The organism is Streptomyces sp. NPDC021096 (genome assembly GCF_040641275.1).
Taxonomy (GTDB): Bacteria; Actinomycetota; Actinomycetes; order Streptomycetales; family Streptomycetaceae; genus Streptomyces.
On the sequence record NZ_JBFADG010000006.1, the window covers coordinates 228,788 to 271,240 of the forward strand.

A 42,453-nucleotide genomic window follows, 5' to 3' on the forward strand; every position below is an offset into this window, starting at 1 on the left:
CGAGATCGGACTTGCCGGCTGCGGTGGGGCCGACGACGGCGATGACCCGAGGTGCGGGAGCTGCGTTTCTCACCTGATCAGTGTCCCAAACCTCGGGCGTGCCCCACGAACGAGCGACGTGACGCGACGCCGACGGGTTCGTTGCCTGTTGCGAGGTTCCGAGAGCCGGTTCGCGGACCGGTGTCCGCAAGCGGCGCCATGGGACGCCCCGGACGACGCGGGATTTCGCTCACACCAGTAAGGTAATGGAGTAGATATGGGCGTGTTTTCAAGGATTCTCCGTAGGTCGTCCTCGACGTCAACGGAAGAGGCCGCGACTGCCACTCAGACGGCGGAATCCACCGACGCTGCCGAGACGGCCGAGGTGAAGCCGGAGGAGGAGGCGGCCGAGGCCAAGGCCGAGGACACCGCGGACGAGGCGGCTGAGGGAGTCGACATCCCCAAGCAGCAGTCCGCGGAGAAGGCGGCCGACAGCGAGGCCGGTGAGGGCGCCCGCAAGTAAGTTTTGGCAAGGTAGGACGAGGGGCGGTCACCATGGGCCTGTTGGACAATCTCAAGGCCAAGCTCGGCCCGCTGAAGGGCAAGGTCGGCGACCTCGCGCAGCAGCACGAGGGCAAGATCGAACACGGGCTGGAGAAGGCCGCGCAGGTGGTCGATTCAAAGACCAAGGGCAAGTACAGCAGCCAGATCCGGACCGGCACGGGCAAGGCCAAGGACGCGCTCGGCCGGCTCGCCGAGAAGGACGGCAAGGGCGGCGGTACGAGCTCCGGGACTCCGTGACGCCTCGTCCTGACCCCTCGCCGGCGACCGGCCGTGGAGCCCGCTCCACGGCCGTCGCCGTGCCGGGTCGGCGGAGCCCGTAGGCCGGCCTTCGGGCCGGCCCCGCGTCTCCGGACGGCTCATGCGGCCGGCCCGCGCTCCGTTCGGCGGCTGCCGTTCCCGTCGCGGCCGACTGTGATGCGTTGCGTCTACGACCAGCCGGCGACGAAGTACCCGACCCCGTAGGGCGCGTCCTCGTACAGCAGCTGCCCGCGCAGCCCGGCGCCCTCGCCCGCGCCCGCCAGCACCTGCCAGGGAGCCCGTCCGGCGACCTTCAGTCCGTGGGCCAGCTCCACGTCCAGCGCGGCCAGCGCGGCGGTGTCGGCGGCGCCCAGCGCCCGCGCCGCCCCGGCGTCGAAGGGCTCGGCCCGCTCGTCGAGGTAGCCCGGAGCCTTCACCGTGCGGCAGGCACTGCCGTCGCCCATCACCAGGAACGCGACCCGCCCGGCCGCGCCGGCCAGCTCCCGCCCGGAGGCCAGGCAGCGCTCGGCCTCCAGTTCCTCCCCGACGCCCAGGCCCTCGACGGGCGCCGCCGCCCAGCCCGTGCGCTGCAGCAGCCAGGCCGCGACGGCCAGGGACTGCGGCAGTTCGCGTTCGCCTGCGGGATCGCCCTGCCCGAGCCGTACGTCGACGTCCACGCCGAGGCCGCGGAAGGATCCGGGGGCGCCCTGCGGATAGGTGCCGCGGGCCGTCGGCCCGGCGGGGCCCAGGACGACCAGCCGGTCGGGGCGGGCGGCCGCCAGTACGGCCACGGCGTCGAGACAGGCGGCCCGCAGGGCGTCCAGTTCGGGTGCGGCCCCGGCGGCCACCTCGGGCACGAGCAGGGGCGGGCAGGGGCATACGGCAGCGGCGACGAGCATGGCGCGAACGATACGCCCCGCCGTGCGCCCGCTGCTTGAGCGGGCCCGCGGCGGGGCGGAGGTTCGGCCGGCTCGCGCCGGCCGGAGCGACGTCAGTCGCCGCAGCAGCCCTGGGCGGCCGGGGCGGGAGTCGGCGCGGGCGCGCCGATCGTCGGGATGCCGAGCATGACGCCGGCGGGCTTGGCGGCCGCCGCGGCGGTGCGCTTCTCCCACGCGTCGCCCGCGCGCGTGCGGCGCACGGCCTTGGCCTGGCCCTCGGCGAGCAGGTGGTGCGGGGCGGCGTAGGTGATCTCGACGGTCACCACGTCACCCGGGCGGACCGGCTCGTCGGGCTGGGTGAAGTGCACGAGGCGGTTGTCGGGGGCGCGGCCCGACAGACGCCGCGTGGCGCCGTCCTTGCGGCCCTCGCCCTCGGCGACCATGACGTCCAGGGTGCGGCCGACCTGCTTCTTGTTCTCGTCCCAGGAGATCTCCTCCTGGAGGGCCACCAGACGCTCGTAGCGCGCCTGCACGACCTCCTTGGGGATCTGGCCCTCCATGGTCGCGGCCGGGGTGCCGGGGCGCTTGGAGTACTGGAACGTGAAGGCGTTCGCGAAGCGTGCTTCGCGGACCACATGCATGGTCTGCTCGAAGTCCTCCTCGGTCTCGCCGGGGAAGCCCACGATGATGTCGGTGGAGATGGCGGCGTCCGGCATGGCGGCGCGCACCTTCTCGATGATGCCCAGGAAGCGCTCCTGGCGATACGAGCGGCGCATCGCCTTGAGGACCGTGTCCGAGCCGGACTGCAGCGGCATGTGCAGCTGGTGCATCACGTTCGGCGTCTCGGCCATCGCGGCGATCACGTCGTCGGTGAAGTCGCGCGGGTGGGGCGAGGTGAAGCGGACGCGCTCCAGGCCCTCGACCTGGCCGCAGGCGCGCAGCAGCTTGGAGAACGCCTCGCGGTCGCCCATGTCGGAGCCGTAGGCGTTGACGTTCTGGCCGAGCAGGGTGATCTCGCTGACGCCCTCGGCGACGAGCGCCTCGACCTCGGCGAGGATGTCGCCCGGGCGGCGGTCCTTCTCCTTGCCGCGCAGCGCGGGGACGATGCAGAAGGTACAGGTGTTGTTGCAGCCGACGGAGATGGAGACCCAGGCCGCGTACGCGCTCTCGCGCCGCGTCGGCAGCGTCGAGGGGAACGCCTCGAGCGACTCGGCGATCTCGACCTGCGCCTCTTCCTGGATGCGGGCGCGCTCCAGCAGGACCGGCAGCTTGCCGATGTTGTGCGTGCCGAAGACGACGTCGACCCAGGGGGCCCGCTTGACGATCGTGTCGCGGTCCTTCTGGGCGAGGCAGCCGCCGACGGCGATCTGCATACCGGGCCGCTTCGTCTTCATCGGGGCCAGCCGGCCGAGGTTGCCGTACAGCTTGTTGTCGGCGTTCTCCCGCACCGCGCAGGTGTTGAAGACGACGACGTCGGCGTCACCCTCGGCGTGGCCTTCGGGGGCGCGGACATAGCCCGCGTCCTCCAGGAGGCCGGACAGCCGCTCGGAGTCATGGACGTTCATCTGGCACCCGTAGGTGCGCACCTCGTAGGTCTTCGCACTCATCTCAATCGACCAGGGTACGTGGTCGTCCGGACACCCCGCCTCCTCCTTCTTCCCGCCCTCCCCCGCACCCCTCCTCATGGCCTCCCACCCGCGCTGCCCGCGTGCTCACCGTCACGCTCGCGCGGGAAGCCTGGTCCGCGGCGGAGCGGGCTGGCAGGATCCCGCCCATGGCCCCCCGACTCCCGAGCCCCGGAAGGCGCCGCACCGCACGGGCGGGCGCGGCGGCCGCCGCCGTGCTCGCGCTGCTCATGTGGTGGCTGCTGCCGATGGACGGGGGCCCCTCGCCCAGTGGCCGGATATCGGTGGCCACGGGGGTGCCGAGCGGGGTGTACGCGAAGTACGGAGACCTCCTCAAGGAGGACCTGGCGCAGGACCTGCCGGCCCTGGACGTACGGCTGCGGCGCAGCCAGGGGTCGCTGGACAATCTGCGGCAGCTCACGGGCGGCAGGGCCGACTTCACCCTGGCCACCGCGGACGCGGTGGCCACCTATCGCGAGAGCCGGGAACCGGGCGCGGAGCGGCTGCGCGCGTGTGCGCGGCTGTACGACGACTACATGCAGCTGGTGGTGCGCAAGGACTCGCCCGTCCGGTCGGCGCGGGACCTCAAGGGGCTGCGGGTCGGGGTGGGTGCGGACGGTTCGGGCGTGCAGCTGATCACCAGGCGGCTGATGAAGGCCGCCGGGCTGGACTTCGACGCGGACGTCACAGCGGTGCGGGTCGGCATCGACCGGATGCCGGGACTGCTGGAGGAGGGCGAGATCGACGCCTTCTTCTGGTCCGGGGGGCTGCCCACCAATGCCGTGCAGTCCCTGGGACGGCGGCTGCCGATCCGGCTCGTCCAGCTCGGCGACCTGATCGGACCCCTGCACGCCATGGGCGAGGAGGCCCGTTTCTACCGGGCGGCGATGATGCCGGCGGACGCCTATCCGGAGCTGCGTGCCACCGACGTCGTCAAGACGATCGCGGTCGCCAATCTCCTGGTCACCCTGGACGACACCGACTCCGATCTCACGGAGAGCATCACCCGCACGGTCATAAGGAGTCGCGACCGCATCGGCACCCGGGTGCACGCCGCACAGAAAGTGGACCTCCGCACGGCCATCTTCACCAACCCGCTGCCGCTGCACGCGGGTGCGCGCCGCTATTACGTGTCGGTCAAGCCCTAAACGTGTTTTCGGGGGCGAAAGTCAGCCGGTGTCGTGCCGGGCGGCCGGTGTTCCGTCGCGCGGTACGGCGATCGTCGCGCGCAGGCCGGTGGGCTCGTTCGGTTCGTAGGTGAGCGTGGCGCCCGACGCGGCGAGCAGGGCCCGCGAGATGGACAGGCCGAGGCCGGAGCCGGAGACGTTCTGGTGGCGGCCGCTGCGCCAGAAGCGGTCGCCGATGCGGGTGAGCTCCTCCTCCGTCAGACCGGGGCCGCCGTCGGCGACGGCGATGTGGACGCGGTCGCCGACCACCTCGACGGTGACCTCGACGCGGGCGTGCTCGGGCGTGAACTTCAGCGCGTTGTCCACGACCGCGTCCAGGGCGCTGGAGAGGGCGATGGGGTCGGCCCAGCCGGTCGCGGCGGACGGTCCCCGGTAGGTGAGGGGGACGCCCTCGCGGTCGGCGACGGGGGACCAGGCGCCCACCCGGTCGGTGACGATCTCGGCTATGTCGGTGAGCTGCGGATCGCCGGCGTCGTGTTCGGCCAGCGCCAGGTCCAGCAGGTCGTCCAGCACCCGGGCCAGCCGCTTGCCCTCGGCCTGGACGGAGGTGACCTCCTCGTGCCCGTCGGGGAGGTCCAGGGCCAGCAGGTCGATGCGCAGCAGCAGGGCGGAGAGCGGATTGCGCAGTTGGTGCGAGGCGTCGGCGACGAAGGCCCGCTGCTGCTCCAGGACGTTCTCGACGTTGTCGGCCATCTCGTTGAAGGAGCGCGCGAGGCGGCGCAGCTCGGGCGGCCCGCTGTCGGCGACGACGCGCGAGTTCATCCGGCCGGTGGCTATGTCGTGGGCCGCGACGTCGAGGGTGCGTACGGGGCGGAGCACCCAGCCGGTGAGGCGGAAGGCCGCCAGGACGGCGACCAGCATGGCCGCGGTCTCGCCGGCCGCGAGCAGCAGCCATTCGTGCAGGATGCGGGAGCGCAGCTGCCCGGTGGGCGATTCGGTGACGACGACCGCGACGACGTCACCGTCACGGATGACGGGCGAGGCCACGGTCAGGCGGCTGCGCAGCCAGGGCCAGACCTGGCCGGGGTCGCGGCTGCGGCGCCCCGCGAGGGCCTCCTGGAAGGCGCGCTTGCTCTCCCCTTCCAGCGGGACGGTCCACTGGGCGGGGGCGAGGGCCATGGGCTGGCCGTTGCGGTAGAAGATGCCCACCCGTATGCCGTAGAGGTCCTCGTACCGGGCGAGCTCGGAGCGCAGGGTGATCAGGCGTCCGTCCGCCTCGTCGGCCGGTTCGAAGGGCCGGGCGGTGACGTACTGGGCGAGGGAGGCGAAGCGGGCGGTGTCGTCGATGCGGTCGACGACGACCTCCTGCTGTTGCACGGTGGCCATGCCGGCGGCGAGCGGGAAGCCCAGGGCCAGCAGGACGCCCGCCATGAGGACGAGCAGCAGCGGAAGGAGTCGGGTGCGCACAGGCTCGTACGGCCCTCACACCGGGAGGACAATTTTGTAGCCGACGCCGCGGACCGTCTCGATGAGCGCGGGCATCCGCAGCTTGGAGCGGAGCGAGGCGATGTGCACCTCGAGAGTGCGCCCGGTCCCCTCCCAACTGGTCTGCCACACCTCGCTGATGATCTGTTCGCGGCGGAAGACCACGCCGGGGCGCTGCGCGAGCAGCGCCAGCAGGTCAAACTCCTTGCGGGTGAGCGGGACGGCGTTGCCGTCCACGCAGACCTTGCGGTTGGGGACCTCGATGGTCAGGGGCCCCAGGAACAGGGCGTGCGGACCGGCGGCGTCCTGCGACGGTCCCGGTGCGCTCTCGGAGTGCGGCGTGCGCCGGGCGACGGCGTGGATGCGGGCGAGCAGCTCCCCCGTGTCGTAGGGCTTGACGACGTAGTCGTCGGCTCCGAGGTTGAGGCCGTGGATCTTCGAGCGGGTGTCGGAGCGGGCGGTCACCATGATCACGGGGGTGGCGGTGCGCTTGCGTATCTTGCCGCAGACCTCGAAGCCGTCCTGGTCGGGCAGTCCGAGGTCGAGCAGCACGACACCGAAGGGCGCGCCCTCGTCCGGCAGCAGCGCGTGCAGGGCCTCCTCGCCGCTGCGGGCGTGGGTGACGTCGAACCCGTGCCGGGCCAGCACGGCCGACAGGGCTGCGGCGACATGGTCGTCGTCCTCCACGAGCAGCAGTCTCATCGGCCCCCTCCGGGCGCAGGTACGGCAACACCGCATCCACGCCGATGGAGGCCGGGCGCGTCAAGGGGTTCCAGCCCTTCGGAGGCCTTCCGTTATGCAGCCGGTACGCCCGCGCGACGTGTGCGCGGCTGTTGACGCAGAGTGTCCGTTTGAGGCCGGATCGTTATGCTCAATTTCAGCTCAGATGTAATGACGCTGGTCGTTGCGGCTCATTAGGGTCCTCTCCAATCGAGGAGGACGGAGCGAGGAACGCCGATGAGCGAGGTATCGGTGACCAAGGACGTGGCGCCCGCCGCGGACGCACTGGTCGTCCTGAACAAGGTCAACAAACACTTCGGCGCGCTGCATGTGCTCCAGGACATCGACCTGACGATCGCCCGCGGCGAGGTCGTGGTCGTCATCGGGCCGTCGGGGTCCGGCAAGTCGACGCTGTGCCGCACGATCAACCGGCTGGAGACGACGGATACGGGTTCGATCACCATCGACGGAAAGCCGCTGCCCCAGGAGGGCAAGGAGCTGGCGCGCCTGCGCGCGGACGTCGGGATGGTCTTCCAGTCCTTCAATCTCTTCGCGCACAAGACCGTGCTGGAGAACGTGACGCTGGGGCAGGTGAAGGTCCGCAAGAAGGACCGCAAGGAGGCCGAGACCAAGGCCCGGGAGCTGCTCGACCGGGTCGGGGTGGGCGCGCAGGCGGACAAGTACCCCGCGCAGCTCTCCGGCGGCCAGCAGCAGCGGGTGGCGATCGCCCGCGCGCTGGCCATGGACCCGAAGGTCATGCTCTTCGACGAGCCGACCTCGGCGCTCGACCCGGAGATGATCAATGAGGTGCTGGAGGTCATGCAGCAGCTCGCCCGGGACGGCATGACGATGGTCGTCGTCACCCACGAGATGGGCTTCGCGCGTTCCGCCGCGAACCGTGTCGTCTTCATGGCGGACGGCCGGATCGTCGAAGAGGCCCGGCCGGACCAGTTCTTCAACAACCCGCGCAGCGACCGGGCCAAGGACTTCCTGTCGAAGATCCTGCACCACTGATCCGGCCGGAGTGAGGGGCCGGCCCGCTCGGCCCGCCCCCTTTGACACCCGCCGCTTCTTCACCGCTTCTTCACCGCTGCTTTCCCCCGCTACCCGACGCCCCGCAGACGCAGGCGCAGACGCAAAGGATGTTCCTCATGAAGCTCCGCAACACCGCTGCGGCGGCCGCCGTGGTGCTGGCGCTCGCCGCGACCGCGACCGCCTGCGGCAAGTCCGGCAGCCCCGACGACGCCAAGGACGGCGACAAGGCCAGCGGCGGTACGTCGGCGGCCGCGCTCCCGCAGTGGAAGGTGAACACCGCCGCCGACGTCAAGGACTCGCCCGTCTTCGAGAAGATCAAGGGCAAGGAGATCACGATCGGCACCAAGGCCGATCAGCCCGGCCTCGGTTACGAGAACCCCGGCACCAAGAAGCGCACCGGCTTCGACGTGGAGATCGCCCGCATGATCGCGGCCGACCTCGGCTTCGACGAGGCGCACATCAAGTTCAAGACCGTGCCCTCCGAGGCGCGTGAGACGCAGATCGCCAGCGGCGGCGTCGACCTGTACGTCGGCACGTACACGATCAACGACGAGCGCAAGAAGCAGGTCGGCTTCGCCGGCCCGTACTACGAGGCCGGCCAGGACCTGCTCGTCAAGGCGGACAGCACCATCAAGGGCCCCGAGGGCCTCAAGGGCAAGAAGGTCTGCTCGGCCACCGGTTCCACGCCGCTCAAGCGGATCAAGGAGCCCAAGTACGACGTCGCCGAGGCCAAGGCCCAGCAGGGCTACCAGCTGTGCGTGCAGGACCTGGTCAACGGATCGGTCGACGCGGTCACCACGGACGACTCGATCCTCAAGGGCTACGCGGCCGAGAACCAGGGCGCCCTGAAGGTCGTCGGCAACCCCTTCTCCAAGGAGCCGTACGGCATCGGCCTGAAGAAGGAGGACGCCGCGCTGCGCGAGGCGGTCAACAAGGCCATCGAGGCGCACGTGCAGAACGGCGACTGGAAGAAGGCCTACGACGCGACGCTGGGCAAGTCCGGCAGCTCCGCGACCCCGCCCGCCGTCCAGCGCTACTGACCGGCGATCGGTGCCGCATGACCGCCACGCGATTCCCGGAGAAATGACTTGAACGTTCTGTCGGACAACTTCGCGATGTTCCGCGAAGGTTTCCTCGGCACCGTCGAACTGACGGCGCTCAGCGCGCTGCTCGCCCTGGTGCTGGGCACCCTCGTCGCGGCGTTCCGCGTCTCTCCGGTGCCCGCGCTGCGCGCCTTCGGCACCGCATGGGTGACGCTGCTGCGCAATACCCCGCTGGTGCTGCTGTTCCTGGCCGTCACCCTGGGGCTGCCGGCGCTCGGCCTGAAGGGCTGGGACTCCTTCTGGCTCGCCGTGATGGCCCTGGGGTGCTACACCTCGGCATTCATCTGCGAGGCCATCAGGTCCGGCATCAACACCGTGCCGGTGGGCCAGGCGGAGGCGGCCCGCTCCATCGGGATGACCTTCAACCAGACCCTGGGCCAGATAATCCTGCCGCAGGCCGCCCGGACGGCGATACCGCCCATCGGCAGCCTGATGATCGCACTGGCCAAGAACACGGCGATCGCCTCGGGCTTCAACGTCACCGAGCTCGGTTCGGTGCAGAAGACCCTCAACGCGGCGTCGGGCTACGACATTTACGTGATCTTCCTGTGGATCGCGGCCTGCTACATCATCATCACGTTCACGATCAGCGGCCTCTTCCGGCTGCTGGAGAACCGTCTGGCGGTGGCCCGATGAGCGGCAGCGTCCTCTACGACGTCCCCGGCCCCCGGGCACGGACCCGCAACCGGGTCTACGGCGTCCTCTCCATAGCCGCCATCGTCGGCCTGCTCGCCTTCATCGTCTACAAGCTGGACGACACCGGTCAGTTCCAGGCCGGGCTGTGGGACGACTACGAGTACGCGGACACCCAGCAGCGGATCGTCGACGGCCTGCTGACGACGCTGAAGACCTTCGCCATCGCGGCGGTCCTCTCCCTGGTGCTGGGCACGGTGCTGGCCACGGCCAGGCTCTCCGACCACAAGCCCGTGCGGTGGGCGGCCACGGTGGCCGTGGAGTTCTTCCGGGCCATGCCGCTGCTCATCATGATCTTCCTGCTGTACGCGGCGGTGTTCACCTCCGACCCCATGTGGGCGCTGGTGATCGGCCTGACGCTCTACAACGGCTCGGTGCAGGCGGAGATCTTCCGCTCCGGCATCAAGGCCGTGCCCAAGGGGCAGAGCGAGGCGGCGTACGCCATCGGACTGCGCAAGACGCAGGTGATGACGAGCGTCCTCGTGCCGCAGGCGGTCCGGTCGATGCTGCCGTCGATCATCAGCCAGCTCGTGGTGACCCTGAAGGACACCTCGCTCGGATTCATCATCCTGTACGAGGAGCTGCTGTTCGTCGGCAAGGCGTTCGCCCAGCAGACCCCGCCCGTGAACGGCGTCTACGCCTTCATTCCGATGGTGATCGTCTTCGGTTCGATCTACATCCTGCTGTGCCTGGCGTTGTCCTCGCTCGCCACCTGGGTCGAACGGCGCACGAAGCGCTCGCGCAAGGGCACCCCTCCCCCGATGGACACCACCGCGGTGCTCACGGGCGACCCGGCGCACGGAACGCCCCCAGGAGGCTCCGGCGCGAACTGATCCAAGGTCCGCCGCCACCACCGTGCATGACGCCCCGTCGGCCCTCAGGGCCGGCGGGGCGCACGCGTCCGGCGCGCCGTGGCAAGGCCGCTGATCGCTTGACGCAAGCACCGGCAATGGGTTGCATACGTTCTGTGATCGCGCATTTTCCCCCTGCCAGTCCCCGTACGTCCCGTAAGCACCACGCGCGCGAGGCGTCCGCCGCCGTCCGCCCCGGGGACGGGGGAGCCGTGCCGTGGACCCGGTGATCGTCGTCGGGGCCGGCCCGGTCGGACTCACCCTGGCCCTGGCCCTGGCCCGGTACGAGGTGCCGGTCACCGTTCTGGACGAGGCGCCGCCCGAGAGCCTGGGGCAGGAGGACCGCCGCCTGGCGCGCACGGCGGTGCTGCGGCCGGAGACCGCCGCCCTGCTGGAGCGGCTGGGGTGTGCCACGACCGAGGGCACCCGGTGGACGGGCTGGCGCACGATGCGGCGCCGCGCCGAGGTGGCACGGGTCCGCTTCGCCGCACCACCCGGCAGCGTGAAGGCCGAGGAGGAAGAGGAGCCCGGGGCACTGGAGGAGCCCGGGACCGAGGGGGACTCCGGCGTCACGGGAGCAGAACCGTCTCCCCTCCATCTGCCCCAGCACGCCCTGACCCGGGAGCTGCGTGCCGCGCTCGGCGACGAGGCGGACGTCCGGATCATCCAGGACAGCCGGCTGACCGTCCTGAAGCAGGACTCTTCCGGCGTCACCGCGCACACCAGCGGCGAGAACGGCACGGTCTGGCGCGCGAGTTACCTGGTCGGCTGCGACGGCGCCCGCTCCGTCGTGCGCAAACTGCTGGGCGCGCGCTTCCCCGGCCGTACGGCCGTCGAACGGTACGCGGTCGCCGCCCTGCGCACCGAACTGCCGTGGCCGGGCGAAGCCCTGCTGCACCGGTCGCCGCCGCGCGGCGGTGAGGTGACGGCCCGTCCGCTTCCGGACGGGGTGTGGCGGCTCGACTGGCTGCTGCCGCCCGACGGCCAGCTGGTCACCCCCGACGCCCTCCTCGCGCGGGTGCGCGACGCGCTGTCCCTGTGGTGCGGGGAGGTACCGGCGTACGACCTGCTGGACACCGGCGTGCACGCCGTGCACCACCGCCTAGCGCGCCGCTGGCGCAGCGGTCGCGCCTTCCTCGCCGGGGATGCCGCCCATCTGCTCGGGGCGCTGGGCACACAGGCTCTCGACGAGGGGCTGCGGGACGCGGAGAACCTCGCCTGGAAGCTCGCTCTGGCCTGGCATCACGGCGCCTCGGACGTACTGCTCGACAGCTATCAGGCCGAGCGGCGGGAGGCGGTCGCGGCCCGGCTGCGCGCCGCCGACCGGACCCTGCCGACCGTGCGCGGGGAGAGTGGCTGGCGCACCGTCCGGCGCACCGTGCTGCCGGGCGCGGCGCGCGGCCACGACCTGCTGCTGACCGATGGTCACTTGGGGCGCGGGCTGCTGGGCGCGCCGTGCGTCCACTCCCGTACGCCCCTGGCGCCGGCCGCGCCGCCCGCCGGTTCGGTGCTGGTGGGTACGGCGGTGGGAGCGCCGGTCGTCGATGTGCCGGTGACGGCGCCGGACGGGTCGGAGACGCGGCTGCGCGACCGGCTGGGCGGTGAGCTGCTGGTGGTGCTCGTCGCGCCGGGTACGGGCGTGTGGGAGCGGCGGCACTGGCTGGGCGCCGGGCTCATGCCCCGGCTGGCGGCCGCCGTCTCGGCGCTGCCCATGCGGGCGGAGCTCCTGGTGACGGAGGGGTACCCGGGGGCGGACGCCCACACGGTGCTGGTGGTGCGACCGGACGGTCATCTGGTGGCGGCCCTCGCGGGGGTGCGGCCGGCGGAGCTGTACGCCTGTGCGGACGCGGCGCGGGGCGGGGCGACGGCGGCCACGGCCACGGCTGCGGCTGCGGCTGCGGAGGGCGAGGGGCACCCCCGGACCGCCAACAGTGAGGCTACGGCCAACCGTTGACCGGCCCGGATCGTCATGGTTCACTCCGAGCGTGACTGACAGCGGCGCTCGTTTCTGGCGGAGGGTCCACCTGGACCTCCTCCGCTATGCGGGCTGCGTCTGTCGTCCGTCCTGTTGATCCGCTTCCTTCACCGCGCGGCCGTGCGTCGAACGCCCCGCGCGCTCCTTCGCGATCATCCAGGACGGTTCTCCGTGTCTTCCCCCGTGCATGCCTCCGCCCCTTCTTCCGTCGTCCCAGCCACGGCGTCTTCGGCTCCCGGCGCTCCGGGCGCTCCTTCGGAGGCCGATCTCCTCGACTTCGTCCGCCGGACGGCGGCCGACGACCGGCTCGTCGGCTCGCTCCCCCTCGATCCGCAGGGCCGTACCTGGATCCGGCTGGAGGGACCGAGCGGCAGTGAGGCATGGCTGATCAGCTGGCCGCCGGGCAGTGGCACCGGCTGGCACGACCACGGCGGCTCGCACGGTGCCTTCGCCGCGGCCGCCGGCCACCTCACCGAGCAGTCGCTCGCCGCGCGGCTGCCCACCGAGGGCTGGACGCTGCTGGAGCTGACGGACGGCATCGACCGCGAACGGCAGCTGACGGACGGTGCCGGCCGCGCCTTCGGTCCGCACCATGTGCACCAGGTCTTCAACGGCTCGACGGAGCGGCACGCGGTGTCCGTGCACGCCTACTACCCGCCGCTGCCGATGATGCGGCGCTACAGCCGAAGCGGCCTGGTGCTGCGGCTGGAGCAGGTCGAGTGGCCGCAGGAGTGGGCATGAGGGTCGAGGAACTGCTGGCCGCCGCCCGCGCGGGCCTCGACCGGCTCGGCCCCGCCGAGGCGGCCGACGTCCAGGCCTCCGGCGGGCTGCTGGTCGACATTCGTTACGCGGCGCTGCGGGAGCGCGACGGGACGATCCCGGGGGCGCTCGTGGTGGAGCGCAACGAGCTGGAATGGCGCCTGGACCCGGCCTGCGACCATCGCGCGGCACAGGCCACCGGCCATGATCTGCGGGTGGTCGTGATCTGCGACGAGGGCTATGCGTCGTCGCTGGCGGCGGCGTCCCTGCGGCAGCTGGGGCTGGACCGCGCGACGGACCTGGTGGGCGGCTTCCAGGCCTGGCGGGCGGCGGGGCTGCCGGTGCGGACCTGAGGTCCGGCGGCTCCCCGCTTCACCCGTCTCTCCTTCGGCGTCCGCGTGGGCGTCCGCCCGGTGCTAGGTCTCGGGCAGATAGGCGTCGAGCAGTTCGGGGTCGTCGCCCTCCTCTTCCAGCGCGCGGCGCACCACGCGCAGGGCAAGGCCCTCGGAGTAGCCCTTGCGGGCCAGCATCCCGGCGAGGCGGCGCAGCCGCTTCTCCCGGTCCAGGCCACGGGTCGAGCGCAGCTTGCGCTCGACCAGCTCGCGGGCCGTGCGCTCCTCCTGCTCAGCGTCGAGCCGGCCGACGGCCTCGTCGATCAGCTCCGCGTCCACGCCCTTGGTGCGCAGCTCGCGTGCCAGGGCGCGGCGGGCCAGCCCCCTGCCGCGGTGCCGGGACTCCACCCAGGCGTCGGCGAACGCCCCGTCGTCGATCAGGCCCACGTCCTCGAACCGCGACAGCACCTCCGCCGCGACCTCGTCCGCTATGCCCCGCTTGGCCAGCGCGTCGGCGAGCTGTTTGCGGGTGCGCGGGGATCCGGTGAGCAGGCGCAGGCAGATCGCCCGCGCCTGCTCCTCCGGTGACGGTGGCGCTCCGCCCCCGGCCCTCGACGGGGAGGGGGCGCCACCGCCCGTACGGTCGCCCGCGTGCGGCTCGCCGGGCTCGGGCCACTCGCTTCGCCGTGTCATCGCTAGCTCTTGGCCGCGGCCTTGGCCGCCTTCCCCGTGGACTTGGCCGCCGGCGCGGGCACGGACTTGGCCGGCTCGCCGGAGGCGGCCGCGGCGTCCGCGGCGGGCTCGCCGGCCGGGGACTCGGGCTTGACGCCCACGCCCAGCTTGTCCTTGATCTTCTTCTCGATCTCGTTGGCGAGGTCGGGGTTGTCCTTGAGGAAGTTGCGGGCGTTCTCCTTGCCCTGGCCGAGCTGGTCGCCCTCGTAGGTGTACCAGGCACCGGCCTTGCGGATGAAGCCGTGCTCCACGCCCATGTCGATCAGGCCGCCCTCGCGGCTGATGCCCTGGCCGTAGAGGATGTCGAACTCGGCCTGCTTGAAGGGCGGCGAGACCTTGTTCTTCACGACCTTCACGCGGGTGCGGTTGCCGACTGCCTCCGTGCCGTCCTTGAGGGTCTCGATGCGGCGGATGTCCAGACGCACCGAGGCGTAGAACTTCAGGGCCCGGCCACCGGTCGTCGTCTCGGGGGAGCCGAACATGACGCCGATCTTCTCGCGGAGCTGGTTGATGAAGATCGCGGTGGTCTTGGACTGGTTGAGCGCGCTGGTGATCTTGCGCAGCGCCTGGCTCATGAGGCGGGCCTGGAGACCGACGTGCGAGTCGCCCATCTCACCCTCGATCTCCGCACGCGGCACCAGGGCGGCGACGGAGTCGATGACGATCAGGTCGAGGGCACCGGAGCGGACCAGCATGTCCACGATCTCCAGCGCCTGCTCGCCGGTGTCCGGCTGGGAGAGGATGAGGTTGTCGGTGTCGACGCCCAGGGCACGGGCGTACTCGGGGTCGAGGGCGTGCTCGGCGTCGACGAAGGCGACGGTGCCGCCCGCCTTCTGCGCGTTGGCCACGGCGTGCAGGGTGAGGGTGGTCTTACCGGAGGACTCCGGTCCGTAGACCTCCACCACGCGGCCGCGCGGCAGTCCGCCGACGCCGAGGGCGACGTCGAGAGCGGTCGACCCGGTGGGGATGACCTCAATCGGCTCGTTCGGCCGGTCGCCCAGGCGCATCACGGCGCCCTTGCCGAATTGCCGTTCAATCTGTGCGAGCGCGGCGTCCAGCGCCTTCTCGCGGTCGGTGCCTGCCATGGGTTCCACCCGGTTTGCTTGAGTCGATCGCTTCACGTCCACGACGCTAACGCCTGCCACTGACAATGCGCCCGGGCGTCGCCCCGGCCTGTGGATAACTCGGCTCCGTGGGCCCGGGACACCCATAAGAATGGATGTTCGATTTTGCTGTCAAGCGCGCCACTCCGCCCGCGCGGCGGCCCCCGGCCGCCCGGATCAGCGGCCCCGGTCAGCGCCTGCGCAGGGCCCTCGCCAGCCGGGCGAACAGCGAGGGACGACGGCCCCCCGGCGCCCGCCGGCCGGGGCCGGGCGGCTCGCCGGCGCCCGTGGCGACCTCGTACCGCTTCACGTACACACTCAGGAACGCCTGCAGCGTCGCGACCGCGGGGATGGCGATCAGGGCCCCCACCGCACCGAGCAGCGCGGTGCCCGCGACCACCGAGCCGAAGGCGACGGCGGGGTGGATGTCGACGGTCCTGGCGGTGATGCGCGGCTGCAGCACGTAGTTCTCGAACTGCTGGTAGACCACGACGAAGCCGAACACCCACACCGCGTACCAGGGATTCACGGTGAAGGCGAGCAGGATCGGCAGGGCGCCCGCGAGGTAGGTGCCGATGGTCGGGATGAACTGCGAGACCAGGCCCACCCAGACGGCGAGGGCCGGGGCGTAGGGCACGCCCAGGATCTCCAGCAGGATGTAGTGCGCCACACCGGAGATCAGCGCCATCAGGGCGCGCGAGTAGATGTACCCGCCGGTCTTGGCGACCGCGATCTCCCAGGCCCGCAGCACCTCGGTCTGGCGGTTCGGCGGCAGCAGGGAGCACAGGGTGCGGCGCAGCCGGGGGCCGTCGGCCGCGAAGTAGAACGAGAAGAGCACCACGGTCAGCAGCCGGAAGAGCCCCCCGAGGACGGTGGCCGAGACGTCCAGCACTCCGCCGGCGCTGTTGCGCACGTACTTCTGCAGCCAGTCCGAGTGCAGGACGCTTTCCTGGATCTCGAGCCGGGACAGCTTGGTGCCGAACGTCCGGTTGCTCCAGCGGATCACCGAGTCCAGGTAGGAGGGGAAGTTCTCCACCATGGTCTGGATCTGACCGGCGAGCATCGATCCCAGGAGGGTGAAGAAGCCCACGAAGGCGACGGTCACCCCCAGGAACATCAGCGCCGTCGCGATTCCCCGGCGCACGCCGCGCGCGGCCATCCGGTCCACGGCCGGCTCGATGGCCAGCGCGAGGAAGAACGCGATGAGGATGTTGACGAAGAGGCCGATCAGCTGGTGGAACGCCCAGCTGGCCAGCTGGAAGCAGGCGAACAGGGCGAGCGTGACCACCACGGCCCGGGGCAGCCAGCGCGGCATGCGCGAGCCGTCGTCGGGCCGGGGCGGGCGGGGGCTGTCCGGGGCGGAGTCGTCTGTCGCTGCCACGGACCAAGTGTTGCCTATAGGACGAAATGAGTAACGGACCGTCCGGCGACATCCGGCCGGACGGTCCGTGGGTGCTCGTCGGCGCCCCTCAGCGCCTGTCTTCGGGGATCTCCATCGCCCTGCACACCCCTCGCCAGACGTCCTTGGCGTTCCAGCCGGCGTCCAGCGCCTGGTGCACGGTCCTTCCGCCGAGTTCGGACATCACATGATCGCGCGCGAAGGAGTCGGCGTACACCGCGCCGAAATAGTCCGCCATCCGCTGCCAGAAGACCGTCAACCGCATGGGCCAAGTATCCCGCCCCTGAGAGTGCAGCCGCGCACGAGCCGCTGACCGGGGCCGCTGCGCACCCTACGGTCTTGTCCATGGCCCCATCCGGAGCATCCGCTGTCGCCCGCGCCGAACACTTCGTCTGGCTCACCGCCCGCGTCCTGGAGCAGCGCAGATTCGCCTACCACTTCCTCGGTGGCGGCGCTGACGCCGTCGAGGCGGCCCTGACCGCGTACGAGGGCGACGACGGAGGCTTCGGACACGCCCTGGAACCGGATCTGCGCGGGCCCGTCAGCCAGCCGCTGCACACCGCGCACGCGCTGCGCGTGCTGGACGAGATCGGCCGCTGCCGCGACCGCCGTGTGGAACGGTTGTGCCGCTATCTGACGGCGGTCTCCACGCCGGACGGCGCGCTGCCCGCGCTCCACCCCTCGCTGCGCGGCTATCCGGCGGCCCCCTGGATTCCGGTCGTCGACGATCCGCCGAGCGACCTTCTGGCGACCGGGCCCGTGGTGGGTCTGCTGCACCGCAACGAGGTGTGGCACGCGTGGCTGTTCCGGGCCACCGACTTCTGCTGGGCCGCGGTCGACGCCCTCGGCGCGGGCGCGCGGACGCATCCGTACGAGGTCGAGGCGGCCGTCGCCTTTCTCGACGGGGTCCCGGACCGGCGGCGTGCCGAGGCGGCGGCCGAGCGGCTCGGGCGGACGGTGCGGGAGCAGCGGCTGGCCCTCCTGGACCCGGCGCGGGCGGCCGACCAGCCGGTGCCGGAGGGGTACGCACCGGGCGAGCACCACTTCCCGCACGACTTCGCCCGGACCCCCCGCTCCCTGGCGCGGCCCTGGTTCACCGACGCCGAGCTGGCCAGGTCGCTGGAGTTCCTCGCCGCCGCGCAGGAGGAGGACGGGGGCTGGCCGATCCGCTGGCGGGCCTGGGCGCCGGGGACGGTGCTGGAGTGCCGGCCCATGGTGACCATCGACGCCCTGCTGACGCTGCGGGCCTACGGCCACGCCGTCCAGCCCTCCCCACACCCCTGAAAACCGCCGCTGACCTGCCCGTCCGGGGCATTGTCAGTGGTGCGGTGCACGATGGGGGGCATGGCGGACGACACGGCAGCTGCGACGGCGGGGGATCCGGCCCCGGCCCTCGCCACGTTCTCCCCCGCGACCCGCGCCTGGTTCACGGGGGCCTTCACCGCGCCCACGGCGGCCCAGGCCGGAGCCTGGCGGGCCATCGACGAGGGCTCGGACGTGCTGGTCGTCGCCCCGACGGGCTCCGGCAAGACGCTGGCCGCCTTCCTCGCCTCCCTGGACCGCCTGGCCAGCTCCCCACCGCCCGCCGAGCGCGCCAAGCGCTGCCGGGTGCTGTACGTCTCGCCGCTCAAGGCCCTGGCCGTGGACGTCGAGCGCAACCTGCGCAGCCCCCTCACCGGCATCCGCCAGGAGTCGGTGCGGCTGGGACTGCCCGAGCCGGAGATCCGCGTCGGCATCCGCTCCGGTGACACGCCCGCCGCCGAGCGCCGCGCGCTGGTCACCCGCCCGCCGGACATTCTGATCACCACTCCCGAGTCACTGTTCCTGATGCTGACCTCCGCCGCGCGGGAGGCGCTCACGGGCGTGGAGACCGTGATCCTGGACGAGGTGCACGCCGTCGCCGGGACCAAGCGCGGCGCCCACCTGGCCCTGTCCCTGGAGCGCCTCGACACCCTCCTCGCCCGCCCAGCCCGGCGCATCGGCCTGTCCGCGACGGTGCGGCCGGTGGACGAGGTGGCGCGGTATCTCTCGCCCCAGCGCAAGGTGGAGATCGTCCAGCCGTCGTCCGGCAAGGAGTTCGACCTGTCGGTCGTCGTGCCGGTCGAGGACCTGGGCGAGCTCGGCGGCTCACCGGTCCAGGAGGGCGGCGACGGCAAGGAGAGGCCGTCGATCTGGCCGCACGTCGAGGAGCGCATCGCCGATCTCGTCCAGTCCCACCGCTCCACGATCGTCTTCGCCAATTCGCGCCGTCTCGCCGAGCGGCTGTGCAACCGCCTCAACGAGATCGCCTACGAGCGGGCCACGGGCGAGCCTCTGCCCGAGCACCATTCCCCCGCCGAGCTGATGGGCGGCTCCGGCCCGGCCAAGGGCGCGCCCCCGGTCATCGCCCGGGCGCACCACGGCTCGGTCTCCAAGGAGCAGCGGGCCCTGGTGGAGGAGGACCTCAAGGCGGGCCGGCTGCCGGCCGTCGTCGCCACCTCCAGCCTGGAGCTGGGCATCGACATGGGCGCCGTCGATCTGGTCGTCCAGGTCGAGTCACCGCCGTCGGTCGCCTCCGGGCTGCAGCGGGTGGGCCGCGCCGGACACCAGGTCGGCGCCGTCTCGACCGGCGTCGTCTTCCCCAAGTACCGGGGCGACCTGGTCCAGGCGGCCGTCGTGACGGAACGCATGCGGCAGGGCGCCATCGAATCGCTGCGCGTGCCGGCCAATCCGCTGGACGTGCTCGCCCAGCAGATCGTCGCCATGGTGTCCATGGACACCTGGGACGTGGAGGAGCTGCTGGCCGTGGTGCGGCGCGCGGCGCCCTTCGCGGCGCTGCCGGAGTCCGCCTACTCCGGCGTCCTCGACATGCTCGCCGGCCGCTACCCCTCCGACGCCTTCGCGGAGTTGCGGCCGCGCCTGGTCTGGGACCGCACGGCCGGCACGCTCTCGGGGCGCCCGGGAGCGCAACGGCTCGCCGTCACCTCCGGCGGCACCATCCCCGACCGCGGCCTCTTCGGCGTCTTCCTGGCCGGCGCCGACCCCAAGAAGGGCGGCGGCCGGGTCGGCGAGCTCGACGAGGAGATGGTCTACGAGTCGCGGGTCGGCGACGTCTTCACCCTCGGCACCACGTCCTGGCGGATCGAGGACATCACCCGCGACCGCGTCCTCGTCACCCCGGCCCCCGGCACCCCCGGCCGGCTGCCGTTCTGGAAGGGCGACCAGCTCGGCCGCCCCCTCGAACTGGGACGGGCCCTGGGCGCGTTCCTGCGCGAGATCGGCGCCCTGGCGCCCGAGGCGGCCCGCGAGCGGCTCACCGCCGCCGGGCTCGACCGCTGGGCGGCCGACAACGTCCTGTCCTACCTGGACGAACAGCGCCGCGCCTGCGGCCATGTGCCCGACGACCGGACGATCGTCGTCGAGCGCTTCCGCGACGAGCTGGGCGACTGGCGGGTCGTCGTCCACTCCCCCTTCGGCGCCCAGGTGCACGCCCCCTGGGCGCTGGCCCTCGGCGCCCGGCTCTCCGAGCGGTACGGCATGGACGCCCAGGTGATGCACGCCGACGACGGCATCGTGCTGCGCCTGCCCGACGCCGACCTGATGGGCCTGGAGCTGCTCGACACCGAGCCCGCGCGGCAGGGCACGGAGTACGACGGCGAGCAGTCCCCCGTCGGGGCCGCCGACGTCACCTTCGACAAGGGCGAGGTCGACCGGATCGTCACCGACCAGGTGGGCTCCTCGGCCCTGTTCGCCGCCCGCTTCCGGGAGTGCGCCGCCCGCGCCCTGCTGCTGCCGCGGCGCAACCCCGGCAAGCGCACCCCGCTGTGGCAGCAGCGCCAGCGCGCCTCCCAGCTCCTGCAGGTCGCGGGCGAGTTCGGCTCGTTCCCGATCGTGCTCGAGGCGGTGCGCGAATGCCTTCAGGACGTCTTCGACGTCCCCGGGCTGACCGAGCTCATGGGGGACGTCGAGGCCCGCCGGGTCCGGCTGGTGGAGGTGACCACGCCCGAGCCGTCCCCGTTCGCCCGCTCGCTGCTCTTCGGCTATGTCGCCCAGTTCCTGTACGAGGGCGACTCCCCGCTCGCCGAGCGCCGGGCCGCCGCGCTCTCCCTCGACTCCCGGCTGCTGGCCGAGCTGCTGGGCCAGGCCGAGCTGCGCGAGCTGCTCGACCCCGAAGTCCTCACCGAACTGGAGCGCGAGCTGCAGTGGCTGACCGAGGACCGCCGGGTCAAGGACGCCGAAGGCGTCGCCGACCTGCTGCGCCTCCTCGGCCCGCTGACCGACGCCGAGCTCGCCGAGCGCGGCGCCGAACCGCAGTGGGCGAAGGAGCTGTCCGAGGCGCGCCGCGCCATCCGGGTCCGTATCGCGGGTGGGGACCACTGGGCGGCCGTCGAGGACGCCGGACGGCTGCGCGACGCCCTGGGCACGGCCCTGCCCGTGGGCGTGCCCGAGGCCTTCACCGAGCCCGTCAAGGACCCGCTCGGCGACCTCCTGGCCCGCTTCGCCCGCACCCACGGCCCGTTCACCTCGGCCCAGGCCGCCGCCCGCCTCGGCCTCGGCACCGCGGTGACCGACGGAGCGCTCCACCGTCTGACGGCGGGCGGCCGCATCGTCCAGGGCGAGTTCCACCCCGCCGGCATCGGCCAGGAGTGGTGCGACGCGACCGTCCTGCGCCGGCTGCGCCGCCGCTCCCTGGCCGCGCTGCGGCACGAGCTGGAGCCGGTGCCGCCCGCCACCCTGGCGGCGTTCCTCCCCGCCTGGCAGCACATCGGCGCCCACAGCCTGCGCGGCATCGACGGACTGCTGCGTGCCGTGGAGCAGTTGCAGGGCGTCTCGGTACCCGCCTCCGCCCTGGAGAAGCTCGTCCTCCCCGCCCGCGTGAAGGACTACGCCCCCGCCATGCTCGACGAGCTCACCGCCTCCGGCGAAGTCGTCTGGGCCGGCGCCGGCGCGCTGCCCGGCAAGGACGGCTGGGTCTCGCTGCTGCTCGCCGACGCGGCGCCCCTGTTGCTGCCCGCGCCGCACCCGCTGGAGCTCTCGCCCCTGCACGAGGCCGTGCTCGAGGCCCTTTCGGGCGGCTACGGCCTGTTCTTCCGTCAGATCGCCGACCGCGTCCGCGCCGCCGACCCGGCCATGGGCGAATCGGCGGCCAGTGACGTTCTGATCGCCGAGGCCGTCTGGGACCTCGCCTGGTCGGGCCGGCTCACCAACGACACCCTGGCTCCGCTGCGCTCGCTCCTCGGCTCGGGCCGCACGGCCGGTTCCACCGCCCATCGCGCCAAGCGGGCCGTACCGCGCGGCCGTTACGGCGCCTTCACGGGCCGGCCGAGCCTGACCGGTCTGACGGCCCGGAGCACGGCCTCCCGCAGTGGGCCGCCGACGGTCGCGGGCCGCTGGTCGCTGCTGCCCCAGCGCGAGGCGGACGCCACCCACCGGGCCCACGCCCTGGCCCGGACCCTCCTCGACCGGCACGGCGTGGTCACCCGGGGCGCCGTCGCGGCGGAAGGTGTGGAGGGCGGCTTCTCCGCCGCCTACCGCGTGCTCTCCGCCTTCGAGGAGAGCGGGCAGGCCCGCCGCGGCTATGTCGTCGAGGGCTTGGGCGCCGCGCAGTTCGCCATGGACGGCGCCGTCGACCGGCTGCGTGCCGCCGGCACGGCCCGTGAGCGGTCCGGCGGTGCGCCCGCCGCCCCCTGGGACGCCCGGCCCGCCGGCGCACCGCCCGCCCGCCGGGCCGTCCTGCTCGCCGCCGCCGATCCCGCCAACGCCTACGGCGCCGCCCTGCCCTGGCCCGAGCCGCCCGGCGAAGCGGCCGCCCACAAGCCCGGCCGCAAGGCCGGCTCCCTGGTCGTGCTCCTCGACGGCGCCCTGGCGCTCTATATGGAGCGCGGCGGCAAGACCCTGCTGGCCTGGCCGCAGCAGGAGGGCGCCGACACCGCGAGCGGCGACGACCCCGGGCTGCGCGAGGCGGCGGCCGCCCTCGCCGAGGCGGCCCGCGCCGGCGCCCTGGGCACCGTCACCGTCGAGCGCGTCAACGGCTCCCCGGCCCTGTCCTCGCCCCTGGGCCCCCTCCTGGAGTCCGTGGGCTTCCACGCCACACCGCGAGGGCTGCGCCTGCGCGCACCCTGAGCGAGGCCACATGATGGCCGTAGGCCGGAAGGAGACGCCCTATGCCCGAAGGGGACACCGTCTGGCGCACCGCGCGGGACCTGCACGACGCCCTCGCGGGTGAGCAGCTGGTCCGCTCCGACCTACGCGTACCAAAGCTCGCGACCGTCGACCTCACCGGCCGCACGGTCCTCGAGACGGTCCCGCGCGGCAAGCACCTGCTCATGCGCGTCGAGGGCGGCCTGACCCTCCACTCCCACCTCGGCATGGACGGCTCCTGGCGGATCCAGCTCCCCGGCCGGCGCCCCGGCGGAGGCCCGCAGCACCAGATCCGTGCCGTCCTCGCCACGGCCGGCCGCACCGCCGTCGGCTACCGCCTGCCCGTCCTGGACCTGCTGCGCACCACGGACGAGTCCACGGTCGTCGGCCACCTGGGGCCGGATCTCCTGGGCCCCGACTGGGACGCGGAGGAGGCGGTCCGCCGCCTGCTCGCAGACGCCGGCCGGACCCTCGGCGAGGCCCTGCTGGACCAGCGCAATCTCGCGGGCATCGGCAATGTCTACAAATCCGAGCTCTGCTTCATGCTCCGGGTGTCCCCCTGGCTGCCCGTCGGCGCGCTCCCCGGGCCCGAGCGGCTGGTGGCCCTCGCCAAGAAGCTGCTGGAGGCCAACAAGTCCCGCACCGCCCGCATCACCACCGCCGACGCCCGCCCCGACCGCCATCTGTGGGTCTACGGACGGGTCGGCAGGCCCTGCCGCCGCTGCGGCACCCCGGTCCTCCTCGCCGACCAGGGCCCGGCGGGCCAGGAGCGGTCCACGTACTGGTGCCCCCACTGCCAGACCGGCCCCCCACCCCCCACCGGCCGGCCCGCGCACCGGCATCGGACCGCCCCTGGGCCGGACGGGTGAGGCGGGACGGGTGAGGCGGGACGGCCTCGCTCCGGCTCATCCCATGCCGGCCGGTCCCTGCCCGTCGCCCCGGCGCCACCGTCGTCGCCGTACGCCCCGGGCCCCCGCCCTGCGGTCCCTCGGCACGCAGTGCACCGGCAGCAGGCTCAGCCCCCAGCCCCCGGTCGCGACGAGCCCTTCCAGGAACCCCGTGCGCCCCGGCTGGAGGAGCAGCCGGAAGACGGCCCAGCACCACACCCCGCCCAGCAGCAGCGCGAGCGTCCAGGCGACCGGGCCCGGGCGCCGTCGGCGCCCCGGCACAACGCTGCGGACCATGGCTGCCTCCTTCGGGGGCCGACACCGGGAGCACCGCACCGACCCGCAGGGGCCTTCCGAAGGCCCTCGGCCGGCGTCAGCCGGCGTTCTTGCCGCGGGCCCGGGCGAGCTCCCGCTCGAGCTCCGCGATCTCGCGGTCGCGCCGGTGCACCTCGACGATCACCCGCTGCTCCCCCTCGTGCACACCCTCCTGGTAGACCGTCCGCACGAAGGCGCCGGCTGTGGCCTGGTCGAGGTCCGAGACCACCATCAGCTCTGTCGTGAAGCGGATCACCGGGTGCTCGCTCATGTCCCCAGGAGACCCCGCAGGGACCGCCCCCGCCACCCGTGAGCCCGCGGCCCGGTCGCCGCGGCGGAGGGCCGCGGGGGACGTCAGGCGTTCTCGGCCTGGAACATCCAGTGGTGCTTCTCCAGATCGCCCGTGAGCCCGATGAGGATGTCCTGGGTGACCGGGTCCGGATCGGCCGTCTCCCGGATGCGTTCGCGCATCCTGGTGATCACGGCGCCGAGCGCCCCGACCAGGGTCCGTACCGCGTCCGTGTCCTTGGTCCAGCCGCCCCCGACCGGGTCGATGCCGCTGGTCTTCGCCACCGTCTCGGCCCGCCCGTCCGGGGCGATGCCCAGCGCCGAGGCCCGCTCGGCCACCGTGTCGGCGTGCACGCGGGCGCTCGCCACCACCTCGTCGAGCTGGAGGTGGACGGAGCGGAATCGCGGGCCCACGACGTTCCAGTGGACCTGCTTGGCCACGAGCGAGAGGTCGACGAGATCGACGAGCGCGCCCTGGAGCGCATCACCGACGGTCTTGCGGTCCCCTTCGGACAGAGGACTCTTCACGACAGACATCCGCTTTCCTCCTGTTCAAGGCATTACTTCGGTTGCTCCGCTTTTTCCGCCACGGCACCACGATGGCATGGCGCAGGAATCACGGCACACGGGTGCCGTGACGGGCCGGAAAACGCAGAGATCCCGGTCAGAACTTCTGACCGGGATCCCGAACGGGAAACTCATGCCTTCCGGGCTCTTGTCAGCCCTTCTCAGGCAGCGACCACATCCACGGCCTCCGCAGGGGCCTTGATGGTCACGCGCTCCCCCGGAACGCCCGTCACGGACGTTACGGACATCGAATTGAACATCGGCCGCATCGGCGCGGGTACCGGCTCGCTCGCCGCCGCCGACTGCGCCAGCTCGGCGAGCGACAGCTCGTCACTCACCTCGCGCATGACCTCGGACATCCGTACGTCCAGAGCGTCGCAGATTGCGGAGAGAAGCTCGGAGGACGCCTCTTTCTGCCCGCGCTCGACCTCGGAGAGATAACCGAGCGAGACCCGGGCGGACGAGGAGACCTCGCGCAGAGTGCGGCCCTGGCGTTGGCGCTGCCGACGCAGCACGTCACCCAGCAGGCGACGGAGCAGAATCATCGGTGGCTCCCTCCTTGGACCGCGAATCCGGTTCCTTCACGCCCCACCGTACCGCCTCGGGGTGCGGCCGTGCGGGGAGCTATGTCGTGTTCACTCAGGGCTGCAAACATCAATTCCCCCCGTTGTGTTCCGTATCCTTTGCCCCCGCGTTCTCCGTCAGTTCGCGCAGGAGCAGCGCGAGGACCGCCCGTACGCTTGCGGCCCGGATGGCCGCGCGGTCGCCGTCGAGCGACAGCTGCCGTGCGTGATCCGCGCCGTCCGGCCCCGCCACGGCGACGAAGACCGTGCCGACGGCCTGGCCGTCCTGTTCGTCGGGACCGGCGACCCCCGTCGTCGCGATCCCCCAGTCGGCGCCGAGCAGGTCCCGTACGCCCCGTGCCATCTGCCGGGCCACGTCCGCGTCGACGGCGCCCCGCGCCTCGAGCAGCGCACCGTCCACACCGAGGACGTCCCGCTTGACCTCGGTGGCGTAAGCGGTGACCGAGCCGCGGACGGTGCGGGAGGCCCCGGGCACCTCGGTCAGCCGGGCGACGACCAGGCCGCCCGTGAGCGACTCGGCGGCGGCCACCGTGTGGCCCCGCCCGAGCAGCGCCGACAGCACCTCTACGGCGTCGCCGCCGCCCGTCGCGGTCATCGCGCGGACTCCCGGGACCGTCCTGCCCGGCGCATCTGGACGGCCTGCTTGACGTAGTCGAGGCCGGTCCAGACGGTCAACGCGACGGCAACCGCCATCACCCAGAAGCGCAGCGTGGCCAGCGGCCCGGTGAGCGCGAGGATGTACATGCCGACGGCCACGCCCTGGAAGAGCGTCTTCATCTTGCCGCCCCGGCTGGCCGGAATGACGCCGTGCCGGATGACCCAGAACCGCATCACCGTGATGCCGATCTCGCGGAGCAGGATCACGCCCGTGACCCACCACGGCAGGTCGTCCAGGACGGACAGGCAGATCAGCGCCGCGCCCATGATCGCCTTGTCGGCGATCGGGTCGGCGATCTTGCCGAAGTCGGTGACCAGGTTGTACGCCCGTGCCAGATGACCGTCGAACAGGTCGGTGATCATGGCGATGGCGAACGCCGCCCAGGCGAAGGAGCGCCAGACCGGGTCGTAGCCGCCGTTGTGAAGCATCAACAAGACGAACCCGGGCACCAGGAGCAGGCGCACCATGGTGAGGATATTGGCGATGTTCCACAACCGGGCCGGGCTCACGCCCGTCGCCGGAGCCGGACCTCCTGCGGCGGAGGCCGGGAGTCCGCTCATCTGCCCGCCTCCTCGGTACACCCGCCCTCGATTCCGAGCGGCTCGGCGACGAGGTCGACGCCCTCGCTCGCCACCACCTTCGCCACGACCATACGGCCGGGCGCGGGCGCCTGGACGTCGTCGGACCAGATGAGCCGCACCTGGCCGTCGGTCTCGGGCGCCTGGTGCGCCGCGCGGCCGATCACGCCGTCCTCGTCGTCGACACGGTCGACCAGTACTTCGATCGTCTCACCGATCCGCTCCTCCGCGCGCTGCGCGGTGAGCTCCTCGGCCAGCATCGACACACGCGCCAGTCGCTCGGCGACGACGTCGGGGTCCAGCTTGTTCTCGTAGGTGGCCGCCTCGGTGCCGTCCTCGTCGGAGTAGCCGAAGACGCCGATGGCGTCCAGGCGGGCCCCGGTCAGGAAGCGCTCCAGCTCGGCCACGTCCTCCTCGGTCTCGCCGGGGAAGCCGACGATGAAGTTGGAGCGGGCACCGGCCTGCGGCGCCTTGGCCCGGATCGTCTCGAGCAGCTCCAGGAAGCGGTCGGTGTCGCCGAAGCGGCGCATGGCGCGCAGCACGCCGGGCGCCGAGTGCTGGAAGGAGAGGTCGAAGTAGGGGACGACCTTGTCCGTCGAGGTCAGCACGTCGATCAGGCCCGGTCGCATCTCGGCCGGCTGGAGGTAGCTGACCCGGATCCGCTCCAGGCCGGGAACGGCCGCGAGCTCGGGCAGCAGCGTCTCCAGCAGGCGGATGTCGCCGAGGTCCTTGCCGTACGAGGTGTTGTTCTCGGAGACGAGCATGACCTCCTTGACGCCCTGCTCGGCCAGCCAGCGCGTCTCGCCCAGCACGTCGGAGGGGCGGCGGGAGATGAAGGATCCCCGGAACGAGGGAATGGCGCAGAAGGAGCACCGCCGGTCGCAGCCGGAGGCGAGCTTCACGGAGGCGACGGGGCTGGCCCCGAGCCGGCGGCGCAGCGGGGCGCGCGGCCCGGATGCCGGCGCCACGCCCTGCGGCAGGTCGGCGGGCGGGGTGTCCTGGGCGTGCCCGGGAAGGGCCACGTCGGCCGCCTGCTGGCGCTCGGCGGGGCTGATCGGCAGCAGCTTGCGCCGGTCACGCGGGGTGTGGGAGGCGTGGACGCCGCCGGAGAGGATGGTCTGGAGGCGGTCGGAGATGTCGGCGTAGTCGTCGAAGCCGAGCACGCCGTCGGCCTCCGGCAGCGCCTCGGCGAGCTCCTTGCCGTATCTCTCGGCCATGCAGCCGACGGCTACGACGGCCTGGGTCCGGCCTTGATCCTTGAGGTCGTTGGCCTCGAGGAGGGCATCGACGGAGTCCTTCTTGGCGGCCTCGACGAAACCACAGGTGTTGACGACGGCCACATCGGCATCGGCGGCGTCCTCGACGAGGTCCCAGCCATCCGCCGCCAAGCGGCCTGCCAGCTCCTCCGAGTCCACCTCGTTACGGGCGCAGCCAAGTGTGACAAGAGCGACGGTACGGCGTTCGGGCATAGGGCTCAGCCTACTTTGTCCCGGCGCCGCATCCGTTGCCGAGTGGCCGGCGGGCGCGGAGAGCCTGGTCACCCGCTGGCCCTCCGCGCCCGTCCGTGCGGCTGCTCTTCCCCGCCCGCAGGGGCCCCTCAGCCCGCCGAGGGGTCGCCCCTGGTGTAGCTCAGGCGCTGGACCTGGCCGTCGTCGCCCAGATTCTTGACCTCTTTGCCGTTCACGAACAGTTGCACGGCCCCGGCGTTGCCCAGCACCAGGTCGATGCGCTTGCTGTCGGTGAACGTCTTGGAGGCGCCCTGCTTGAGCACGCCCTCCTCGAGGAGCTTGCCCTTGTGGTCCTTGGCGGACATCCAGGTCTGGCCGTTCTCGGCGGTGAGCTTGACCGTGACCTTGTTGGCCGGGACGCCGGCGATGGCGCTGGCGGACGCCTCGGCCTTGGGGTCGGACGACGCCTTCCCGGAGCCGGCCTTCCCGGAGCCGGCCTTGCTCGGTGCCGCGGACGGCTTGCTGGTGGCGGGGTCGGCCGAGACCGGCCCGCTCTTCGACCCGCCGCTGAAGAGCGTGAAGCCGACGAAGCCGACGACCGCCACGATCGCGGCGACCATCGCGGCCGTCCAGTTGGGCCGGCGCGGTTCGGGCCGGATGCGCTCGGCCTCGAACAGCGGGGCGGCGGGCGTGGGCGCGGGGCGCCCGCCGTGCTCGGCGTCGTACTGCGCGACGAGCGGCGCCGGGTCGACGCCGACGGCGCGCGCCAGTGTGCGGATGTGTCCCCGGGCGTAGACGCGGCCGCCGCAGCGGGTGAAGTCGTTCTGTTCGATCGTGTGGATGATCGGGATGCGTACGCGGGTGGCCGAACTGACTTCTTCCACGGTCAGTCCGGCATCGATACGGGCCTGCTGAAGGGATCGTCCGACGGAGGGCCGGTCATCCTCGGGCCGGTCATCCTCTGACTCTGATGGCTCTGGAGAGTTGCCGATGGACACGTGGGCGCCTTTCGAGCGTGCAGCCACCTGCTGGAGATTCAGTCTAGGGGGGATGCGAAACGGTCGGGCAAGCGGGAAGCCGGACTTTGTAGGCCATCAGAATGCTCTGTGGTAACGCCAGTGGCACATCGCCCCTCCCCCCTCGCTCAACTCCGCTCGGGCCCGAGAGAAACGGTTGGTCAGGGATCTTTTCCAGCTGCTACGGCTGGTCCTCCCCGCGGATGATCGCGAGGACCCCGTCCAGCTCGTCGGGCTTCACCAGCACGTCGCGTGCCTTGGAACCCTCGCTGGGTCCCACGATGCCGCGCGACTCCATCAGGTCCATGAGCCTGCCCGCCTTGGCGAATCCCACACGCAATTTCCGCTGCAGCATCGAGGTCGACCCGAACTGGGTGGAGACGACCAGTTCGGCCGCCTGGCACAGCAGGTCCAGATCGTCGCCGATCTCCTCGTCGATCTCCTTCTTCTTCGACGTGCCGACGGTGACGTCGTCGCGGAAGACCGGCGCCATCTGATCCTTGCAGTGCTGGACGATGGCCGCCACCTCGGCCTCCGTCACGAAGGCGCCCTGCATGCGGATGGGCTTGTTGGCCCCCATCGGCAGGAAGAGGCCGTCGCCCTTGCCGATGAGCTTCTCGGCGCCCGGCTGGTCGAGGATGACCCGGCTGTCGGCGAGCGAGGAGGTGGCGAAGGCGAGCCGGGACGGGACGTTCGCCTTGATCAGACCGGTGACCACGTCGACGGACGGACGCTGGGTGGCGAGCACGAGGTGGATGCCGGCGGCGCGCGCGAGCTGGGTGATGCGGACGATGGAGTCCTCGACGTCGCGCGGCGCCACCATCATCAGGTCGGCGAGCTCGTCCACGATGACCAGCAGGTACGGATAGGGGGAGAGCTCGCGCCCGCTGCCCTCGGGCGGCTTGACCTTTCCGGCCCGCACGGCGGCGTTGAAGTCGTCGATGTGCCGGAAGCCGTAGGCGGCCAGGTCGTCGTAGCGCAGGTCCATCTCGCGCACGACCCACTGCAGGGCCTCGGCTGCCCGCTTGGGGTTGGTGATGATCGGCGTGATCAGGTGCGGGATGCCCTCGTAGGCGGTCAGCTCGACGCGCTTGGGGTCGACGAGCACCATCCGTACGTCCTCGGGCGTGGCACGCACCATCACCGAGGTGATCAGGCAGTTGATGCAGGACGACTTGCCGGAGCCGGTGGCGCCGGCGACCAGGACGTGCGGCATCTTCGTCAGGTTGGCCATCACATAGCCGCCCTCGACGTCCTTGCCGAGCGCGACGAGCATCGGGTGCTCGTCGCCGGCCGCGTCCGCCAGCCGCAGCACGTCGCCGAGGTTGACCATCTCGCGGTCGGTGTTCGGGATCTCGATGCCGACGGCGGACTTGCCGGGGATCGGGCTGATGATCCGTACGTCCGGGCTGGCGACGGCGTAGGCGATGTTCTTGGTGAGGGCGGTGATGCGCTCGACCTTGACGGCCGGGCCCAGCTCGACCTCGTAGCGCGTGACGGTCGGGCCCCGGGTGAAGCCGGTGACGGCGGCGTCGACCTTGAATTCCGCGAAGACGTTGGTGAGCGAGGCCACTATGGCGTCGTTGGCGGCGCTGCGGGTCTTGCCGGGGCCGCCGCGCTCGAGCAGGCCGAGCGAGGGCAGCGCGTAGGTGATGTCCCCGGAGAGCTGCAGCTGCTCGGCCCGCGCGGGCAGCCCGCCGGCCGGCTCGGGCGCGGGCTTGGTGAGGTCGGGGACGACGCCCGGCGCGGCCTCCACGGGCGGCGCGGCCTTGGCGGCCTTGCCCGCCTTCCCGGCGCCGCGCGCGGTGGGTACGGCGCCGGGGCGGCCGTTCTCCGGCTGCACGCCGCTGCCGAGATCGGCGACGAGCGGGGTGGGCGGGATGCCGTGCAGGACGGCGCCGTCGAGGGAGGCGGCGGCAGCGGCGGCGAGGTCCACCGCGTCCGGCTCGCGGTCGGCGGGGGGCTCCACGGCCTTGCGGCGCGGGGTGCGGCGCTTGTCCAGCGCCTCTTCCTCGGCCCGCCCCGGGTCGGCCGCGACGGCGGTGCGGCGGGGCCTGCGGGCGGGCGGCGCCTCGCGCCACTCCTCGCCGTACTCCGCGTAGTCCTCGCCGTCCTGGGGTGCGTACTCGTGCGGGTGCGGCTCGATGACTCCGAGCCGGATCCCGAGCTGTCGCAGCCGCTGGGGGATGGCGTTGACGGGCGTCGCGGTGACCACCAGCAGGCCGAAGACGGTGAGCAGGAACAGCAGCGGTACGGACAGCATCTCGCCGACCGTGACGAGCAGGGGCTTGGCGGCCGCCCAGCCGATCATCCCTCCGGCGTCCTGCAGCGCCTGCGAGCCGTCACCGCGGCCGGGTGATCCGCAGGCCACGTGGACCTGCCCGAGGACGCCGATGACCAGCGCGGACAGACCGATGACGATCCGTCCGTTGGCCTCGGGCCGTTCGGGGTGACGGAAGAGCCGGATCGCGATGACGCCGAGCAGTATCGGTACGACCAGGTCGAGGCGGCCGAAGGCGCCGGTGACGAGCATCCGGATGAGGTCGCCCACGGGACCGTCGAGGCTGGACCAGGTGCCGGCGGCCACCACGAGGGCCACGCCCAGGAGCAGCAGGGCGAGTCCGTCCTTGCGGTGGGCCGGGTCCAGGCCCTTGGCGCCGCGGCCGACCCCGCGGAAGAGGCTGCCGGCGCCGTGCGCCAGGCCGCTGCCGACGCGGCGGGCGCCGCCGGGTGCCCGCTTGGGTGCCGCCTTGGCCGCCGGCTTCTTGGCGGGCGCCTTGCGCGCGGGCGGCCGGCCCGCGGGGCGGGCCGGTGACTTCTTCGCGGGTGCCTTCTTGGCAGCGCCCCCGGACCGTCCGGCGCGCTGCTTGGAGTTGCCCGCCGTGCTCTGGGAACCCTTGCCGGACGTACGTGAGGCCATGGTGCCGAGATTACCGTTGTCCGACGCGCGGTACACGTGGGGCCGGGCGTTCACCCATTCGTGTCGCGGTGCCGTGGTGAAGCCGGTGACACGGCGTCAAAGGACGGTCAGCTCGGGGAGGGAAGCGGGCTCGCGCCGCTTCCCGTGCCCGGCTCCAGCGCGTCCAGCGCGCGCCGCAGGCCGGTGAGCTTGCGCTCCAGATGGGCGGCGGTGGCCACCGCCGCCGCATCGGCGGACTCGTCGAGCTGCTTGGAGAGCGCCTCGGCCTGCTCCTCGACGGCGGCCAGCCGTGCGGAGAGCTCGGCGAGCAGCCCTGCGGGCTCCTGGGGCTCGATGGCCCCGCTCCGGCCGGACTGGCCGCTCTCCAGCTGCAGGCGCAACAGGGCGGCCTGCTCGCGCAGCTGGCAGTTCTTCATATAGAGCTCGACGAAGACCGAGACCTTGGCGCGCAGCACCCACGGGTCGAACGGTTTGGAGATGTAGTCGACCGCGCCCGCCGCGTAGCCGCGGAAGGTGTGGTGCGGACCGTGGTTGATGGCGGTGAGGAAGATGATCGGGATGTCCCGGGTCCGCTCCCGCCGCTTGATGTGCGCTGCGGTCTCGAAGCCGTCCATGCCGGGCATCTGAACGTCCAGCAGGATCACCGCGAAGTCGTCCGTCAGCAGCGCCTTGAGCGCTTCCTCCCCTGACGATGCCCGTACCAGTGTCTGATCGAGCGCCGAGAGGATCGCCTCCAGCGCCAGCAGATTTTCCGGCCGGTCATCGACCAGGAGGATCTTGGCCTTCTGCACCATGGCCCGTCCTCCTCGCCCCGGCAGTGCACCGGGCGCCGCCCCAGGGGACGACTCCCATGCGCCGCCCGTCCTTGTGCCGGTCATGGTAGCCGCACCCCGCCTGTCGCCACACCCTGTCACCGCGATGTCACTGTGCACGTAGCAGAAACGCGGTGGGGGACCAGAAGGTTCCCCGAATACCGCGGTCCCACACGTCTTTGGCCACACTCCGTCAGCAGACAGTCAAATAGTGAACGAGATTCCGTCACTCTGCGCGCATCCACTGCTCCATCACCGTCAGAAGATGATCCGTATCGACTGGTTTGGTGACATAGTCGGACGCTCCGGCGTCGATGCTCTTCTCCCGGTCGCCCTTCATCGCCTTCGCCGTGAGCGCGATGATCGGCAGCCCCGCGAACTGCGGCATCCTGCGGATCGCCGCCGTCGTGGCGTAGCCGTCCATCTCCGGCATCATGATGTCCATCAGGACCACCACGACGTCGTCGTGCTGCTCCAGGACCTCGATCCCCTCGCGCCCGTTCTCCGCGTAGAGCACCGACAGGCCGTGCTGCTCCAGCACGCTGGTGAGGGCGAAGACGTTGCGGATGTCGTCGTCGACGATCAGCACCTTCTCGCCCTGGAAGGCGCCCTTGAAGCCGCTGTGCGCCTCCCCCGCGTGACGGTGCGCCTCGCTCATCCACGGCTCCGGCGGCGCGCTCTCGCCCGCGCGCGCCCCCCGGGCGCCCGGCACCGCCGACTCGCCCTGCCCCGTCGCCCCGGCCAGGGCCGCCATCTGCCCGGCGGCCTGGGCCGCCCGGCGGCGCCGCAGGAAGAGCCCGGCGGCCTGGCGCGCGGGCGAGACCTCGCCCTCGGTCGTCGCGTCGCCGGACGCCCTCAGCGGCGCGCCCGCGGTCCGCCCGTCCGCCTCCAGCTGCGGATAGCCCTGCGGCGGCAGCTCACCGGGGTTGAGCGGCAGGTAGAGCGTGAAGGTCGAGCCCCGGCCGGGCTCGCTGGCCGCGTCGATCTCACCGCCGAGCAGCCGGGCGATCTCCCGGCTGATGGACAGCCCCAGGCCCGTACCGCCGTACTTGCGGCTCGTCGTGCCGTCCGCCTGCTTGAACGCCTCGAAGATGACCCGCATCTTGCTCTGCGCGATGCCGATGCCGGTGTCCGTCACCGAGAAGGCGATCATGTCGGCGTCGGCGTCGCGCAGCGAGCCCGCCTCCAGCAACTGCTCGCGGATGCTGTCCGGCACGTCCGCCCCGGCCGGCCGGATGACCAGCTCGACCGCGCCCGTATCCGTGAACTTCACCGCGTTCGACAGCAGGTTGCGCAGCACCTGCAGCAGCCGCTGCTCGTCGGTGTGGAGCGTGGCCGGCAGCTCCGGCGAGACCCGCACCGAGAAGTCCAGGCCCTTCTCCGCCGTCAGCGGCCGGAAGGTGGCCTCCACGTAGTCCACGAGCTGGACCAGGGCGATCCGGCTCGGGCTGACGTCCATCTTGCCCGCCTCGACCTTCGACAGGTCCAGGATGTCGTTGATCAGCTGCAGCAGGTCCGAGCCCGCGCCGTGGATCGTCTCGGCGAACTCCACCTGCTTCGGCGAGAGGTTGCCCTCGGCGTTGTCGGCGAGCAGCTTGGCCAGGATCAGCAGCGAGTTGAGCGGGGTGCGCAGCTCGTGCGACATGTTGGCCAGGAACTCGGACTTGTAGCGCATCGAGACCGCGAGCTGCTCGGCCCGCTCCTCGAGCACCTGCCGGGCCTCCTCGATCTCGGTGTTCTTCACCTCGATGTCGCGGTTCTGCCGGGCCAGCCGCTCGGACTTCTCCTCCAGCTCGGCGTTGGAGATCTCCAGCGCCTTCTGCCGGTTCTCCAGCTCCGCCGACCGCTCGCGCAGCTGCTCGGTCAGCTCCTGCGACTGCTTGAGCAGCACCTCGGTCTTGGTGTTCACGCTGATGGTGTTGACGCTGGTGCCGATCATCTCGGCGATCTGGCTGAGGAAGTCCTTCTGGATCTGCGTGAACGGATAGAAGGACGCCAGCTCGATCACACCGAGGATCTGCCCCTCGAACAGCACCGGCAGCACGATCACATGGGCCGGCGGCGCCTCGCCCAGGCCCGAGGCGATCTTCAGATAGCCCGGCGGAACGTTCTCCACCAGGATCGTGCGCTTCTCCTGCGCCGCCGTGCCGATGAGCGACTCACCGGGCCGGAAGGACGTGGGCATCGAGCCCATGGAGTAGCCGTACGAGCCGAGCATCCGCAGCTCGTACGCCTCGTCGCCGCCCTCCGTCTCCTGCGGGCCCGTGGGCATCGCCAGGAAGAAGGCGCCGTGCTGCGCGGAGACCACGGGGGTCAGCTCGCTCATGATGAGCCCGGCGACGTCCTGCAGGTCGCGCCGGCCCTGCATCAGACCGGAGATCCGGGCGAGGTTGCCCTTGAGCCAGTCCTGCTCCTTGTTGGCCAGGGTCGTCTCGCGAAGGTTCGCGATCATCGTGTTGATGTTGTCCTGGAGCTCCAGGATCTCGCCCGCCGCATCCACGTCGATCTTGAGATTGAGGTCGCCGCGGGTCACCGCCGTGGCGACCTCCGCGATGGCCCTTACCTGCCGGGTCAGATTGCCCGCCATCTCGTTCACCGACTCTGTGAGGTCGCGCCACGTGCCGTCCACGTCGCGTACCCGAGCCTGACCCCCCAGTTGACCCTCGGTACCCACCTCGCGGGCCACCCGGGTCACCTGGTCGGCGAAGGAGGACAGCTGGTCCACCATCGTGTTGATGGTCGTCTTCAGCTGGAGGATCTCGCCGCGCGCATCGATGTCGATCTTCTTGGTCAGGTCGCCCTGGGCGATGGCGGTCGTCACCATCGCGATGTTGCGCACCTGGCCGGTCAGGTTGGACGCCATCGAGTTCACGGACTCGGTGAGGTCCTTCCACGTGCCGCTGACGCCCGGCACCCGCGCCTGGCCGCCCAGGATGCCGTCGGTGCCCACCTCACGGGCCACGCGCGTGACCTCGTCCGCGAACGACGACAGCGTCGTCACCATCGTGTTGACGGTGTCGGCGAGCTGCGCGACCTCGCCGCGCGCCTCGACGGTGATCTTCTTGGTCAGATCACCGTTGGCCACCGCGCCCGCGACCTGCGAGATGTTGCGGACCTGGCTGGTCAGGTTGTTGGCCATCAGGTTGACGTTGTCGGTGAGGTCCTTCCAGATGCCGGTGACGTCGCGCACCCGCGCCTGACCGCCCAGCTGACCCTCGGTACCCACCTCACGGGCCACCCGCGTGACCTGCTCGGCGAAGTCCGACAGCTGGTCGACCATCGTGTTCACCGTGGTGACGAGCTCGAGGATCTCGCCCTTGGCATCGACGGTGATCTTCTTGGAGAGGTCGCCCTTGGCGACCGCCGTGGTCACCTCGGCGATGTTGCGCACCTGCGAGGTCAGGTTGTTGGCCATGAAGTTGACCGACTGCGTGAGGTCCTTCCAGGTGCCCGAGACGCCCTGCACCTCCGCCTGACCGCCCAGGATGCCCTCGGTACCCACCTCGCGGGCCACGCGCGTGACCTGGTCGGCGAACGAGGAGAGCTGGTCGACCATCGTGTTGAGGGTGTTCTTCAGCTCCAGGATCTCGCCCCGGGCATCCACATCGATCTTCTGCGACAGATCACCGCGCGCCACCGCCGTGGCGACCTGCGCGATGTTGCGGACCTGGGTGGTCAGATTGCCGGCCATGCCGTTGACCGAGTCGGTGAGGTCACGCCACACGCCCGCCACGCCCGGCACCTGCGCCTGACCGCCGAGCCGGCCGTCCGTGCCCACCTCACGGGCCACCCGGGTCACCTGCTCCGCGAAGGCGGAGAGCTGGTCGACCATCGTGTTGATGGTGTTCTTCAGCTCCAGGATCTCGCCCCGGGCATCCACATCGATCTTCTGCGACAGATCACCGCGCGCCACCGCCGTGGTCACCTGCGCGATCTGACGCACCTGCGAAGTGAGATTGCCGGCCATGAAGTTGACCGAGTCGGTCAGCTCCTTCCAGGTGCCGCTGACGCCGTCCACCCGGGCCTGGCCGCCGAGCCGCCCCTCCGTACCCACGTCCCGCGCCATCCGCGTGACCTGGTCGGCGAAGGACGACAGCTGGTCCACCATCGTGTTCACGGTGTTCTTCAGCTGCAGCATCTCGCCGGACACATCGACGGTGACCTTCTGCGACAGGTCGCCGTTGGCGACCGCCGTGGTCACCTGCGCGATGTTGCGCACCTGACCGGTGAGGTTGCGGAAGGCCGTGTTCACCGAATCGGTGAGGTCCTTCCACGTACCCGCGGCCCCCGGCACCTGCGCCTGGCCGCCGAGCTCACCCTCGACACCGATCTCCCGCGCCACCCGCGTGACTTCGGCACCGAACGCCTGGAGCTGGTCCACCATCCCGTTGACAGTGTTCTTCAGCTCCAGCATCTCGCCGGCCGCGTCGACGGTGACCTTCAACCCCAGATCGCCGTTGGCGACCGCCGTCGTCACCAGCGCGATGTCACGGACCTGGCCGGTGAGGTTGCGGAAGGCCGTGTTCACCGAATCGGTGAGGTCCTTCCACGTACCCGCAGCCCCCGGCACCTGCGCCTGACCGCTCAGCCGGCCCTCGGCGCCGACCTCGCTGGCGACGCGCGTGACCTCGTCCGCGAACGTCCGCAGCGTCTCCGTCATCTGATTGACCGTCTCGGCCAGCTGCGCCACCTCGCCGCGCGCGCTCACCGTGACCTTCTGCGACAGGTCGCCGCTGGCGACGGCCGTCGTGACCTGCGCGATACCGCGCACCTGCGCCGTGAGGTTGCCGGCCATGAGGTTCACCGAATCGGTGAGGTCCTTCCAGACCCCCGCGACACCCGGCACCTGCGCCTGACCGCCCAGCTCGCCCTCGGTACCCACCTCCCGGGCCACCCGCGTGACCTCGGAGGCGAAGGACGACAGCTGATCCACCATCGTATTGACGGTGTTCTTCAGCTCCAGCATCTCCCCGGCCACGTGAACGGTGACCTTCCGGGAGAGGTCGCCCTTGGCGACCGCCGTCGTCACCAGCGCGATATCACGCACTTGAGCGGTGAGCCGGGACGCCATCGTGTTGACGGAGTCCGTGAGGTCCTTCCAAGAACCGGACATTCCGCGCACCCGGGCCTGGCCGCCCAGCTTGCCCTCGGTGCCCACCTCGCTCGCCACCCGCGTCACCTCGTCGGTGAACGCCGACAGCTGGTCCACGAGCCCGTTGACCGTCCGCCCGACCTTCAGGAACTCACCGCGCAGCGGATGCGCCGCCCCGTCGGCCCCCTGGGAGCGCAGATCCATCCGCTGCTCCAGATCGCCCTCGGCGACCGCCGACAGCACCCGGCCCACCTCGGACACCGGCCGCACCAGATCGTCCACCAGGGCGTTCGAGGCGTCGATAGCCGCCGCCCAGGCCCCTTCGCAGGCCCCGACCTCCAGCCGCTCCGCGAGCTTGCCCTCACGGCCGACCACCCGGCGCACCCGCGCCAGCTCGCCCGTGAGCTGCAGATTACGATCGGCCACCTCATTGAAGACGGCGGCGATCTCGGCCATCACGCCGTCGCCGGAGACCGTCAGCCGCTTGCGCAGGTTCCCGTCCCGCATCGCCTCCAGAGCCGACCGCAGCCGGTTCAGGGCAGCCGTGTCCACTTCGGTCGTCCCGTTGGGCCGGGACCGTCCGCCCTTCGCGCGCGTGCTCACGCCCCGCGCCGCTGCGCCAGACTCCACCGTGTCCCTCCCGCTGGGTCGATCATCCTCGTCGGGCTTCCGCTTCAAGCTTTCCCAGTGTTTCACCCCGGCCCAACCAGGCCATAACAGTCGGCAGCATCGCACACGGTCCGCCGGCACCCCCAAGGTGGAATCCCTGTGCACCGGGATCCGCGCACACAGCGGAGGTAAGTAACCTGGCAACCGGCCAGGGCAACGGAGGGGCGCTGCACATGTGTGAGCAGATCGCCGAGACATACACGAGGAGACCTGTGATCACCGCGCGGGCTGCCGCCACCTTCGAGCCGGTCGGCCGCTCGGTCGCCGCCGCCCGGGCCTTCGTCCGGGACACCCTCCAGGGCTGGGGCTTCCCCGACGTCATCGACGATGCCGTCGTCCTGACCAGCGAGCTCGTCACCAACGCCGTCGTCCACGCCGGCACCGCCGCCGACGTCCTGTGCATCCGCATGGACGCCGGCGTGCGCGTCGAGGTCGCCGACCGCTACCCCGAGCGCGAGCTGCCCGTACAGAGCCCGGCCCGCCAGTTCGGCGGCGTCGACCGCGAAGGCGGCCGCGGCCTGCTGCTGTGCGCCGCACTCGCCGCCCGCTGGGGCGTCGAGTACAGCGCCACCCGCAAGACGGTCTGGTTCCGCATCGACCTGCCCGACCGCCCCGCGGGCACCCGCTCCGCCGGCCCCGCCCTCCCCACCGAAGCACTGCCGGTCGCCGACGCCCGCGTGCGCGTCGCCGTCATCCAGATCGACCGCACCGGCGGCATCAGCGCCTGGAACGACGACGCCCACGAACTCTTCGGCTTCGCCGCCGACCAGATCATGGGCAAGCCCCTCACCGACCTCGCGGCCTGGCCGCACACCCCCGGCACCTCCACCGGCATCGCCGAGGCCCTGCGCCTGTCCCGCTGGGAGGGCTCCTACGGAATAAGGGGCGCCGACGGCAGGATCATCCCCGTCTACGCCTCCCACCTGCGCGTCCGCGACACCGCCGGCTCCCCCTCGACCGTCTGCCTGCTCGTACGGGACGACGAGCGCGCCGTCCTGCAGAGCCCGCCCCGCTCCCCGGCCCCCGACGCGGCCGCCGCGGAACGGGGCTCGGGGACCGACCCCTTCGAGGTCTTCATCGGCTCCCCCGCCCCCGACGACCTCGACGGACTCCTCCAGCGCACCGTCGAGCGCGCCCGCGACATGCTCGACGGCGACTCCGCCTACCTCCTGCTCGCCACCGACGACGAGACGGAACTGGAGGTACGCGCCTCCACGGGCCTGCCCTCCACCCGCCAGCGCTTCGCCCGCGTCCCCGTCGAGGCGGGCACCGGCCGCTACGGCTCCGCTCGCATGCCGGCCGTCCACGACGACCTCAGTGCCGTACCGGGCGCCGTCCCCCTCCTCGCCGACACCGGAATGCGCTCGGTCGTCACCGTGCCGCTCAAGGTCGAGGGCCGCCTCACCGGCTCGCTGGGCGTCGCCGCCGAATCCCCGCGCCGCTACGGCAACGAAGAAGCCCTGCGCCTGCAGTTCGCCGCCGACCGCATCGCCCTCGCCGTCGAGTCCGCCCGCCTCGGCGAACTGGAACGGCTGCGCCGCGGCTCCCTCTCCTTCCTCGTCGAGGCCTCCGACCTGCTCGCCGGCACCCTCGACCGCGACCAGACCCTGGCCCTCATGGCCCAGATGACCGTCCCGACCCTGGCCACCTGGTGCGCGGTCTACACGATCGCCGACCAGAGCTCGGAACCCGAGCTGTCCTACGTCCTCCACGAGGACGAGGACCGCATCGACGGCCTCAAGGCCCTCCTGTCCAAGGTCGCCCCGCCCGACCCGGTCCCCACCCCCGGCGCCCGCATCTGGACCGCCCCCGCCGAGGCCGCCCACTCCGCGGCGCTGCGCACCTCCCTGCGCAGCCTCGGCCTCGCCGACGCCACCGGCCGCATCCCCGGCCCGGGCACCTCGCTCGCCACGGCCGCGGCCGTCGGCGGCGAAACGGTCGTCCTCCCCCTGGTGGCCCGCAACCGCGTCATCGGCATGCTCACCCTCGGCAGGCCCACCGACGACCACTTCCGCCAGGAGATCCTCGAACTCGCCGAGGACCTCTCCCGCCGAGCCGCCCTCGCCCTGGACAACGCCCGCCTCTACAGCGAGCGCACCGCCATCAGCCAGAGCCTCCAGCGCAGCCTGCTCCCGCCGGAGCTGCCGGAGGTCCCCGGCGTGGAGGTCGAGGTCATCTACCGCGCCGCCGGCGAGGGCAACGAGGTCGGCGGCGACTTCTACGATCTCTTCCCCATCCGCGACGGCGCCTACGGCTTCGCCATCGGCGACGTCTGCGGTACGGGCCCGGAGGCGGCGGCCGTCACCGGCCTGGCCCGGCACGCGCTGCGCCTGCTGGCCCGCGAGGGGTTCGGCGGCCCCGCGGTCCTCGAGCGGCTCAACGCCGCCATCCTCGACGAGGGCGCCCGCAGCCGCTTCCTCACGCTTCTCTACGGCGAGCTGTGGCCCCAGCACGACGGCAGCGCGATCCTCAAGGTCGTCTGCGCCGGCCATCCCCTGCCGCTGCGTCTGCGCCAGGACGGCACGGTCGAGCCGGCCGCGGACCCGCAGCCCCTGCTGGGCGTCATGGACGACCTGGAGCTGTACGAGCAGACGGTCACCCTGGACCCGGGCGACGTGCTGCTGTGCGTCACCGACGGCGTCACAGAGCGCCGTGAGGGCACGCGGATGCTGGGCGACGACGGTCTGACGGACGTCCTGACGAACTGCACGGGCCTGACGGCGGGTGCGGTGGCCGCGCGCGTCCTCCGTGCGGTCGAACGTTTCGCCGCGGAGCCCGCCTCCGACGACATGGCCATCCTCGCGATGCGGGTGCCGGAGCCTCAGGACTCCTGAGGGGGTCGGGATATGAGAAAGGCCCCCGCCTTACGGCGGGGGCCTTTCCTGTGGAGCCCCAAAACGGAATCGAACCGTTGACCTTCTCCTTACCATGGAGACGCTCTGCCGACTGAGCTATTGGGGCCGGCAACGAGATAAAGCATACCCGATGTTCGGACGCGCTTTTGACCATCAGGCGGCCGCTACGGGCAACAACCCTCCGAGCGCGTTGCACGCTGCCACCAGCCGGTGCAGTTCGCGCGGCGACATCCCCGCCAGGACGGGCAGAGCGAGGCATTCACCGGCGGCCCGCTCGGTCTCGGGAAGCCACAACTCCCGCCGGTAGGCGGGGAGTCGGTGCACCGGCGTCTGCACGGGCACCCGGCATCCGATCCCCCGGGCCCGCAGCGCACGGGCGAAGGCGTCCCGGTCGGGACGACCGTTGCCGGGCACGCGCACCACATAGGCGCGGTAGCGGTGCAGGGCTCCGGGAGCCACGGCCGGCGTCACGACCCCGGAGAGACGGGCGTCGAGGTAGGCGGCGTTGGCCCGGCGCCGCTGCAGGGCCTCGTCGGGCTCGGGCTCGTGCGGCGCGTGCTCGATGAGGCGGATACCGTGCGCGTCGGCGACGGCCTGAAGGGCCAGGAGGTCAGCGGGGTGCCCGAAGAGGTGTACGGGCACGATGGCGGCCGTGCGTGAGGTGACGGCGCGGGCCACGGAGGCGGGGTCGAGGCAGAAGCTGTGCGCATCGATGTCGGCGAACACAGGCCGGGCGCCCACGTTCCGTACGGCCTCGGCGGGTCCAGCCGTGGCATACGAGGGCACGATGACCTCGTCGTCGGTTCCCACACCTGCTGCCCTGAGCAACTCCACTGTCCCCATGCCGCGGATGGTGCCCACGCGACGTTAACGAGGCGTGACGCCGCACAGTTCATCGTGAAAACAAAAAAGCTCTGATGCATGAACCGAAGTCCATACATCAGAGCTCTTTTGAATAATTGTTCGGCGGCGTCCTACTCTCCCACAGGGTCCCCCCTGCAGTACCATCGGCGCTGAAAGGCTTAGCTTCCGGGTTCGGAATGTAAC

General features: G+C 71.8%; 34 protein-coding genes, 1 tRNA gene, 1 rRNA gene and 1 pseudogene (1 of these 37 running past the window's edge). 14 read left to right on the forward strand and 23 right to left on the reverse strand.

From position 1 onward, the window contains the following. Positions 1 to 73 carry the 5' end (the start) of a tRNA (adenosine(37)-N6)-dimethylallyltransferase MiaA gene (gene miaA, locus AB0G59_RS12590; protein ID WP_360910783.1) on the reverse strand. The gene continues 866 nt to the left of window position 1, outside the view, so the window shows 73 of its 939 coding nt (coding positions 1-73); its start codon is at positions 71 to 73; its stop codon lies off the left edge, out of view. A gap of 291 nt (positions 74 to 364) precedes the next feature. On the opposite strand from miaA, the gene AB0G59_RS12595 reads away from it, so the two are divergent. Continuing rightward, positions 365 to 502 (forward strand): hypothetical protein, encoded by a 138-nt coding sequence (locus AB0G59_RS12595; protein ID WP_360910785.1) that lies wholly within the window; start codon positions 365 to 367, stop codon positions 500 to 502. 32 nt (positions 503 to 534) lie between these two features. Further along, positions 535 to 780, forward strand: a complete 246-nt coding sequence (locus tag AB0G59_RS12600; RefSeq protein WP_360910787.1) for an antitoxin — start codon at positions 535 to 537, stop codon at positions 778 to 780. 188 nt (positions 781 to 968) lie between these two features. Here the strand turns inward: AB0G59_RS12600 and AB0G59_RS12605 are convergent, their stop codons facing one another. Together AB0G59_RS12605 and miaB are read right to left on the reverse strand one after the other, a co-directional pair. Beyond that, positions 969 to 1,679 (reverse strand): class III extradiol dioxygenase subunit B-like domain-containing protein, encoded by a 711-nt coding sequence (locus AB0G59_RS12605; protein ID WP_360910789.1) that lies wholly within the window; start codon positions 1,677 to 1,679, stop codon positions 969 to 971. A 92-nt stretch (positions 1,680 to 1,771) separates the two neighbouring features. Further along, positions 1,772 to 3,265 carry a tRNA (N6-isopentenyl adenosine(37)-C2)-methylthiotransferase MiaB gene (miaB, locus tag AB0G59_RS12610; RefSeq protein ID WP_360910791.1) on the reverse strand — a complete coding sequence of 498 codons (1,494 nt, stop codon included), beginning with the start codon at positions 3,263 to 3,265 and terminating at the stop codon, positions 1,772 to 1,774. 167 nt (positions 3,266 to 3,432) lie between these two features. Here miaB and AB0G59_RS12615 point away from each other — a divergent pair, with 167 nt between their 5' ends. After that, positions 3,433 to 4,431, forward strand: coding sequence for a TAXI family TRAP transporter solute-binding subunit (locus AB0G59_RS12615; RefSeq protein ID WP_360910793.1), 999 nt, complete (start codon positions 3,433 to 3,435; stop codon positions 4,429 to 4,431). Between the two features lie 21 nt (positions 4,432 to 4,452). On the opposite strand, the gene AB0G59_RS12620 is transcribed toward AB0G59_RS12615, so the two are convergent. Continuing rightward, entirely contained in the window at positions 4,453 to 5,877 is a 1,425-nt protein-coding gene (locus AB0G59_RS12620) for a HAMP domain-containing sensor histidine kinase (protein ID WP_360910795.1), read from the reverse strand. 15 nt (positions 5,878 to 5,892) lie between these two features. Next, entirely contained in the window at positions 5,893 to 6,597 is a 705-nt protein-coding gene (locus AB0G59_RS12625) for a response regulator transcription factor (protein ID WP_360910797.1), read from the reverse strand. Between the two features lie 255 nt (positions 6,598 to 6,852). Here AB0G59_RS12625 and AB0G59_RS12630 point away from each other — a divergent pair, with 255 nt between their 5' ends. From AB0G59_RS12630 to AB0G59_RS12660, 7 genes are all read left to right on the forward strand, one after another. Continuing rightward, positions 6,853 to 7,629: an amino acid ABC transporter ATP-binding protein gene (locus AB0G59_RS12630; protein ID WP_071963014.1), complete on the forward strand. Its 777-nt coding sequence runs from the start codon at positions 6,853 to 6,855 to the stop codon at positions 7,627 to 7,629. A 137-nt stretch (positions 7,630 to 7,766) separates the two neighbouring features. Beyond that, positions 7,767 to 8,690: a glutamate ABC transporter substrate-binding protein gene (locus tag AB0G59_RS12635; RefSeq protein WP_360910799.1), complete on the forward strand. Its 924-nt coding sequence runs from the start codon at positions 7,767 to 7,769 to the stop codon at positions 8,688 to 8,690. A 48-nt stretch (positions 8,691 to 8,738) separates the two neighbouring features. Then, a complete protein-coding gene (locus tag AB0G59_RS12640; RefSeq protein WP_360910801.1) occupies positions 8,739 to 9,389 on the forward strand; it encodes an amino acid ABC transporter permease in 651 nt (216 codons plus the stop codon). Further along, positions 9,386 to 10,279, forward strand: coding sequence for an amino acid ABC transporter permease (locus AB0G59_RS12645; protein ID WP_360910804.1), 894 nt, complete (start codon positions 9,386 to 9,388; stop codon positions 10,277 to 10,279). Before AB0G59_RS12640 ends, AB0G59_RS12645 begins: the two co-directional genes overlap by 4 nt. Positions 10,280 to 10,514: 235 nt before the next feature. Then, positions 10,515 to 12,251 (forward strand): FAD-dependent monooxygenase, encoded by a 1,737-nt coding sequence (locus AB0G59_RS12650; RefSeq protein WP_360910806.1) that lies wholly within the window; start codon positions 10,515 to 10,517, stop codon positions 12,249 to 12,251. A gap of 192 nt (positions 12,252 to 12,443) precedes the next feature. Further along, positions 12,444 to 13,013 carry a cysteine dioxygenase gene (locus AB0G59_RS12655; protein WP_360910808.1) on the forward strand — a complete coding sequence of 190 codons (570 nt, stop codon included), beginning with the start codon at positions 12,444 to 12,446 and terminating at the stop codon, positions 13,011 to 13,013. Beyond that, entirely contained in the window at positions 13,010 to 13,384 is a 375-nt protein-coding gene (locus AB0G59_RS12660) for a rhodanese-like domain-containing protein (RefSeq protein ID WP_360910810.1), read from the forward strand. Before AB0G59_RS12655 ends, AB0G59_RS12660 begins: the two co-directional genes overlap by 4 nt. A 63-nt stretch (positions 13,385 to 13,447) precedes the next feature. Here the strand turns inward: AB0G59_RS12660 and recX are convergent. The 4 genes and pseudogenes from recX to AB0G59_RS12680 all read right to left on the reverse strand — a co-directional run. After that, a pseudogene (recX, locus tag AB0G59_RS12665) lies at positions 13,448 to 14,149 on the reverse strand (recombination regulator RecX); the annotation flags it as partial. Next, the gene (gene recA, locus AB0G59_RS12670; RefSeq protein WP_360910812.1) at positions 14,059 to 15,180 is read right to left on the reverse strand and encodes a recombinase RecA; all 1,122 of its coding nucleotides are present in this window, start codon (positions 15,178 to 15,180) and stop codon (positions 14,059 to 14,061) included. The gene recA and the pseudogene recX, both read right to left, overlap by 91 nt. Positions 15,181 to 15,388: 208 nt before the next feature. Then, the gene (locus tag AB0G59_RS12675; RefSeq protein WP_360910814.1) at positions 15,389 to 16,579 is read right to left on the reverse strand and encodes an AI-2E family transporter; all 1,191 of its coding nucleotides are present in this window, start codon (positions 16,577 to 16,579) and stop codon (positions 15,389 to 15,391) included. 88 nt (positions 16,580 to 16,667) lie between these two features. After that, positions 16,668 to 16,862, reverse strand: a complete 195-nt coding sequence (locus AB0G59_RS12680) for a DUF3046 domain-containing protein (RefSeq protein ID WP_071965189.1) — start codon at positions 16,860 to 16,862, stop codon at positions 16,668 to 16,670. An 80-nt stretch (positions 16,863 to 16,942) separates the two neighbouring features. Here AB0G59_RS12680 and AB0G59_RS12685 point away from each other — a divergent pair, with 80 nt between their 5' ends. The 3 genes from AB0G59_RS12685 to AB0G59_RS12695 are packed head-to-tail and all read left to right on the forward strand — an operon-like array spanning position 16,943 to position 23,586. Next, a complete protein-coding gene (locus AB0G59_RS12685; RefSeq protein WP_360910816.1) occupies positions 16,943 to 17,881 on the forward strand; it encodes a hypothetical protein in 939 nt (312 codons plus the stop codon). Positions 17,882 to 17,941: 60 nt separating this feature from the next. Beyond that, positions 17,942 to 22,699, forward strand: a complete 4,758-nt coding sequence (locus AB0G59_RS12690) for an ATP-dependent helicase (RefSeq protein WP_360910818.1) — start codon at positions 17,942 to 17,944, stop codon at positions 22,697 to 22,699. Between the two features lie 41 nt (positions 22,700 to 22,740). Continuing rightward, a complete protein-coding gene (locus AB0G59_RS12695) occupies positions 22,741 to 23,586 on the forward strand; it encodes a DNA-formamidopyrimidine glycosylase family protein (protein WP_360910820.1) in 846 nt (281 codons plus the stop codon). A 36-nt stretch (positions 23,587 to 23,622) separates the two neighbouring features. Here AB0G59_RS12695 and AB0G59_RS12700 read toward each other — a convergent pair whose 3' ends face one another. The 11 genes from AB0G59_RS12700 to AB0G59_RS12750 form a co-directional block, all read right to left on the reverse strand. Then, positions 23,623 to 23,901: a hypothetical protein gene (locus AB0G59_RS12700; protein ID WP_360910822.1), complete on the reverse strand. Its 279-nt coding sequence runs from the start codon at positions 23,899 to 23,901 to the stop codon at positions 23,623 to 23,625. A gap of 76 nt (positions 23,902 to 23,977) precedes the next feature. Continuing rightward, a complete protein-coding gene (locus tag AB0G59_RS12705; protein ID WP_360910824.1) occupies positions 23,978 to 24,190 on the reverse strand; it encodes a hypothetical protein in 213 nt (70 codons plus the stop codon). Positions 24,191 to 24,273: 83 nt separating this feature from the next. Then, entirely contained in the window at positions 24,274 to 24,744 is a 471-nt protein-coding gene (locus AB0G59_RS12710; protein WP_360910826.1) for a DNA starvation/stationary phase protection protein, read from the reverse strand. Positions 24,745 to 24,935: 191 nt separating this feature from the next. Next, on the reverse strand, positions 24,936 to 25,319 hold the full coding sequence (locus tag AB0G59_RS12715) for a helix-turn-helix transcriptional regulator (RefSeq protein ID WP_071965196.1): 384 nt from the start codon (positions 25,317 to 25,319) through the stop codon (positions 24,936 to 24,938). Between the two features lie 109 nt (positions 25,320 to 25,428). After that, positions 25,429 to 25,953 (reverse strand): CinA family protein, encoded by a 525-nt coding sequence (locus AB0G59_RS12720; RefSeq protein WP_360910828.1) that lies wholly within the window; start codon positions 25,951 to 25,953, stop codon positions 25,429 to 25,431. Continuing rightward, complete coding sequence (pgsA, locus tag AB0G59_RS12725; RefSeq protein WP_360910830.1) at positions 25,950 to 26,576, reverse strand: CDP-diacylglycerol--glycerol-3-phosphate 3-phosphatidyltransferase; 627 nt, start codon at positions 26,574 to 26,576, stop codon at positions 25,950 to 25,952. The genes AB0G59_RS12720 and pgsA overlap by 4 nt, the downstream gene beginning before the upstream one ends. Then, complete coding sequence (gene rimO, locus AB0G59_RS12730) at positions 26,573 to 28,063, reverse strand: 30S ribosomal protein S12 methylthiotransferase RimO (protein WP_360910832.1); 1,491 nt, start codon at positions 28,061 to 28,063, stop codon at positions 26,573 to 26,575. Before rimO ends, pgsA begins: the two co-directional genes overlap by 4 nt. 128 nt (positions 28,064 to 28,191) lie before the next feature. After that, positions 28,192 to 29,040, reverse strand: coding sequence for a RodZ domain-containing protein (locus tag AB0G59_RS12735; protein WP_360910834.1), 849 nt, complete (start codon positions 29,038 to 29,040; stop codon positions 28,192 to 28,194). Between the two features lie 199 nt (positions 29,041 to 29,239). Next, complete coding sequence (locus tag AB0G59_RS12740; protein WP_360910836.1) at positions 29,240 to 31,978, reverse strand: DNA translocase FtsK; 2,739 nt, start codon at positions 31,976 to 31,978, stop codon at positions 29,240 to 29,242. A gap of 107 nt (positions 31,979 to 32,085) precedes the next feature. Beyond that, complete coding sequence (locus tag AB0G59_RS12745) at positions 32,086 to 32,772, reverse strand: response regulator (RefSeq protein ID WP_360910838.1); 687 nt, start codon at positions 32,770 to 32,772, stop codon at positions 32,086 to 32,088. Between the two features lie 244 nt (positions 32,773 to 33,016). Continuing rightward, positions 33,017 to 38,512, reverse strand: coding sequence for a HAMP domain-containing protein (locus AB0G59_RS12750; protein ID WP_360910840.1), 5,496 nt, complete (start codon positions 38,510 to 38,512; stop codon positions 33,017 to 33,019). A 212-nt stretch (positions 38,513 to 38,724) separates the two neighbouring features. Between AB0G59_RS12750 and AB0G59_RS12755 the strand changes: the two genes are divergently transcribed. Further along, complete coding sequence (locus tag AB0G59_RS12755; protein WP_360910842.1) at positions 38,725 to 41,385, forward strand: SpoIIE family protein phosphatase; 2,661 nt, start codon at positions 38,725 to 38,727, stop codon at positions 41,383 to 41,385. Between the two features lie 51 nt (positions 41,386 to 41,436). Here the strand turns inward: AB0G59_RS12755 and AB0G59_RS12760 are convergent. The 3 genes from AB0G59_RS12760 to rrf form a co-directional block, all read right to left on the reverse strand. After that, positions 41,437 to 41,512, reverse strand: a tRNA-Thr gene (locus tag AB0G59_RS12760). Between the two features lie 47 nt (positions 41,513 to 41,559). Further along, positions 41,560 to 42,249, reverse strand: coding sequence for a DegT/DnrJ/EryC1/StrS family aminotransferase (locus tag AB0G59_RS12765; protein ID WP_360910844.1), 690 nt, complete (start codon positions 42,247 to 42,249; stop codon positions 41,560 to 41,562). A 118-nt stretch (positions 42,250 to 42,367) separates the two neighbouring features. Next, positions 42,368 to 42,453: ribosomal RNA gene (gene rrf, locus AB0G59_RS12770) — 5S ribosomal RNA — on the reverse strand; the annotation flags it as partial.

Excerpts from the sequence above, each read along its gene's own strand:
- AB0G59_RS12685 (WP_360910816.1), top strand. The coding sequence starts at position 16,943 with ATGGCCCCATCCGGAGCATCCGCTGTCGCCCGCGCCGAACACTTCGTC.
- AB0G59_RS12690 (WP_360910818.1), top strand. The coding sequence starts at position 17,942 with ATGGCGGACGACACGGCAGCTGCGACGGCGGGGGATCCGGCCCCGGCC.
- AB0G59_RS12765 (WP_360910844.1), bottom strand. The coding sequence starts at position 42,249 with ATGGGGACAGTGGAGTTGCTCAGGGCAGCAGGTGTGGGAACCGACGAC.
- miaB (WP_360910791.1), bottom strand. The coding sequence starts at position 3,265 with ATGAGTGCGAAGACCTACGAGGTGCGCACCTACGGGTGCCAGATGAAC.
- AB0G59_RS12740 (WP_360910836.1), bottom strand. The coding sequence starts at position 31,978 with ATGGCCTCACGTACGTCCGGCAAGGGTTCCCAGAGCACGGCGGGCAAC.
- AB0G59_RS12705 (WP_360910824.1), bottom strand. The coding sequence starts at position 24,190 with ATGAGCGAGCACCCGGTGATCCGCTTCACGACAGAGCTGATGGTGGTC.
- AB0G59_RS12695 (WP_360910820.1), top strand. The coding sequence starts at position 22,741 with ATGCCCGAAGGGGACACCGTCTGGCGCACCGCGCGGGACCTGCACGAC.
- AB0G59_RS12710 (WP_360910826.1), bottom strand. The coding sequence starts at position 24,744 with ATGTCTGTCGTGAAGAGTCCTCTGTCCGAAGGGGACCGCAAGACCGTC.
- AB0G59_RS12625 (WP_360910797.1), bottom strand. The coding sequence starts at position 6,597 with ATGAGACTGCTGCTCGTGGAGGACGACGACCATGTCGCCGCAGCCCTG.
- AB0G59_RS12660 (WP_360910810.1), top strand. The coding sequence starts at position 13,010 with ATGAGGGTCGAGGAACTGCTGGCCGCCGCCCGCGCGGGCCTCGACCGG.
- AB0G59_RS12720 (WP_360910828.1), bottom strand. The coding sequence starts at position 25,953 with ATGACCGCGACGGGCGGCGGCGACGCCGTAGAGGTGCTGTCGGCGCTG.
- AB0G59_RS12605 (WP_360910789.1), bottom strand. The coding sequence starts at position 1,679 with ATGCTCGTCGCCGCTGCCGTATGCCCCTGCCCGCCCCTGCTCGTGCCC.
- AB0G59_RS12635 (WP_360910799.1), top strand. The coding sequence starts at position 7,767 with ATGAAGCTCCGCAACACCGCTGCGGCGGCCGCCGTGGTGCTGGCGCTC.
- AB0G59_RS12645 (WP_360910804.1), top strand. The coding sequence starts at position 9,386 with ATGAGCGGCAGCGTCCTCTACGACGTCCCCGGCCCCCGGGCACGGACC.
- AB0G59_RS12600 (WP_360910787.1), top strand. The coding sequence starts at position 535 with ATGGGCCTGTTGGACAATCTCAAGGCCAAGCTCGGCCCGCTGAAGGGC.
- AB0G59_RS12700 (WP_360910822.1), bottom strand. The coding sequence starts at position 23,901 with ATGGTCCGCAGCGTTGTGCCGGGGCGCCGACGGCGCCCGGGCCCGGTC.
- rimO (WP_360910832.1), bottom strand. The coding sequence starts at position 28,063 with ATGCCCGAACGCCGTACCGTCGCTCTTGTCACACTTGGCTGCGCCCGT.
- pgsA (WP_360910830.1), bottom strand. The coding sequence starts at position 26,576 with ATGAGCGGACTCCCGGCCTCCGCCGCAGGAGGTCCGGCTCCGGCGACG.
- AB0G59_RS12630 (WP_071963014.1), top strand. The coding sequence starts at position 6,853 with ATGAGCGAGGTATCGGTGACCAAGGACGTGGCGCCCGCCGCGGACGCA.
- recA (WP_360910812.1), bottom strand. The coding sequence starts at position 15,180 with ATGGCAGGCACCGACCGCGAGAAGGCGCTGGACGCCGCGCTCGCACAG.
- AB0G59_RS12745 (WP_360910838.1), bottom strand. The coding sequence starts at position 32,772 with ATGGTGCAGAAGGCCAAGATCCTCCTGGTCGATGACCGGCCGGAAAAT.
- AB0G59_RS12615 (WP_360910793.1), top strand. The coding sequence starts at position 3,433 with ATGGCCCCCCGACTCCCGAGCCCCGGAAGGCGCCGCACCGCACGGGCG.
- AB0G59_RS12755 (WP_360910842.1), top strand. The coding sequence starts at position 38,725 with ATGTGTGAGCAGATCGCCGAGACATACACGAGGAGACCTGTGATCACC.
- AB0G59_RS12715 (WP_071965196.1), bottom strand. The coding sequence starts at position 25,319 with ATGATTCTGCTCCGTCGCCTGCTGGGTGACGTGCTGCGTCGGCAGCGC.
- AB0G59_RS12680 (WP_071965189.1), bottom strand. The coding sequence starts at position 16,862 with ATGCGGTTGACGGTCTTCTGGCAGCGGATGGCGGACTATTTCGGCGCG.